29 protein-coding genes and 1 pseudogene are annotated in these 41,029 nt (G+C 53.9%); 26 read left to right on the top strand and 4 right to left on the bottom strand.

The genetic code is table 11. From position 1 onward, the window contains the following. The 9 genes and pseudogenes from QET40_RS05590 to aroA all read left to right on the top strand — a co-directional run. A pseudogene (locus QET40_RS05590) lies at positions 1 to 300 on the top strand (hypothetical protein); the annotation flags it as partial. A 21-nt stretch (positions 301 to 321) separates the two neighbouring features. Then, positions 322 to 2,763, top strand: coding sequence for a tetratricopeptide repeat protein (locus QET40_RS05585; RefSeq protein WP_280126186.1), 2,442 nt, complete (start codon positions 322 to 324; stop codon positions 2,761 to 2,763). Between the two features lie 101 nt (positions 2,764 to 2,864). Further along, a complete protein-coding gene (locus QET40_RS05580; protein WP_280126185.1) occupies positions 2,865 to 3,269 on the top strand; it encodes an OsmC family protein in 405 nt (134 codons plus the stop codon). A gap of 145 nt (positions 3,270 to 3,414) precedes the next feature. Further along, positions 3,415 to 3,984 (top strand): RNA polymerase sigma factor, encoded by a 570-nt coding sequence (locus QET40_RS05575; protein ID WP_280126184.1) that lies wholly within the window; start codon positions 3,415 to 3,417, stop codon positions 3,982 to 3,984. Between the two features lie 18 nt (positions 3,985 to 4,002). After that, the gene (locus QET40_RS05570) at positions 4,003 to 4,629 is read left to right on the top strand and encodes a hypothetical protein (RefSeq protein ID WP_280126183.1); all 627 of its coding nucleotides are present in this window, start codon (positions 4,003 to 4,005) and stop codon (positions 4,627 to 4,629) included. Positions 4,630 to 4,647: 18 nt separating this feature from the next. Then, on the top strand, positions 4,648 to 5,637 hold the full coding sequence (locus QET40_RS05565) for a PDZ domain-containing protein (RefSeq protein WP_280126182.1): 990 nt from the start codon (positions 4,648 to 4,650) through the stop codon (positions 5,635 to 5,637). A gap of 132 nt (positions 5,638 to 5,769) precedes the next feature. Next, a complete protein-coding gene (locus QET40_RS05560) occupies positions 5,770 to 6,660 on the top strand; it encodes a fumarylacetoacetate hydrolase family protein (RefSeq protein ID WP_280126181.1) in 891 nt (296 codons plus the stop codon). Between the two features lie 7 nt (positions 6,661 to 6,667). Next, on the top strand, positions 6,668 to 7,369 hold the full coding sequence (locus tag QET40_RS05555) for a hypothetical protein (RefSeq protein ID WP_280126180.1): 702 nt from the start codon (positions 6,668 to 6,670) through the stop codon (positions 7,367 to 7,369). A 40-nt stretch (positions 7,370 to 7,409) separates the two neighbouring features. Further along, positions 7,410 to 8,723, top strand: coding sequence for a 3-phosphoshikimate 1-carboxyvinyltransferase (gene aroA, locus QET40_RS05550; protein WP_280126179.1), 1,314 nt, complete (start codon positions 7,410 to 7,412; stop codon positions 8,721 to 8,723). Between the two features lie 15 nt (positions 8,724 to 8,738). Here aroA and QET40_RS05545 read toward each other — a convergent pair whose 3' ends face one another. Continuing rightward, positions 8,739 to 10,010, bottom strand: coding sequence for an SLC13 family permease (locus tag QET40_RS05545; protein ID WP_280126178.1), 1,272 nt, complete (start codon positions 10,008 to 10,010; stop codon positions 8,739 to 8,741). Beyond that, entirely contained in the window at positions 10,007 to 10,366 is a 360-nt protein-coding gene (locus QET40_RS05540) for a YkgJ family cysteine cluster protein (protein WP_280126177.1), read from the bottom strand. Before QET40_RS05540 ends, QET40_RS05545 begins: the two co-directional genes overlap by 4 nt. 104 nt (positions 10,367 to 10,470) lie before the next feature. Between QET40_RS05540 and QET40_RS05535 the strand changes: the two genes are divergently transcribed. The 14 genes from QET40_RS05535 to QET40_RS05470 all read left to right on the top strand — a co-directional run bounded on the left by QET40_RS05535 (position 10,471) and on the right by QET40_RS05470 (position 30,588). Continuing rightward, complete coding sequence (locus tag QET40_RS05535; protein WP_280126176.1) at positions 10,471 to 12,129, top strand: SpoIIE family protein phosphatase; 1,659 nt, start codon at positions 10,471 to 10,473, stop codon at positions 12,127 to 12,129. Positions 12,130 to 12,315: 186 nt separating this feature from the next. Further along, a complete protein-coding gene (gene nuoD, locus QET40_RS05530) occupies positions 12,316 to 13,560 on the top strand; it encodes an NADH dehydrogenase (quinone) subunit D (RefSeq protein ID WP_280126175.1) in 1,245 nt (414 codons plus the stop codon). A 57-nt stretch (positions 13,561 to 13,617) separates the two neighbouring features. Continuing rightward, a complete protein-coding gene (locus tag QET40_RS05525; protein ID WP_280126174.1) occupies positions 13,618 to 14,199 on the top strand; it encodes an NAD(P)H-dependent oxidoreductase subunit E in 582 nt (193 codons plus the stop codon). Positions 14,200 to 14,295: 96 nt separating this feature from the next. Then, positions 14,296 to 15,633: an NADH-quinone oxidoreductase subunit NuoF gene (nuoF, locus tag QET40_RS05520; RefSeq protein WP_345783055.1), complete on the top strand. Its 1,338-nt coding sequence runs from the start codon at positions 14,296 to 14,298 to the stop codon at positions 15,631 to 15,633. 32 nt (positions 15,634 to 15,665) lie between these two features. After that, a complete protein-coding gene (locus QET40_RS05515; protein WP_280126172.1) occupies positions 15,666 to 17,408 on the top strand; it encodes a molybdopterin-dependent oxidoreductase in 1,743 nt (580 codons plus the stop codon). Positions 17,409 to 17,438: 30 nt separating this feature from the next. Further along, positions 17,439 to 18,755 carry an NADH-quinone oxidoreductase subunit H gene (locus QET40_RS05510; protein ID WP_280126171.1) on the top strand — a complete coding sequence of 439 codons (1,317 nt, stop codon included), beginning with the start codon at positions 17,439 to 17,441 and terminating at the stop codon, positions 18,753 to 18,755. A 20-nt stretch (positions 18,756 to 18,775) separates the two neighbouring features. Beyond that, positions 18,776 to 19,342 carry an NADH-quinone oxidoreductase subunit I gene (locus QET40_RS05505; RefSeq protein ID WP_280126170.1) on the top strand — a complete coding sequence of 189 codons (567 nt, stop codon included), beginning with the start codon at positions 18,776 to 18,778 and terminating at the stop codon, positions 19,340 to 19,342. Positions 19,343 to 19,395: 53 nt separating this feature from the next. Beyond that, the gene (locus QET40_RS05500; RefSeq protein WP_280126169.1) at positions 19,396 to 20,454 is read left to right on the top strand and encodes an NADH-quinone oxidoreductase subunit J; all 1,059 of its coding nucleotides are present in this window, start codon (positions 19,396 to 19,398) and stop codon (positions 20,452 to 20,454) included. Positions 20,455 to 20,496: 42 nt separating this feature from the next. After that, on the top strand, positions 20,497 to 20,814 hold the full coding sequence (gene nuoK / locus QET40_RS05495) for an NADH-quinone oxidoreductase subunit NuoK (RefSeq protein ID WP_280126168.1): 318 nt from the start codon (positions 20,497 to 20,499) through the stop codon (positions 20,812 to 20,814). 24 nt (positions 20,815 to 20,838) lie between these two features. Next, positions 20,839 to 22,665: an NADH-quinone oxidoreductase subunit L gene (gene nuoL, locus QET40_RS05490; protein WP_280126167.1), complete on the top strand. Its 1,827-nt coding sequence runs from the start codon at positions 20,839 to 20,841 to the stop codon at positions 22,663 to 22,665. A 21-nt stretch (positions 22,666 to 22,686) separates the two neighbouring features. Then, a complete protein-coding gene (locus QET40_RS05485) occupies positions 22,687 to 24,126 on the top strand; it encodes a proton-conducting transporter membrane subunit (RefSeq protein WP_280126166.1) in 1,440 nt (479 codons plus the stop codon). Between the two features lie 79 nt (positions 24,127 to 24,205). After that, positions 24,206 to 25,615, top strand: coding sequence for an NADH-quinone oxidoreductase subunit N (locus tag QET40_RS05480; protein ID WP_280126165.1), 1,410 nt, complete (start codon positions 24,206 to 24,208; stop codon positions 25,613 to 25,615). Between the two features lie 154 nt (positions 25,616 to 25,769). Next, positions 25,770 to 27,797, top strand: coding sequence for a glycoside hydrolase family 97 protein (locus tag QET40_RS05475; RefSeq protein WP_280126164.1), 2,028 nt, complete (start codon positions 25,770 to 25,772; stop codon positions 27,795 to 27,797). 37 nt (positions 27,798 to 27,834) lie between these two features. Further along, positions 27,835 to 30,588, top strand: coding sequence for a DEAD/DEAH box helicase family protein (locus QET40_RS05470; RefSeq protein WP_280126163.1), 2,754 nt, complete (start codon positions 27,835 to 27,837; stop codon positions 30,586 to 30,588). 78 nt (positions 30,589 to 30,666) lie between these two features. Here QET40_RS05470 and QET40_RS05465 read toward each other — a convergent pair whose 3' ends face one another. Together QET40_RS05465 and QET40_RS05460 are read right to left on the bottom strand one after the other, a co-directional pair. Then, the gene (locus QET40_RS05465; protein ID WP_280126162.1) at positions 30,667 to 32,889 is read right to left on the bottom strand and encodes a glycoside hydrolase family 88 protein; all 2,223 of its coding nucleotides are present in this window, start codon (positions 32,887 to 32,889) and stop codon (positions 30,667 to 30,669) included. 81 nt (positions 32,890 to 32,970) lie between these two features. Beyond that, entirely contained in the window at positions 32,971 to 33,462 is a 492-nt protein-coding gene (locus tag QET40_RS05460; RefSeq protein ID WP_280126161.1) for a metal-dependent hydrolase, read from the bottom strand. 132 nt (positions 33,463 to 33,594) lie between these two features. Between QET40_RS05460 and QET40_RS05455 the strand changes: the two genes are divergently transcribed. From QET40_RS05455 to QET40_RS05445, 3 genes are all read left to right on the top strand, one after another. Then, on the top strand, positions 33,595 to 35,601 hold the full coding sequence (locus QET40_RS05455) for a S6 family peptidase (RefSeq protein WP_280126160.1): 2,007 nt from the start codon (positions 33,595 to 33,597) through the stop codon (positions 35,599 to 35,601). 182 nt (positions 35,602 to 35,783) lie between these two features. Then, positions 35,784 to 36,965, top strand: coding sequence for an MFS transporter (locus tag QET40_RS05450; protein ID WP_280126159.1), 1,182 nt, complete (start codon positions 35,784 to 35,786; stop codon positions 36,963 to 36,965). Positions 36,966 to 37,749: 784 nt separating this feature from the next. Further along, the coding region (locus QET40_RS05445) for an autotransporter-associated beta strand repeat-containing protein (RefSeq protein ID WP_280126158.1) at positions 37,750 to 41,029 on the top strand (3,280 nt) is incomplete at its 3' end.

The following is a 41,029-nucleotide window of genomic DNA, read 5'->3' as shown; positions in this document are numbered from 1 at the left end:
CAGAACAAGGATCAGAACAAGGATCAGAACAAGGATCAGAACAAGGATCAGAACAACCCTCAGAATAAAACGCCCAATCCTATTGATTTAAAAAAAGACGAGGAAAAGGAAAGCGTCTCCGGTCAACAGCAAAGTGCGGAACAGCAAAACCAGCAACTTCAGCAAGCCCAGGTACAGGAATCCAAGGAAGAACAGGAGAAGAAAGAAGCAGCCCGCATTCTGTTTGAACGTCGAGACCAAGAAAAAGGTTCTCCTATTCCCCAAAACCCCTACATTTTCACTCCGGACAAGGATTATTAATTTATCACTACTCAAGCAAACATGAACAAACTATTATCCATCATCATCCTCATATTGGGGTTCGCTTTATCCGGCTGGACTCAGGTGATTACGCAATGGTCGTCCCAAGCCGTTGTCCCGGGAGAGAAAACGCTCATGCTTGTCATCATGACCAACGGAGAGATGGTGCAACCGTTGCCAACCAGCAGGATAGAAGGGGCCAGTGTCCGGTTTGCCGCCCGCAACTATATGGTATGGAACGGTTCCCCTTCCCAACGCGCCTTTTACTATGTCGCCTTCGAAGTTGTTGCCGACAAGCCAGGCATCGTCACCATTCCCTCCATCGAATTAAAAGGCAACAACGGAGCTATTTACAAGACAGCCCCCCAGTCCCTCAAAGTGTATCCATTCGATGCCATTAAATGGACTCCCATTCCCCAATCAGGAGGACGCCGACAGTACGGTACCCTCTGGCATATTGACGACCAGACACCCTACGTCAACCAGCCTACCATGACTGAGCTGAAATTCTATGTTCCGCCGGACATCGTTGAATACCAACTTCCATCCATTAAGGCAGACGGCCTCGCCACCTGGCGTTTCGAACCTCAGCCATCCAATATCAACATCTTCCAATTCGGATCGGCCCTTATCAGCGGTTACGACTGGAAAGTCTGTTCCTTCCACAGTGCCTTGACCCCCCTCCGTAGCGGCAAGGTCAAAATCGGCGGCACGGAAACCATGTTCGCCCTCGATAGTTCTGCGGATCCTATCCTGGCCCAGTTTACGCGCAACATGATTTCCATTCCCATGGAAATTCCGGAATTCAGTTTTGAGGCCCGCCCCCTTCCTCCCGGAGCTCCCGCCGGATTCAAAAACGCCGTCGGTCAATTCACCATCAAAGCCACGACCGATGCCCGCGATCTCAGCGCCAATGAACCCATCTCCGTCCAAATCACCATTTCCGGCACCGGCAATATCAACACTCTCAGTGCCCCGGAGCCCAAAGATCCCTCCCGCTGGAAACTCTATCCCGCCAACAAAATCGGCAATGATGAGGCCCGCAGCCTGAGCGGAAGCGTCACATTCCAGCAGTTGCTTCGTCCGACAGCGGAAACGGATGCCGTACCACCTTTCGAACTCGTCTATTTCGATCCCTCAACACAACAATACGAACTCATTTCCACTCCGGCCATTCCACTTCCCTGGAAAGCCACTGCCCCTGATCTCGTTCCCGCCTCCATGGCAGCCGCTGCAACACCTCCACCTGCCGGAGATGTCCCCGTCGCCAAAATGACCGACATTTACGGACTCGTTCCCCTCACCATGGCCACCAGCCTCAAGACGCCGGACTCCTCCTCGTGGTACCTGCTCGCTTATTTGCCTGTACTACTCATCCTCGCGTTTGCCGGAGCATCGTACATCCGGAAAAAACGCCTCCAGACGGAAGAATCCCGCGAACGCATGGCTGCCTTCAAGGCCATTCCCGTCAAAGAATCCACCCCGGTTTTCCTGCGTTCCATCGGTTCCTTCATCGAAACATACATTCCCGAATCCAAACAGGATGAAACATTGCGGAAAATCCTCGCAACGCGCGACGAACTTGCCTTCCTTCCCCAGGACACCAGCGACAATATTTCCGACGCTGAACGCAAGTCCATGGTGAAACATGTCCGGACAATCCTCGCCAAACTCCCCGTCGTGTTCCTGCTGACCTGTCTCCTTCTGCCCATTGCCATGCAAGAAGTCCAGGCCGCCCCGCCTATCCACACGAAAGCAGCACCCAACCTCCTCTACGAACGAGGAGAATTCACGGAAGCCGCCAAGGCATATGCCCATGCAGTCACCGAACCGAACCAATATCCAGGTCAAAAGGCTCTCGACTACTACGGCCTCGGCAACAGTCTCTACAGATTGAACAAGCCCGGAGAAGCCGCCCTCGCCTACAACAGAGCTCTCAACATTTGCCCGGGCTTCACGGAAGCCCGTAAAAATCTCGAGTTCATCGAACGTAAGGAAGGGGCCATCCTTCCCATCAACGACCAAGCCTCCGAATGGCTGACCTTCGTCGGCTACCACTCTCTGCCACCGATCATCATCCTTTCCGGAGCCGTCCTGCTCACAGCCCTCGTCCTGCTCCTTTTATATCACCGCTACGTCATCCTCCTGACCGTATTGTGCGTTCTGGGAGGCCTCTCCATGGCGGCAGCCATTGCCAATAGAGCCATGTACCCGGTCATTCCGGAAACTGTCAACCCGTCCAGTCTGCTCATCGTCACGCAAGCCACCCCGGCCCGCCATGCGGCCGATGCCAGCAGCCCCACTCTAATGACCCTGCCTCCTTCTACGCCGCTCATCCTCCAAGCCAAACGCGGATCGTGGTATTACGTCCGTACGTTCACCGGTACCCCTGCATGGATCCACGCAGACTCAGCCTCTCCGGTTCTCACGAAAAAATTGCCCCTAGTTCGCCAGGAAAACTAAATAATTCCTATTTTAATTCAACGATCCTGCCGAGAAAGGAATCCAATCTTCATGTATATATCCCCGTATCCCGGGGTTTATTCAAACCGTAACCACCCGTCATGAATTACAATACGAAAACCGTTTATGAAGGCCAGGGCCGTTGCCTGACCACCCATATTGCATCCGGCAAAAAATTCGCCACCGACCTGCACCGGGATCTCGGTGGGCTGGAGGATAATCCGGCTCCGGCCGAATTGCTGGGAGCAACTCTTGCCTCCTGTATGATGAGCTTGGTATCTTACCTCGCCGGGCGCAAAGACATTGACGTCAAAGGAATGAGCATCGAAGCCCAGCCGGTTACAGAAGGTTTGAAAATCACGGGATTCAATCTGTTGATTACCATGCCCCTATCCTCCAACCATCCCTCTCGTCAGGCTCTGGAACAATCCGCCCAGACTTGCCCGGTCAAACAAGCGTTGGATCCTTCCATCAAAATCACGCAAGAATGGAAGTGGATCGGCTAAACGCTCCTCCTCACTCTTTCGCAAAACTGCCCCTCGTTGACCCGGGAGGCAGTTTTTTTCGTTTCGTACATACTACCTGTAAAACAATAGAAAATTTTTTACACAAAAAATGCCGGATGGTACGCTACGCAAGAAGGAACCGGTTATGAACAACACTCTTCCACAGGATGACGAATACGAGAATGGCAGTGCCCGGGACTGGGAAGCCTGGCTCAAGGAACATGCCGCCCGCATTTACCTCTTTGCCAGACAGCAGGCACGCACGCAGGAAGACGCAGAAGACATCGTCCAGGAAGCACTCGTCCGGCTGGCTCGCAAAGAAGCATCGGGCGAGTTCATCGGAGGAAGAGAAGCCTGGCTGCCTTTCGTCTATACCTCTATCCGCCGTATTGCCATCGACTTCAGCCGCCGGGACGACCGCCGCACCCGGAGGGAACAAACCAGTGCGGACGACACAACGGATCTCTTAAACGATCCCTGGTTCAGCAGCGAATCCGGAGAAGACGAACTACGCAACCTGCTGGACCGTCAATTGAAAAAACTGCCCGGTAAATTTTCCGAGGTCATTATCCTCAAGATATGGGGAGAACAAACTTTCCAGCAAATAGCCGATACTCTAGGCATTTCGCTGAACACGGTTGCCTCCCGCTATCGATATGGTTTGGAACAGCTCCGCAAAGCTATTTCAGGACAAAAAGACGATTATCAATATTAACCGATTTCCCGCATCAAGATGACTCATCCACTCGCCCCCGCATCTTCACCCGGAAACGGTCTCTCCGCTCTGGAAGAAGAAGAACTGGTCGAAACCCTAAAAGGGATCCGGCCCAGCATTCCCACACAGGATAAAATTCATTCCTGGGCGCTCCTGATGGCACGCGCCTCCCAAGAAGCGACGGAAGACAGCCTCCGCCAGTTGAAACCGGCCTCCCCCGGAGAAATCCCGTCCATGAAATGGACTCTCGCCATGGAGGAAGCAGCTGGCCCTGTCATCCACCACTCCGACGAAAAACGGATACCGGAAGACCACGCTCCCGTCATCCCTGTAAAATCAGGTTTTTCGTTCAAGCGACGGATGACATATGCCGCAGCCGCCCTTCTGGCACTGACGATGGGTATACTGGCCTTTCTCTATAATTCACCAGAAAAAAACTCCATGGCTGCCACAGGTGATTTGAACAGACAGGCTGTGCGAGTTGTCCCACAAGGTGTCAACTGGAATAAGGAAAAAGGGATCGCGGAACGCCAGTTTCGCGTAGATTTTGAAGACACCATCGAACTACGCGATAAGAACGGCAACAGGATTTCCGTCTCCGTACCGTCATCCCGAACAGTCGTTGTTCCCGTTGAAACCTATTAATTCAAATTTTTCAACAACATGAACTCCTATAACCTCAAATTACTTGCTGCAGGATGCGGGCTTTGCATTGCCACAGCATCCGCTATTGATCGTCCCTCTTCACAAGCCCAAGGAGTCCAGGTCGCTCCGGGAAATGCTCCCGCCCCTACCCGGATACTCCCCAAGCAGGATACTCCCCAGACACCCCAAACAGCGGCACCTCAAAAGGCGGGACAAGTCAGACTGGGCATTATCCCTGGTGAAGTCCCGCAAATTGTTCGCGCCCAGCTTGCCATGAGCGGCTACCCCGGTGTCGTCGTAGAAAGTACGGAGCCGGGCGGTCCGGCTCAAAAAGCAGGCCTCCAAGATCTCGATATCATCCTGAAAATAGGCGATACCCCTATTCTAGGCGTAGCATCGGTCAAAGAAGCAGTGGCTGGGAAAAATCCCGGGGACAAGGTCAACATCCAATACTTGCGCGGAGGAAAACAACAGGATTGCACCCTCACTCTGGAAAAATCCCTCTATGGCGATTATCCTCATGGGAATCTTTCTACTGACGGAACTCTTCATAACGATATCGATAGAGCCATCGGAGCCGGACGTAGAACATTCCAGGGAGGCCCTTCACCGCTGGATGACATAAACCAGGCATTCGACATGATGGATCGCCTCATGAACGGAACGGGCGCCAACAATCCCTTCGACAGGATTGATCGGCTCCGTTCCCTGATGAATCAGCGCATGGGTATGCCGGCACCGGCTCCCAACGCCCTCCCCAATACGCAGGGAGCCCCCCTGCAAGGGAACTTCAGCTCGTCTTCATCATCCACGACCAGTTTTTCCGATGCCCAGGGCACCATCCGTATCACGACAAGCTCCCAGGGAGGAACCAGACTTTACGTTACGGACGCGAACGGCAAGCTTCTATTCGAAGGCCCGTACAACACTGATGAGGAAAAAGCCAATGTCCCTCCGGAAATTCAAAAAAGGCTCAGCAATCTCAACATCGAAATCGATGTGAGATAATTTTTCCTTCCTTCGCACGTTTCCAACGAGTGCTGGTAGAGTGAAGCCCCTGCTCCGTTTGTCCCGTCAACGAAGCAGGGGATTGAATAATTACTCTAGACATCACCCCTTTTTCCGTCAATTCTCTGTCCTATGAAATGGAAATGCCTTTTTCCCATCGCCTCGCCGAATGCTGAATCTATCACAGCCATCTGGCTGTCGTCACGCAACGGATACGCCGACTTCTCATCCTGCGGCAAACCGGCTCTGGCCGCATCCTACCTTGCCGCCGATGCTGTACAAAAACGCCAATTGATCCAATGGATCGCCGACCATGCCGACGAAGCCACTCTCATTGACGAAAGCCTCTACACTCTGGCTCCCTCCGTACCCTGTCCCGGAAAAGTCGTCTGCCTCGGAAAGAGCTATGCAGACCATGCCCGGGAATTCGACGGCAGTGCCCCCACGGAACCCTCCATCTTCCTCAAAGCGACAACAGCCGTAGCGGGAGCCTTTTCCCCCGTCCTGATCCCCCCCGGATGTTCCAGGCTTGATTATGAAGTAGAACTAGCCATCGTCATCGGAGAGAAACTCAAAAATGCGGATTCCATCCAGGCAGCCCAAGCTATCGCCGGCTACACGATGATGTGCGATTACTCAGAACGCGACCTTCAGCTCAACCGCGGGGGACAGTGGACCAAGGGCAAGAGCTACGACACCTTCGCCCCTCTCGGCCCAACCTTCGTCACTCCGGATGAACTGACTGATCCGGATAATCTTCCCATCTTCCTCAAAGTCAACGGAGAATCCCGTCAGGCAGGCAACACGAACCAGCTCATCATGCCCATGGCTGAGCTAGTCTCTTACGTTTCCAGCTTCATGACACTCCTGCCGGGAGACGTCATCTCCACCGGTACTCCCGTCGGGGTAGCCATCGGCATGGATCCTCCCCAATTCCTGCAACCCGGCGACATCGTCGAATGGGGAACACCCTCTATCGGTTTTGCCCGCCAGATCGTCGAACAGGATACAACGGCATCCTGAAACACACATGCCCGATTCACACAAGACTGAGGCGGATACCCGTACCCGGGCAAACTCTGCAGCCGCCATCACGGCCAAGTTGCTGGAGCTGTTCGGCAGTATCCCGGTCTCCCGGGAACTACACTCGCCCACACCGGACGAACGCGCAACTGCCATCATTAAGTCTGCCTGTATTAAAGCCGCCGCCACCTCGGCCACGCTCACGCTTCCAGCCGGACCTCTCGGTTTGTTGACGATCATTCCCGAACTGGCCGTCATCTGGCAAATCCAAAGGCAAATGGTATCGGACATTGCCTCCGTGTACGGTAAAACCTCCAGCCTCACAAACGAATCCATGGCCTACTGTCTGTTCAAGCAGGGGCTTTCGGTCACTTTGTCCGCCCTCGTCGTCAAAGTCGGACAAAAATACCTCGTCCGCCATGCATCCACCCAGTTCATGCAGAAAATACTCCAGAAGGTGGGTATCTCCATGACGGAAAAACTGCTCAGCCGAGGCATTACCCGCTTCCTGCCGGGTGTCGGAGCCGCCCTGATGGGTACCGTCTCCTACCGGGACACTTTGCGCGTAGGGCGTTCCGCCAGGGATTTTTTCAGTTCCGATATCATCTTCCTGGAAGGTGTTGCCAACGCCCCCGAACCGCAACACTCCCTGCCAAAGCCGAAGACAGACGCAGCAGAACTCCCGCATGATGCGGACATGAAACCTTGATTTGCCTCCCGCCCTACCTGTATAGTCCACCCAGCATCCCATGAATCTGCAATCTCACCGTACAGCTCCCCTGGCCGGAGAACTTCTCGTTCCCGGAGATAAAAGCATCTCCCACCGCGCCGCCATCCTCGGAGGTCTGGCAGAAGGCACAACCGAGATTAGTAACTACTTATGCAGTGAAGATTGCCTCAATACGCTCCGAGCCATGGAACAACTCGGAGCTCGTGTCGAAGTCCTTGAAAACCGGGAAGGATACGGTCCTACACGCTTCCGCATCACTGGCGTCGGCATGCGCCCTGTCCCGCCGATGCAGCCGATTGACTGCGGAAACTCCGGTACCGGCATGCGCCTGATGGCCGGCATGCTGGCCGCCTGTCCCTTTGATTCCGAAATGTTCGGTGACGCCTCCCTCTGTTCCCGACCAATGGGACGGATCATGATTCCTCTTGCTCTCATGGGCGCCCATATCGAAGCTCAAGGCGCCAAGGAAGGCTGCGCCCCCCTATTCATCCACGCCGGGCATGTACATCCCATCAATTATACGTTGCCTATGGCCAGCGCGCAGGTAAAAAGCGCCATCCTTCTGGCTGGGATGTTTGCCCATGGCACCACAACCGTCTATCAGCCCGCCCAGACGCGGGACCATACGGAACGCCTCTTCCGACATTTCGATATCCCCTGTACCGTCAACGGGCTAGACGTTTCCGTACACGGTCCTGCTTCCCCACAAGCCCGCGATCTGACTGTCCCGGCCGACATCTCGTCTGCCGCATTCTGGATGGTCGCCGCCGCTACGCGCCCGAATTCCGAACTGACCCTCCGCAATGTGGGATTGAACCCGACACGCGATGCAATCCTGCATGCCTTGCGCCGCATGGGAGCCGACATCACCGTCTCCGCCACCTCATCCCCGAAAGAAGGAGAACCCTACGGAGACATCACTATCCGAGGAACAGGCCGTCTCCACGGAACGGAACTGCTCAGAGAAGAAATCCCCAATCTCATTGACGAAATCCCCATTCTGGCCGTAGCTGCCGCCCTGGCTGACGGAGATACCGTCATCCGCAACGCCCGGGAACTCCGGGTCAAGGAAACGGACCGGATTGCCACCACTGCCGCCAACCTCCGAGCCATGGGAGCCGCCGTAGACGAATACGACGACGGCATGGTCATTCACGGCAACGCGTCACTCACCGGATGCTGTCTGGACAGTTTCGGCGACCACCGCATCGCCATGAGCTTCCTCGTAGCCGGTTTCTCGGCGAAAGGAACAACCATCCTGGAAAATACAGACTGCATCGCCACCTCCTACCCCGGCTTTGCAAGTGATCTGGAACGTTTCCTGCGTATCTGAAAAACGGCGTCTTGTTCAAGTCGTCACATAAAACCACCCTGTCAGAATCAGGATGGAGGCAACCGTACAAGGCAGGCCGTACATAAAGAATCTCCTCATAGAAATCCTCAGTCCCGCTTGCTCCGCCGTCTGGATCATAATCAAATTCGACAGGCTGCCGACAAGAATGAGATTGCCTGTCAGTGAATTGGACAAAGCCAGAGCATAAGCCGTACGCGGATTGGCTGCCAAATCCGTCACCTGACTGAGTAACATCACGGCCGCCGTGTTGTTAATCAGGTTACTTAGCCCGGTTGCCGCCAGAATCATCGTCATGGGCTCGTCCAAATTCACGTTCCAATGCTGGAGCAAATCAACCATTTGACCTCCCAGGTCATTGATATTGAAAGCTCCTATAATGACGAAGAGGCCCATGAAAAGCAAAATTGTCTGCCAATCCACACGCCCCAGAATAATACGGCTCGACCACGTATGGCTGCAAAGCATGATCCCCGCCACAAACAAGGCCACAATTCCATGATCCCAGTCCGTCAGGATAAAAGCCAAAATCAAGAATAACATTGCCGACAATCCCTTGACCGATCCCTGCATGCTGAACGGATGCTCCAATTCCGGCAAGGCCGCCTGGCTACCCTCCCGTAGCTGGAAGTTCTTACGTCCTAACAGCCAGCAAATCCCAAAACAAGCGAGAGCACATGCCATCACCGGAACAAGGGCAAATTTCGTATAATCCAGAAAAGACAATTTGGCATATTCCCCGATAAACACGTTCTGCGGATTGCCAATGATCGTCATGCTTCCATTGTTGCACATGCACAGAGCAATCAGAAACGGAGAGGGATTCAACTTCTTGGCCAGAGCAACGGATACCAGTACAGGCGCTACAGCCAGGGCAATGATCGTATTGTTAAAGAACGAAGAAAACACAGCCCCGCACATCATCAGGATGAACATCGACAAAACGGGACGATCCATATACGCAGAAAGCCTGCTGCCCAGCATGGTGTAAAACCCCGAGTAATGAAGCTGCGCCGAAATCACCATCAGGGAAAACACAAGTGCAAGAGTATGGAAGTCAATACTTTGAATCGCCTCAGGAAACGTTATGCAACCGAACACCATCATCGAAATGGCTCCGATCAAAGCAAACCCCGTACGATCCAGCCGCAGGGAACGCCCGTGACCAATACCGACCCATAGATACGTATTGATAAAGAGAATCAATGTAATCGGCTCCTTCCATGCCAGTAAGAAGGAATGAAGGGCATCCATGTATCCCATGTTCATGGCTCGTTGTTCTCTCGTGATCTTTCATCCGGAACAGCCCGGCACCTGTCCCTCCATCCCGGGAAATTCCACCCATTGGGGAAATTGCGGCATTGAACGGGCTTAACCGGATTAATCTTGCAGTCGTTATGCTCCAGCATGATGCAAGCACCGTCGGGGCCATCCTTGAGGGAAAGCCCCTGTCTGTTTTCCCTCAATTGGCAGTATTGTTCAATGAAGAAATCTTCGTCCATTCCCAAAAATCCGGCAATTGCCTCAATCTCCTCCGGCTCCACACAGACATTCCCCTCCCAGCGGCAACAAGCCCCGCATCGGACACAACGGTAGAGCACCTTCCCCTGGATATCTTCACACATGACAGGTGCAATATAGCAGGATCCATAAAAAAAATCAATCCGCCGATGTTTACCCCTTGCATGCAACACTGATTTGGGGTTTTATAAACGTATCTATAGTCGTTATGGATCTACCCGCCCACCATCAACACGGACAAGAGGTTTTCACCTGGGATCAGGTCAACCTGGCTCTCGAAGCGGCGGAAGAAGGTTTTTTTATCTGGAATATCGAGAAAAACGACATCCATTACACGGATCGCTGCCTCAAAATGATGGGGTACGGTCGTGACGAACTGGCACCGAACATTTTTACTCAGTCCGACCAGGTCGTCTATGAAGAGGACAGGGCATTCTTCGACCTTGAAGTAAGGCGTTACCTCGAAAGCCTCAATCCGATCATACCCATGAGGATCGAAATCCGCATCCGCAACAACCGTTCCAGCGGCTGGATGTGGATTCGTGTCAACGGTAAGGCCAAGTACGATAAACACAGAAAACCGATCGAACTCGTCGGGGTCTTCGTCGACATCACCCGACGCAAGACCTCTGAACTCCGGGCTCAAGAAGAACGCGAACTGTTCCGTACCCTGATCGACCATATTCCCAACAACATCTACGTCAAAAACAGGGACTCGCGTTTCGTCATGGCCAATGCCGCTACCGCCCGCAAACTGCAAGTCCCCACCCCGGCCGACGTCATCGGTAAAACCGATAAAGACTTTTTCGACAAGAGCATGAGTGACATCTCACGCCGTGAAGAAAAAGAAATCATGGAAACGGGCAAATCCATCATCGGACGACTCCATCAGGAAACATGGAATGACGGGAAGGAAACATGGGGCATGGTCAGCAAATTCCCCTGGTACGGCAGCTCCGGCCAATTGAAAGGACTTGTCGGCATCTCCAGCGACGTCACCAAACTCGTCCGGGCCGAGCAGGCCATCAAAAAGACGGCTCAACTGCTCAAGGAACGCAACGATGCTCTGGAAAAAGAAGTCGACCTCGCCCGGGAAATCCAACTGGCCCTGCTGCCATACGAAATTCCCTCCCGCAGCTACCAGGCATCGGACATTCAGCGCAAACTCACCTTCCACCACATTTTCGCTCCGTCCGAAGGCGTTGCCGGAGACTGGTTCGATGTTTTTCCCGTTGGAGAAACGGGTGTTGGAGCTATCGTCTGCGATGTCATGGGACACGGCATCCGGGCAGCCCTCATCGCCTCCATGCTGCGCGGTATCATGGAACAACTGATCCACTTGGCCATGCATCCGGACCAGCTCCTGGAATCCTTGAATCATCAGCTTTCCAAAATCCTTTCCCATGCCAACATCACGATGTTCGCAACTGCCGTCTATGTTTACATCGACCTGCAGATGAAAACCATTTCGCTGTCCTCCGCCGGCCACCCGATGCCGATTCTCATGCATCAAGACGGTCATGCGGGCACACTGTCCCTTCCCCGGGGACTTGCCTTGGGAATCCTTGACGGTTCCAAATACAGCAGTGTTGAACTTCCTCTTGAATCCGGAAGCCGCCTTCTTCTGTATACAGACGGACTCACCGAAGCCCACAACGACAAGGACGACGAACTCGGCGCAGCCCGGGTCATTTCCTATCTGGAAAAGAGGGATCCGCAAAGCATCCGCGACTTTGTCCTGAGCACTCTCAAATGCGCAGCCAAATTTACCGGCTGTTCGAGTCTCTCCGACGACATCTGCCTGCTAGGCATCCGCTACGATGAAAAAGCCGACTCGGAACGGGGCGATCTAGGACTCGGTCTCTAACAGATAAATATATAATCCGCCTCTCCGGGGTCATTCGCGACCTCCATGAAAATGCCCGGACATCCCATTCTGCTACCGTTTTTTCACTCCGCTTCCTTCAAAAAAAGGATATTTGACTTGCTCCCGTAGACTCAGTGAGCATAATCATTGAGCACTCCTGTATCCAGACAGGCACGGACCATTCCCATGAAGACGAGAACCAAAACTTTCGTAATGCCCGATCCTACGGCAGGCGCGGATTATCTTGCAGAAACCCTTGACACTTTAGGAGAGACAGTAACCCTGAACATGGGGCCATCCCACCCTGCCACCCACGGAGTACTGCGCTTGATCCTGGAACTGGACGGGGAAGAAGTCCTCTCCTGCGATCCTGTCATCGGACACCTTCATCGCGGCATAGAAAAAATCGGTGAAACCATTCAATACAATCAGTTTGTCCCTTACACCGACCGCTTCGATTACCTGGCTCCCATTTCCAACAACATCGCCTACGCCTGCGCCGTAGAAAAACTGCTCGGCTGGGAACTCCCGGAACGCGGCCAAGCCCTGCGCGTTCTTGCTCTGGAACTTTCGCGTATCGGTTCCCACCTTTTGGACGTCGGTGTCGGCTCCATGGACGTCGGTGCCATGACCGTCTTCCTCTACACGTACAACGAGCGTGAAAAAGTACACAACTTCTATGAACAGTTGACCGGAGCCCGCTTCACCTCGTCCTTCACACGCATCGGAGGCCAGATCCACGACATGCCCGAAGGCATGGACAAGGAAGTCCTGCGCTTCTGCGACGAATGTTCCAAGACACTCGATGAGGCCGACAACCTCCTCCTCAAAAACAACATCTTCATGAACCGCATGAAGGACATCGGCATCATCTCACGCCAGGATGCCCTCGGATACGGCCTTACCGGCATCCACCTTCGTGCCAGCGGCGTCCAGCGGGACCTCCGCAAACTCAATCCCTACCTCGGGTACGAAAACTACGAATTCGATGTCCCGGTCGGCGAAATCGGAGACTGCTATGACCGCTATCTCTGCCGCCTTGAAGAACTCCGCCAATCCATCCGCATCATCCGGCAAGTTCTTCAAACCATGCCTCAGGGGCCCATCAACATGGTGGATCAAAAAGGCACTCTGCCGGAAAAGCGCCGCGTCCTTACCGGCATGGAAGAACTTATCCGCCAGTTCATGTCCACGACGGAAGGCGTCAACGCTCCGGCAGGCCAAGTCTATTTCGCTGCCGAAAACCCGAAGGGAGAACTCGGTTTCATGATCGACTCGAAGGGAGGCGGCATACCGAACCGTCTGCGCATGCGCTCCCCCTCCTTCTGCACGCTTTCCATCCTGCCCAAACTGATCCCCGGCCACCTCGTCTCCGACATTCCGGCCATTCTCGGCTCGTTCGACTTCGTGCAAGGCGAATGTGACCGTTGATTTTTCCCCGCCATCCACTTCCTTTCATACCCTTCATCTCTTCAACACGTTCATTCCATGTCCGAACATACAGAGAACGCCATTGAGGCAACTATCGCCCACCAGCCCTCTCCCGGTGAACAGTATTATCCTCCGTTTGCCCCTTCCCCGGAACTTGACGCCGAAGCAGACCGCCTGATCGCTCAATACCCCGAAGGCCAAAGCCAGTCGGCCGTCCTGCCCGTCCTGCACGTCATCCAGAAAAAATTCGGCTACATCTCCGGTGAAGCCATGACATGGACTGCAGCCAAGATCGGTTCGACTCCCGCCCACGTTCTGGGCATCGTCACTTTCTACCCCGGACTTCGCCAAATGTGTCCCGGAAAATTCCATCTCCGGGTCTGCAAAACGCTGGCATGCGGAATGTCCGGAGGAGAGGAACTCGTCGATGTCCTCTGCTCCAAACTTTCCATTGACCGGAAAGCCATGACGCACGAGACGCCCATTGCCGTCAGTCCCGATGGGAAATGGAGCATCGAATTCGTAGAATGCCTAGCCAACTGCGGAGAAGGCCCCAACATCCTTGTCAACGACAAGCTCCACTCCCGCATGACCCCGGACAAGGCTGACGAACTCATCTCCCTTTACCAGAACGCCTGATCCGCCACATCGCGCAAACAATCCAACCAATTTCGCCTTCCGACCATGAGCATCACTTACCTTCCCGGCAAAGAGCCTCACTCCAAGGAGCACCGGATGATCTTCAAGAACGTGGACCGCGCCGGATGGGATACATCCATTGAGACGTACCTTGCAGACGGTGGCTACCAGCAGTTGAAAAAAGCTCTCTCCATGGAGCCCAAGAGCATTATTGACGAAGTGAAGAAATCCGGTTTGCGCGGTCGCGGCGGCGCAGGTTTCCCAACCGGAGTCAAGTGGACTTTCATCCCGCCGAACAACACCAAGCCCGTTTACCTCATCTGCAACTGCGACGAATCCGAACCCGGTACCTTCAAGGACCGCTTCGTCGTCCATCAGGATCCTCACCAGCTTCTGGAAGGGATGATCATTTCCTGCTATGCCGTCGGTGCACACCTCGCCTACATTTACATGCGTGAGGAATTCCCGATTGCAGCGGAAATCGTTAACAAGGCATTGGATGAAGCCCGGGCCAACAACTTCCTCGGTAAAAATATCCTCGGCTCCGGGTACGATCTGGAAATCCATCTCCACCGCGGTGCCGGCGCCTATATCTGCGGCGAAGAAACCTCACTTATCAATTCCATCGAAGGTCTGCGCCCCTACCCGCGTATCAAGCCTCCCTTCTTCCCTGCCGCCATCGGCCTCTATGGATGTCCGACCATCGTCAACAACGTCGAATCTCTCTGTCACGTCAAGCACATCATCGGCATGGGAGGTGAAACCTACTCCCAAATGGGAGCCCAGCGTTCCCCCGGTACCCGTATTATCGGAGTATCCGGCGACGTAAAGAAGCCCGGCTATTATGAAATCATATCCGGCTCCATCACCTTCGGCGAACTGCTCTATGACCTCTGCGGCGGTCCCCGAGATGGACACACTTTTAAAGCCGTCATTCCCGGAGGTTCTTCCTCCAAGATTATGCGTTGCGACACCCCATTGAAGCTCAATGGAAAAGATATCACCTTCTTCGATATCCCGCTCGACCTCGACAGCATTGCCCAATGCGGTTCCATGGCCGGCTCCGGCGCGGTCATCGTCATGGACGACTCGCGTTCCATGCCTTGGGTTCTGAATAACATTAACAAGTTCTATGCTCACGAATCCTGCGGACAGTGCACTCCCTGCCGCGAAGGATGCCCCTGGATGGTTAAACTCACCAACCGCATACTCGCCGGCAAGGCCTCAGCGGAAGACGTCGATCTCCTCCTGCAGGTAGCCAACCAGATCGAAGGAAAAACGGTTTGCGCCTTCGGCGAAGCCGCTTCCTGGCCGGTTCAGGCCATGCTCGCCAAATTCCGTGAAGAATTCATCGCTCTGACCCAACCGATCAACGCCCTGCTTCCGCACAACCCCGAAGCGAAGGAACAAGTTAAATACCTTGTTCGAGACTAAGCCCCAACAACTACCTTTTGCATTCACGCACCATGAGCGAAGAAACTCTCAAACTTCCCAAGGACATCGCCGCTGAACAGGGCAAAGTAAACGTCCAAATCAATGGTACCTGGTACATGTTCCCCCGCGGCATGCGTATCATCGAAGCCTGCCAGTCCGTCGGCATCTACGTTCCCCGCTTCTGCTACCACCCCAAGCTGGTCATCTCCGGTTCCTGCCGCATGTGCCTTGTTGAACAAGGTATGCCTCCCCGCCCGGCTCCCGGCCAAGCCCCTCAATACAATGCGGACGGTTACCAGACTATCCAATGGATGCCCCGCCCCATCATTTCCTGCGCTAACACGGTAGCGGAAAATATGGGAATCAAAACGGACAGTCCCCTCGTCCGGGAAGTCCGTCGCGGCGTGCTGGAATTCTACCTTACCAACCACCCCCTCGACTGCCCGATCTGCGACCAGGCCGGAGAATGCCGACTGCAGGAATTTTCCTCCGACTACGGTCAACCCACCAGCCGCTTCACGGAAATGAAGACCAAGAAGGGCAAAGATCTGGAAATCGGTCCCCGCGTCAACCTCGACCAGGAACGCTGTGTCCTCTGCGGTCGTTGTGTCCGCTTCATGCGAGACGTAGCCGGCGATGAAGTCCTCAGCATGTCCCAGCGCGGCACTCACAATGCCATCACGATTTTCCCCGGTCGGCAACTCGACAGTAACTATTCGTTGAACACCGTTGACCTCTGTCCCGTAGGAGCGCTGACATCCAAGGACTTCCGTTTCAAAATGCGCGTATGGTTCCTGAAGTCCACGCCGACTATCGACGTAAACTGCGGTACCGGCACCAACATCAACGTCTGGTCCCGCGGCAACGAAGTCTTCCGTATCACCCCACGGCAGAACGATGGGGTCAACTCGTGCTGGATGCCGGATTCGCACCGTCTCAACTACAAGTATATCAATTCCGACCAGCGTATTCCCCAGCCCGTCATCCGCACGGATGCAGGAGCTCCGCATCGCCACACTACTTGGGAATCCGCCATCGCATCCACAGCAGAATCCATCCGGCGGGTCGGTGCAGGCAAGATGGCTATCATCGCCTCCGCCCGCATGACCAACGAAGAACTCTACCTCACCCGGAAGCTGACGGACCTGATCAGTACGACGACCCTCGCCATCGTTCCCCGCATGGGCAAAGGAGACGACATGCTGATCTCCCCCGACGGTAACCCCAACACCACGGGAGCCGGACTCCTTCTGGGGCTAACCAAGTCCAGCAAGAAGCTTCCCTCCATCATCGAAGGCATCCGCAACGGTACCATCAAGGGGCTCCTCGTCCTGGGTGAAGACCTCACGGAAGCCACTGCCGGTTGCACGGAAGACGACCTCGCCAAGCTCGATTACCTGGCCGTTGTCACGCACTCAGCCAACCCAACGGCCAAGAACGCAGACATTGTGCTGCCCGGAGTAACCTTCGCTGAAAAATTCGGAACGATGATCAACACCACAGGCCGCATCCAGCGCCTCAACCGCGCTATCATGCCCCAGGGCCAAGCCCGTGACGACTGGCAAATCCTGCGCGACCTTTGCACGGCATTCGGAGCCGATGAAACGATTTCCAAGCTTGCAAGCTCCCAGGAAATCCTCCAGCTCATCGTCGGGGAATGTCCCGAGTTTGAGGGAGTCACCTGGGGGGCCATTGGAGACCAGGGCAAACAACTCATTGAAACCGGCGTTACCATCCCGCTGATCGAACGGGAAAAAGCCAGCCGAGGCCGTTAATCCACAACATCTGCCAACATTCACACGACAATGGAAACCATTCTCCGCTTCTTCGATGAACTGCTGAGCACCCCCGTCTGGTTCTACCTGATTACGACCATCGCCAAGCTGGTCATCTGCTTTGCCATTACCATCGCCTTCGTCCCCGTCTCCGTCCTGATCGAACGCCGCGTCTGCGCCTTCATTCAGGATCGTGTCGGTCCCAACCGCGTCGGTATCCCCCTCACCATCTTCCGTCGCTTCGGTAGTAAGAAAGAAGTCCCTTTCTCCTGCCTGCTGGACAAATTGGGGCTTCCGCACGACGGTCGTGCCGCCGAATTGCTCAAGTTCCTGAGACTTGACCGCGACATTGCCCTGTTCGGTCTGTTGCAGCCCGCCGTTGACGGAGCCAAGCTCTTCCTTAAACAGGACTTCACTCCCCCCTTCGTCCGCAAAGTTTATTTCTGGGTTGCTCCCGCCCTCGTCATGGCGGCTCCCCTGATGTGTGCCGCCGTCATCCCGTTCTCCGGCAATCTGGAAACGCCCTACGGCAACATCAACATGGTCGTCGCCAACCTCGGCGTCGGGCCTCTGTGGATCTTCGCCATCGCCGCCATCTCAGTATACGGCCTCGTCCTTGCAGGCTGGGCCTCCAACTCCAAGTATCCTCTGATGGGCGCCCTCCGCACATCCGCCCAGATGATTTCCTATGAAGTCTCGATGGGACTCTCCGTCATCCCCCTCCTGATGATCTACGGCTACCTCAACCTCACCGACATGGTTCAATACCAAGCCGACAACGGTTGGATGCTTCTGCCGCTGTGGGGCGAAGGCCTCTCCTGGCAGCGTTGGATTCTCCTGCTGCCTATCGGCATCAGCTTCATCATCTTCCTGACCTCCGTTTTCGCAGAATCCAACCGTACACCCTTTGATATGTCCGAATGCGAAACCGACCTCGTCGGCGGCTATCATACGGAATATTCTTCCATGAAGTTCGCCCTCTTCTTCATGGGCGAATACGCAGCCATGGTCGTCGGTTCCGCCTTGGTCATCACACTCTTCCTCGGAGGCTGGTCCATGGGCTTCGGACTGGACAGTTTCGTCCCCGCACAAGCCAGCTGCCTGGCTTCCCATTGCGGACTGGACGGCACCTGGGCCGGCTACGTCGGCAACTGGGTCACCGTCGCCCTGCAACTCATCGCTTTCCTGTTGAAGCTTTTCTTCTTCGTCTTCTTCTTCGTCTGGGTACGTTGGACCCTTCCCCGTTTCCGTTACGACCAGGTCATGAAACTCGGCTGGCTCGTCTTCTTTGAAGCGGCTCTGGTCAACATCTTCATCACTGCCGCCATCATTTACTTCATCCCGTAATCTCCACCTACCCCACAACCATGGCCTACAAGATACTCAAGCGCCCCAAGCTTTCCATCTCCGACAGGTTCTACCTGAAAGCGGTGTTTGGCGGCCTCGTGATTACGCTGAAACACATCTTCCTGTCCCTGATCGGCAAATCGCACGGTAAAGAAATGCTCGGCGGTTCCGGTACGGGCGTCACCATGCAGTACCCCGAATACAGATGGGACAAGAACCTGCCCAAGTACTACCGCGGCATGCCCTCCCTGGTACGTGGCGACGACGGACGCGAACGCTGCGTCTCCTGCCAGCTCTGCGAATTCATCTGCCCGGCCCGCGCCATCACCATCACTCCGGGGGAAATCGATCCTTCATCGCCCTATGCCAAGGTAGAAAAAGCGCCCAAAGAGTTCGAAATCGACATGCTCCGCTGCATCTACTGCGGCATGTGTGAAGAAGCCTGTCCTGAACAAGCCATCTTCATGTCCCAGGAATACCTGCTCACTCCGCAAAGCCATGAGGAATCCATCCATAACAAGGCCAAGCTCTACGAATTGGGCGGTACCCGGAAGGGATTGATCAACAAGTGGAACCAGTACAAATAAAACCTGCGTCCCTAGACATCGAGAATATCTGACACTCAACTGCTTTCACATTCATGGACACTTTTGTTAGCGACATGCTCTTCTACGTTTTCGGGCTCTTGGCCGTCATCACTGCCATCATGGTGATCGTCAAGAGAAATCCCGTCACCTCCGCCATTTTCATGGCTCTCTCCTTCGCCAGTACGGCGGCCATCCTGTTCATCCTTGGAGCCCATTTTCTGGGAGTTGTCCAGATCATGGTCTATACGGGAGCCATCATGGTACTCATCGTCTTCATCGTCATGATGATGAACATCAAGGAAACGGAAACGGCCTACAGAAGACCCCTTCCCATCATCCTCGGCATCCTCGTCGCCTTGGGATTCGTCTCCCAGCTCTCCGGCGTTGTCTCCTCCATCCCGGGGGCTTCCAGCGGCAAATGCTGCCCGCTCTCAACCTTTGGCAATGCCTGGGACGACATCTTCACCCTGCAACCCGGAAAACTCACATCCGTGCCGGAAACTCAGGGAGCCCTCAAGATCAACTCTTTCCTAACCCTTGCCGAACAAACTCACCTCCTCAAGAAACCCGGACGCATCACGGACGTCAACATGAAGACGGTCAAGTCCGAAAAAGACGGTAAAGACATCGTTGCCATCCAGGCGGAACGCGAACCCATCGTCATTAAAAAAGATGGTAAAGCCTTCGTTGCCTTGGAACGCATCAACGCCGCCACCGATGGCGAAGCCGCACGCATTCAGCGCAAAATCACCATCATGAACACCGATGGAGATATCGTTTCCGCTCTTGTGGAAAACACAACCAGCACTCCCGACGATGTCAGAATGCTCACTGCCGGCAGTACCCCGGCCAACAAAAAAATGGCAGTTCAAAAGCTGCATGCACCAAAAGTTCATCTGCCCGATATCGCCCCAGCCCTAGCTGCCGGAGAATTCCCTCAGGATTCCCGTATCCGTAAACTCATTGAGCAAGGAGAATTCCCGAATGCGGCACTTCTGGGCAACACCCTGTTCACCAAGTACAACATCGCTTTCATGATTGCCGGCCTGTCCCTGCTCGTCGCAACGATCGGAGTCGTCTCCCTCTCGCGCAAACCGTCATCCCGTCAATAACACCATCCGCGATAACCAGTAACCCGCAAGTTTTTCACTATCATGGTTCCGCTCACACATTACCTCATTCTATCCGGCATCCTGTTCGCCATCGGGCTGGCAGGCGTCATCATCCGCCGGGACATCATCGTCATCTTCATGTGCCTGGAAATGATGCTCAGTGCCGCCAACATATCGCTGGTCGCCTTCTCCAGAGCGCAAGGCACCATGGGACTGCCTAACTACGATGCCCAGGTACTCACCCTGTTTGTCGTCGCAATCGCTGCGGCGGAAGTAGCCATCGGCCTGGCGCTTATCGTAGCGCTCTACAGAGCGCGCCATACGGTAAACACCAGAGACCTGAACGTATTGAAAGACTAACCTCCTTCCTCTCCCATCTTCATCATGGATACGAAATACACCTGGCTGCTGCTCTTCCTGCCTCTGACAATCGCCGTCGTCAACTGGCTGTTCCTGAAAAAGCGAGGCAACATCGCCGCTCTGACTTCTACGCTCAGTGCCCTCGTCACCCTCGTCATCTCCATCGGCTTGCTGGGGCAAACCGGTACCGACGCCATTTCCTGGCTGACCCTGCACGGGCAGGACGTCAACTTCAGTATTGGCTTCGGGTATCTGCTTGATCCCCTTTCCACACGGATGATGGTAGTTGTCACCGGCGTAGGATTCCTCGTCCACTTGTTCTCCCTTGGTTACATGGACGACGATTCCGCCAAGACGCGCTACTATGCCGGATTGAGCCTGTTCATGTTCTCCATGACCGGCATCGTCCTGGCCAACAATCTGGCCATGACCTTCATCTGCTGGGAATTGGTCGGATTCTGCTCCTACCTGCTCATCGGCCACTACTTCACCAAAAACTCCGCGGCGAACGCCTCCAAAAAGGCCTTCATCACCAACCGCGTAGGCGATTTCGGATTCCTCATCGGCATCCTGGCCACATGGGCTCTTGCCGGGACGCTCTCCTTTGCCGACATGGAACTGCCCCAGGGGCTCAGCAATGATCTGCTCACCATCGTCATCCTCTGTCTCTTCTGCGGAGCGGTCGGCAAATCGGCCCAGTTCCCGCTCCATGTCTGGCTTCCCGACGCCATGGAAGGCCCGACACCCGTATCCGCTCTCATGCATGCCGCCACCATGGTTGCCGCCGGCGTTTACATGATGGTACGCATCCAGACCACCCTCGGTACCGAAGTCTTTACGGAAACGGCCTGCATGGTCATTACCTCCATAGGCGCCATCACCGCCATCCTGGCCGCTTTCATGGCCACCCAGCAGAATGACATCAAGCGCATCCTGGCCTACTCCACCCTTTCCCAGCTCGGGTACATGATCATGGCCGTCGGCCTGCTGGCCGGAGAAGCCGCCATGTTCCACCTGTACACCCACGCCTGGTTCAAGGCACTGCTCTTCCTCGGAGCCGGCGCCATCATTTACGCCTGCCATCACGAACAGGATATCTGGAAAATGGGCGGTATCCTCGGACGCATGAAACTCACTTCGCTTTGCTTCCTCCTCGGGACCGCCGCCCTGATCGCCATCCCCGGAACATCCGGATTCTTCTCCAAGGAAGGCATCCTGACCGCCGCTCTGGAAACCAACCCGCTCTTCTTCTGGATCGGTGCCGGAGTCGCCTTGCTGACCACCTTCTACATGATGCGGCTCGTCATGGTCGTCTTCTTCGGCAAACCCCGTACCCAGAGTGCGGAACACTCCCATGAAGTCGGAACCACCATGTGGCTGCCTCTCGTCATCCTTGCCATTATGGCCGTCGTCTCGGGATACGGATTCATTGCGGACAAACTTGTTCCCGCCAACGATTTCCAATCGGAAGGCCTCCACATCGGACTGCCCTTCTACGTTTCCCTCGGAGCTCTCATCATCGGCGGCATACTCGGTATCGTCTGCTACGCCGGAGTACCGGCCAAGGACAGGCTCTCCTCCAACCCTATTGCCAGGCTTTTTGCCAACCGTTTCTACATCGACGCTTTCTACGACAAAGTCCTCATCCAGGGAGTTCAGGGCTTTTGCTCGGCACTCATTGACTTCCTTGACCAATTCGTCTTCGGCATCATCGTAGGCGGCTGCGCCCGCCTGACAGCCGGGGCCGGCTGGGTTCTCCGTTATCTGCAATCCGGCAGCATCGCCGCCTACACGGTGCTTTTCGGAGCCGGCATCCTGCTGGTTATCTACTTCATGGTCTTCCACTGCTAACCTCCACCCACACCAACTACCATGCTTATCTGGCTCGTACTTATTCCCCTGATTGCCTCGGGACTCATCGGTATCTGCAAGGCACCCGCCAAGCCGACTGCCATCCTGAGCGCTACCCTGACTTTGGTTCTGGGCATCTGGGCTCTGGTTAGCTACGACTCCTGCTCGTCATGCTGGACGCAGTTCATGGATACGGATCTGCAGCTGACTCTTGCCCCCGCGCTGGCCAAAGTCATGCTTCTGCTGACCATCCTCGTCACCTTCGGCACCATTCTGGGCGTTTGCGCACCGGAAGGCAATAAAGCCTCCTGGTACATCTCCCCGCTCCTGATCTCAGCCGGGGCAACAGGAGCGTTCCTCTCGGACAATATTCTCTCCTTCTTCGCCTTCCATGAACTGGCCCTCATTCCCACATTCGTGATGATCGGCCTCTTCGGACGCGGAGACAAGCGCACGATCGCCTGGCGCATCACGCTGTACCTCGGCTTGGCGTCCATGGTACTCCTGACCGGGCTTCTCATGCTTGGTTCCCAGCTCGGTTACACCTTCACAGCCATCCGTGAAGCCGTTGAGGCCGGAGTCCAGTTGAAGCATGCCTGCACTATCGGCGCCCTTCTGCTGGCCGGGTTCGGCACACTCGTTTCACTCTTCCCCTTCCACTCTTGGGCAGCGCCCGCCTACGCCTCGGCTCCAACTCCGGTAGCCATGATGCATGCCGGCGTACTCAAAAAGTTTGGTCTATACGGTCTGTTCATGTTGCAGCCCATGATTTCCGGAGCTTTTGCCCCGTGGAACAACCTCTTGATGATTTTCCTGGTCTGCAACGTCATCTGGGTCGGTTATGTCACCGTCAACCAGAAACGCCTGGATCTCCTGCTCGGCAACTCCTCCGTGATGCACATGGGCTACATCTTCCTGGCCTTTGCCGCACTAGTCTCCACGGAAACGAATCCCTGGGCGACACAAGGCGCCGCCCTGCTAATGCTGGCACACGGACTTTCCATCGCCCTGCTCTTCCTGCTTTGCGGACAAATCGAAGCCCGTACGCAAACACTGGAACTCGGAGCCCTCGGCGGACTCGGCAGCAAGCTTCCCCGGCTGGCCTTCATCTTCGGCATCGCTTCCATGGCCTCTATCGGCTTGCCCGGCCTAGCCAACTTCCCCGGCGAATTCATGATCTTCTTCTCGGGGTTCGCCGGATTTGCCGGCCACTTCGGTCCGGTTCAAATCGCCACGGTTCTCTGTCTGTGGGGCTTGGTCATCAGTGCTATCTACATGCTCCGAGCCTACAAGGACATCTTCCAGGGAGAACTTTCCCGTTCCTGTGAACGCGTCGAGACCCAATGTTCCTGCAAATGCGGTTCCAGCCATACCGCCTGCTTGGCCGTGCTGTTCTTGACGGCCGCTTTGGTTCTTTTCGGTTTCGGTCCCAACATCGTCCTCAGTTTCTTCGGGAATTGACCCTCACGTCCAGTAACCCTTTCCAACGATTCATCCCATGCAAGTTCTTACGCCTGAATTCATTCACGTGGTACATTCCATGCAATCCTACACGCCTGAATTCATTCTCGTCGGTGTCGCCCTCGTCCTCCTGCTTGCGGACGCTTTCCTGAAAAACGTCCCCAAATGCGCCTTCGGCCTCATCGGGGCCCTGGCCTCACTGGCAGTCATCCCGTACTACACGACGGAAAACCTCTACGGCAACATCTACGCCATTCTGGCACTGATCTCCACAGCCCTCACCCTGCTGTTGGCCGTTGATTTCAAAGCTGTCATCAACCTCTCGTCCAACCAGGGCAAAACCCAGGACGGAACCGGCGAATTCTTCATTCTTCCCCTCATTGCCTGCGCCGGTATCACCGCCATGACAAAGGCTACGGACCTGATCACCCTGTTCGTGTCCCTGGAAGTACTCACGCTGACCTCCTACATCCTCGTCGGCTACTTCCGCCGCAACATCGGCTCTCTGGAAGCCGGAGTCAAATACCTGATTCTGGGTGCCATCAGCACGGGTGTCCTCGTCTTCGGCCTCGCTTGGTACTTCGGCATGACCGGTACGTTTGAAATCAGCAAGAGCGCTGTCCTTTCCGCCATTGCTTCAGGCAACTCCGCCGGCATCCTCTTCGCTCTGGCTCTGCTCGTCATCGGAGCCGCCTTCAAAATCGGTGCCGTACCGCTCCAGATGTGGATCCCCGACGTGTACCAGGGAGCCCCCCTGCCGACGACGGCTTTCCTGTCCGTTGCCTCCAAAGTAGCCGGTTTTGCCTTCCTGAGCATTATCCTCGTGCCCTTCGCCAACATTCCGAGCGTCCTGCTCATCCTCGCCCTGATGGCTGCCGCCACGCTCCTCGTCGGAAACCTGGGAGCTATTCCCCAGACCAACCTGAAACGTTTGATGGGTTATTCCTCCATCGCCCAGGCCGGTTTCATCCTTCCCTTCTTCCTGACGGACGGTTCCTATAACGGCGCGCCCGATTCGACGATAGCTCCGAATGCCGCCCTTTACCTTGCCATCTACATGCTGATGACCTTCGGAGCCTTTTTTGCCCTCAGCCTCATCCGCATCCAGCGCGGCAGCGAAGAGATTTCCGCCTTCCGGGGGCTTGGCAAGACCAATCCCCGCCTGGCTCTCGCCATCACCATCATGTTCGCTTCTCTTGCGGGCGTTCCGCTGACGGCCGGGTTCCTTGCAAAAATGGCATCCTTCCTGCACGTCATCCGCTTCGGGACTTATTCATCCTGGCTCCTGCCCATCATGGTCATCTGCGCAGCCTCCGGTTTCTATTACTACTTCAAGGTCATCCGCGCCATGTACTGGGAAAAGCCCCGGGAAGAAGACGAAGCAATCATTGTCACGCCCATCACCGCTATCGTGATGACCGGCTGTGCAGCTGCAATCGTCATTGCCGGAATCATGCCCCTCTTTACCTCCGGACTCTCCAACCTGTAAGGATACTCCACGACGATTTCTTAAAAACCGGTCGGCCTCCGTGGCTGGGCGGTTTTTTTGTTTTGCTAAAACCGATGGGCTCCCCCTCTTCGTCTCTTTCCCGCAGAGATGAAAAACGGAGGAGTATCAAATTTCCGTTCGCGATATTTTGAACATGAATCATGAAAGAGATTCTCCCGGCGAGCCGTTCTATTATAAACACCCATCAGCACGCATGATCAAAGCCAACCTCTTTTCCGTCCTGCTCCTCATCGGAGTTCTTCCACTGGTACCTGCTTTTGCCAACCCGGAAGAATCGACCATCCTGGCCTCCCCGGTCGGTTTGTCTCATTCTCTGGAAACCGGCCCGGTCTGTTTCCATCTCGGAATCTCCAAAGACGGACAGCTTTTGGGCAACACAAAGTTCCAGGGAAAGCCTGCCGCATTGGATTCCCCCCTCGGCCTCACCGTGGACGGGGTCGACATCGGTCAAAAAATTCAATCCATCAAAGAGCAACACAAGGGTAGCGGAGAAGCCACCTACGCCATCACAACACAAGGGGGACAGAACTACTTCCTTGACGTCAGGACATATCCTGACGGGCTCGCCATTCGGTACAGAATCCCCTCCGATACGCCCAGAACCATTGAGCGTGAGCAAACATCCTTTTCCTTCCCCTCCTCCACCCGGGCCTGGTATGCCAGTGGTCCCTTCCAATACGGGTGGATTCAATCGTATCAAGATCGTCTGACAGATACCATACAGGGAGAACTACTTGCCCCTCCCGCCACATTCCGTCTGCCCTCCGGCACCTACGCTGCCGTCACGGAGGCCAATCTGACCCATTTCCACGGGGCTGTCATGTTCGGAGATGCCCCCAACCGCATCCGATTTGGATTTGTTGACAACAAAGGTCACATTGAATCGGGCATACCCACCGGCATGCCAGCCATGCAATATGCCCATTCCGAAGTTCGCGACATCGCCTGGAAAGCATTCCCCGACGCCTCGCGGTCAGAAATCATAACACCTTGGCGCATCCTGATGCTGGCCTCCGACTTGAATGGCCTCGTCAACAACAACATCATCCGGGAAGTCTCCAATCCCCCCGATCACGAACTCTTCCCGCAGGGATCAAAAACAAGCTGGATCAAGCCGGGCCGGGCTGTCTTCACATGGCTTACCCAAGGAGGAGCCAGCCGACTCAGCCAGGAAACATACAAAAAATATATTGATGGAGCCTCTGAACTGGGACTGGAATCAGTCGTCATCGATGATGGATGGGAGCACTGGCCTGATAAATGGAAAGACATTGCCGAACTGGCCGAATACGGGAAAAAACGCCACGTAGGCATCTGGTTATGGCGGCCCTCGTCGCCACGCTTTGGCAACCGGAACGACATCGGACTGGAACAAGCGGAAGAAAGAACCGCATTCATGAAAAAATGTGCCGAATTGGGTGTACAAGGACTCAAAATCGACTTCTTCCACACAGAAAATGCCTACACCGTCCAATTGATGGAAGACATCTTGAAAGAGGCTGCCCGCAACAAATTGATGGTCGTCTTCCATGGTGTCAACAAGCCCACTGGGGACTACTTCACCTACCCCAATCTATTAGCCAAGGAAGCAGTTCGCGGCCTGGAATGCGTCGGTGGTGAAAACAATTGGGCTCCCGGTCCGCCCTGGCCCTATCACAACACCGTCCTTCCTTTCACCCGCTGGCTGGCAGGCGGAGCCGACTATACCCCTCTCAACTTCCGTCATTCTTATCCCCCCTCCGTCACCTTTGCACACCAGTTCGCCACCATCTACGTGCTCACATCACAGATGTTGATTCTGGCCGCAGATATGGAAGACATGCTTTCCTCTCCCGGAAGGGGATTTATTGAAAGTGTCCCCGTCGTATGGGATGAAACCGTCGTCCTGCCGGAAAGCAGTATTGGAGAATTGGCAGCCATCGCCCGCCGCAAAGGTAATACATGGTACCTCGGCGTCCTCAACGGAGAAAAGCCCAGGGAACTGAAATCCAGGCTGGAGTTCCTCAGCGCCGGTATCTATGATTTGGAAATCCTGGCCGACAGTCCCAACGACAGGAAAAACATCCAAATTCGCCGTTCCACATTCCGTACCGGAGACTCACTGACCGAGGACCTACACTCAGGAGGAGGCCTCGTCATCCGCATCACCAGGCGTCCATAAATCTGGGAGCGGCACAGATCTTCGCCGCCGCACCGCCATGTCCAGCTTCGATCCTTCCATCCGTTTCCAAGGCACATTCCGCAGTTATCAGCAAGGCATACTCGACCGGGCGGAAGACTACTGGGACGACGGGCAAATCCATATTGTGGCAGCCCCCGGAAGCGGGAAAACAATCCTGGGACTGGAGTTAATCCGCCGCAAGAATGCCCCCGCGCTTATCCTGTCGCCCTCCGTCACCATCCGCCAGCAATGGGGAGAACGTTTCCGCGGCAACTTCCTGCCATCGGGACGGGATGATTCCGGCATGATATCCTTCCGTCTCTCGGAGCCCAGGCTCATCACCTCCGTCACCTACCAGGCTCTTCACGCGGCATGGACGGGTCGCCCCCTTCCGGCAGAAGACGATGGCGACGAGCAGGAATATATGGAGGACACCACTTCCGAAGAAGACAATGCCCCCGCCGAATTCTCCGCTAGAAACGAACTCATCGAAGCCATCCACAAGGCAGGCATACGCACCATCTGCCTCGATGAAGCCCACCACCTCCGCAGCGAATGGCAAAAGGCTCTCGAAGCCTTCCTGAAAGCCCTCAAGGCAGATGTCTCCATCATCGCACTCACGGCCACACCTCCCTACGACAGTACGCCGGAGGAATGGAAACGCTACATGACCGTCTGCGGAGAAATCGACGCCGAAATTTTCGTTCCCCAACTCGTTTCGCAAAAAAGTCTTTGTCCTCATCAGGACTACATCTACTTCAACTATCCTGCCGCCCCCGAGCTGGATGCCCTCCAAAAATACCGCCAAATAGCGTCCGAAACCACGCACACCATTCTAACCGGCCCCATATTCGGAGAAATACTGGAAGCCAGCGCTCTTCTGACTCGGTACCGGGAAATGGAGGAAACCCTTCTGGAATATGCGGATCAATTCTCATACATTCTGATTCTGGCTCACGCCAGAGGTGAAAATATCCCGAGAAAACTTATCCGTCTCCTCACCGGCAGAAAGAGCCTCCCCTCATTCACCTCGATCAAATATGCCGAATGGGTCTTCAATTTCATCCTCGCTCACCCGGAACTCTTTTCACCCGCCAGCGTTGAGCACCTGCACACCGCCCTCTCACATGCCGGCCTCATCAAGCGCCACCAGGTCTGCCTCCTCTTCGATGACAAGCTGAAGCGCACCTTCATCTCATCAGTCGGCAAGCTGGAGAGCATCACTATCATCGCCGAGGAGGAACACAAACAACTCGGGCGCGATTTGCGCCTCCTCGTGCTGACGGATCACATCAAGAAAAACCTGCTCTCCACCATTGGCAGTGATCGCCCACTGCAAGAAATGGGAACGGTGCCCATCTTCGAAGCCATCCGCCGCAAGATGGGAGAACAGGTCGGCATCGCGCTCCTGTCCGGCACCCTCGTGCTTTGGCCGTCCAATACACTGGGGGCATTGATGGAGACCGCCCACGACATGGGGATTTCCCTCACGTCGCGCCCCCTGCCCAATGTGCCATATTGCGAACTAAACTTTAGCGGACAAAATAAAAACAAGGTTGCCGTCATCACGAAAGCCTTCCGCCAAGGGCATTGCCAAATCCTCGTCGGCACCAAATCCCTGCTGGGGGAAGGATGGGACTCTCCCTGCATCAACAGCCTTATCCTGGCCAGTTTCATCGGCTCTTTCATGCTCTCCAATCAAATGAGAGGGCGAGCCATTCGCATCGATCCCGACAAACCAGATAAAACCGCCAATATCTGGCACCTCGCCACGCTGGAACCCGAAGCTGCCCTGAAAGAAAACACCATCGTCAGATTCATCCAATCACTCAATGAGGAACCGTCCAGGCTGGAAAGTGAAGACTACGACATGCTCACACGCCGTTTCGAAAGCTTCATGGGGCCTTCCTACAGGCAAGGACAATACATCACCAACGGTATCGAACGCCTCGACATCATCCAGCCCCCGTACACCAAAAAGCACATTCAGGAAATCAATGAACAGATGCTGTCCATGGCCGCTGACCGTGAAGGAATGCGCAAACGTTGGGAAGAATTATTGCAGGGATCAGACGTCAATAAGGAGGATATCCTCGAAACCGTCGAACTGAATCCTCCCAGAGAACCTACAAAATTCATCTTCTTCAATTTACTGTATCTTCTCCTACTGGGCGGCACTCTTGTTGCAGGCTTTGCATCAGCCGGATCGGCAATCATGAAAGCCGCCACAATTTGGCAACTCATTGCCCTCATCGCCACATTTTGGATTCTGCATAAAATTTACATACTCATCATCTACCGGATTCTTCCTCTGCTTTCTCCGGAAAAAACAATACGCAGCTTTGCGACAGCACTACTGAGCACCATGAAGGAATGCGGGAAAATCGCCTCACCAGATACGATAGCCCGCGTCGCCTCCTTCAACTCCAGCCTGATCATCACCTGCGAACTACAGAACGGCTCTCTCCGGGAAAAAACCCTCTTCCGCAACGCCATCGGAGAACTCCTCTCCCCCATCGACAACCCACGCTACCTCCTGATTCGCCAGGACTTCATCCTGGGGGCCCTTTTTCTCGACTACGACCGCAGCTATGCCTGCCCCGCCATCCTCGGCAACAATAAAGAATCAGCTGAAGCCTTCCAAGAGCATCTGGACAAGCTCCACTGCCCGTACAAACTGGTCTTCACCCGTAATGAGGTCGGTAGAAAAATCCTCCTGAAATGCCGGAACAGGTCGCGCATCAATCGAACTGGAAAATTCATCAAACGCTTCCGCATTTTCGACAATTAGACGCCGACAATCTCAAAAGACGAAGGGCTGCCCTGCGCATTGTTGCAAGGCAGCCCTTCTGTACTGAGAATCGGCAGCTTATTTCATTTGCACAACCAATGGCGTCTGGACGGCCCGGGCTTTGCGGGAGACGACCTCCGTCCAATCCTCCGCGGATTTCACAGGAGAAGCCTTGCTCCACATGGCTCCCATGTACCAAACGAGAGGCTCGTTGCTCTTGAGCGGGCGGAAAAGATAAGTGTTGCCATCCTTGTCCAATTTCCCCTTGGCATTCGGCACAATCAAAGCGCTTCCAATGATGCCGTCCTTGCCATCCTTACCGCTTGGGGTACCCCAGACGGCCACATAACCGGCTTTCGGATCGACATTGGTGGTTTCAATACCGTTGAGTTCCGGATTGGTGTTGATACCGGCAGCGAATTGAGGAGTCGGAGCCCCCTTCACTTCAAACCGGCTTTCGGCCCGGGTAAACGGAGAACCGGCATCCAAAGTCATAACTCGCTTCTCCTGAACGGTAACGCCGCTACCCGCTTTCCAAGGAGCATAAGTCACTTCAAACGCAGTGCGGATGGGGCCATTGTAAAGGTTTTTCCCTGTAGCCCAGTTGACGGAAGCAAAGGGAGTACCGTCCCTCACGACGGCCGTAGCGCCGCAACCACGATTCGGACCAACCTTATACATGTCCAGCCCCTTGCCATGATCGGAATGGTAGTTGCCCTTCTTGTAGAATTCGTCGATAACGAGTCCCGGACCGTACTTGCACCAGATATCGGATCCATTGGAGAAGAGGCCTTCCCCCTTCGGAGCCGGTTCCGACACCTTGGGACCGTAGATACGGTGAGCGGTCACGTCATTCTCCCAGGCAAAGTCATCCATGCGTTCGGGGACATAACGGCTGTAACAGACGGTATCTTTGGAGGCAGCTGGAAGAGTCTTGCTGGAAAACACCCAATAGTCACGGGAGACTCTGGCGGGGAAATCGCCCTGGAAGAGGAGGGCATCCGTCTTACCGTCACCGTTTTCATCCACAAGCTGATGGGGGATGACGCGCCCGTCGCGCACATCGAAGACACGCAGGTTTTCGGCATCGGCAGCAGGCATATCGGGCCATTTAATGGAAATCGTTTCATGCGAACGATACACCGGCAGAGGATTCGTCACCGTGACTGTCCGGCGTCTTGGATTTTCCTTCGCCACGACGGCCTTGCGCAATTCGGTACCGGCAAGCAGGTAAGCTCCAGGACCATAAACTTCCGTAGACTTGGCTGAATAATGCCCCGGTTTGTCGGCAATAGGCTGAACCCAACCGAGGAGTCCGTCCTCTTCGACACATTCATTGGCAGCTTTCCAGGCTTTTTCGATCACGGGCATATATTCCTTGGCATCAAGAAGGCCATTGTTGACGCCCCAGATCAGGCCGTAGGTAATAAACAGGGTACCGCTCATTTCCTTGAGGGGCGGATCCTCCGGGTCAAGCAGACTGGCGTGCCAGGAACCGTCTTCGGTCTGGCAATTCTTGAGGGACTTGGCGAGAGTCTTCAACAGGTTTTCATAAAACGGGCGCGTCGGCCAGTCCTGCGGCATGTCGCGGAGAATCAGAGGAAGGCCGGCAATGACCCAGCCGTTGCCACGGCTCCAGAACATTTTTTTACCATTGGCCGCCTTCTGGGTAAAATAGCGGGAATCGCGGGAAAAGAGGCCGGCCTTTTTGTCGAAAAGATAGTCGTAGGTAGCCTTGTATTCCTTGTCCATGAACTTCAGGTACGATTCGTCACCCGTATACGCCGCTAATTTGGCATAGGACGGAGGAGACATGAAAAGGGCATCGCTCCAGCACCAGCGGTCCTGGCACTTGGGTGTGCCGAATTCCAGTTTGACCTGGGCTGGGTTATCTTTGACCTTATCCAGAACTTCTTTGATATTTTTCACGGCAGCGGGGTTGCCGTCGCGGCCGGCCATTTCAATCCAGGCATGGCCGACACAGTGGTCGTCGGCATGGTAGTGGCGTTTGCCGACACCCCAGTTGGTTTTTTCACCGACTTCCCGGATGGCCTTCAGACCGATGCCTTCCGGCACAGCCAGCCCGTATTGAAGCAATCCGGAATACAAGGCGCCGTTGGTCCAGTCCGTTTTCGAGTGTTTGGGATGCTTGACCTGCCATTCGGCAACTTTACCCATATTGTCGCGAATAACCTGTTCATTCAATTGATCGGAGGCGGCCCATCCGGCTCCGGTTCCGACAGCAAATAAGGCCAGCGCATGCGCGGCAATCACCTTGTTGTATAAAAAGTAAGTCTGCATAAGAAAAAGAGGATGGTAGATAAGATAGCCGGTTCGACACGGATAGTCCAACTCCAAAATTTCATGAGCCGCAAATATTCCCTAACTTTCTCTTCTCCGATGCCTGCGCAGACGGTACACGATGACGGCACAAGCGATGATCGCCAACTCCAGAAGAAAGGACCAATTCAGGATAAAATTCAACCACCACGGCTTGTAAACGGAGGGAATGTGGTACATGGCATACAGCTTGAGAGAAAAAGGAGCAAACCACGGAATATCCCCGACAAAAGAATCCAGGACAAGGTGGAGAACTCCGCTCAAACTGAATGCCAGAGTCGCCCAGGCGACCGAAGAATACCTCCGGCACAAAACCCAAATCCCGGCTAAAACGCTCAAGCTGACCCAGAGGAGGGGAAAGTGTGTCCAATACGTATGGTGGTGATGCTGACGACCGTCTACCAGATAGAAATACAACAGGTCAAAATCCGGAAATACGGATCCAAGCAATGCGGCGAACATGACCAGTTTCGCCTGGCAGCTCCGAAATGTACATCCTAGAAGGTACCCGGCAGGAAGATGAGCAATGAACATGATTCTCACTCGTTACCATGAAAAAACAAGCTGACCGGTACAAGGCAAAAATTCCCCTGTCCATGCCCTACCCGGCACAATTCGTGAAAGATTACGCATCATCCGAAAGTAATATCTCTATTACCATTTCCCATGAATACCCGGAACCTCCCCCTGAATGGAATAGTCTGCGGCCTTGCCCTCCTGGCAGCCAACGGAACTCTGGCCGGCCTGATGCATCCGGACATTCCCCTGCAAACATACAGGGACTTCGCGGAAAACCGAGGTCGATTTGCTGCGGATGCCACCAATGTTCCCGTTTACTACAAGGACGGAACGCCGTCGGGAACCATCCCCAGAATGATGAGTTTTGAATCCGTTGTGGACGAAGGTTTTGCCGCTCTAACCGGCAGTCCCCAGTTCCTTGCCACTGTCGCCCACAACGGCGGCTACCAAACGGCATCTTTCACCAAACGCTTTGGCGGCCAAGACAACTACCGTGTCGTCAAAAAAAACAATGGATGGGGAGAAAAAACCGACTACACGTATGACATCCAGGTAGCTCGATTGGACAAGATTGTCACGGAAGCCGAACCCGTTCCCTTCGTGGAAGATGAAGAATTACTTCTCAATATCAAAGGAAAGCCCGTCCTCCGAGCCGGAGGAGGCACCCAAAAAGTAGCTGTCGACAAAGACAATTCGAACGATGTGGCGGGAGCCTACTCCTTCCTGACGGGAGGCACGGTCATTTTCACAAACGTCCTGTCAACGCCCCCGTCCAACAACCCGGAACACCCTGCCAGCAAATACAGAGCCTTCCAATTCCAATATTCCCTTCAGCTTGAAAAGAACCCTGACCTCCCCCTGCCCATCTGCATCCTCGGAGGCGACAGCGGAAGCGGCAGCTGGATCTACAATGACAAAAACAAGCGTTGGGAATATATCGGACCGGGGCAATCCGGCGGAGGCGGCGGATTTAGTCAGATGCGCAGCAGCAACATCTGGAGCATTGATGTCATCCGATCCTATTTCGATCCGGAAATCACCTCGTCTTCGTCTACCCCTATTCTCTGGAAACCAACGAACACCGAAGGTCAAGGAAAACTCGTCCAGGGAGCCAGGTCGTGGGCATACCATGGACTGGCTCAGGGAAAAGCCTTCCCGGATGCCACCATGGATGAACTGGAAAAAACGCGTAATCTCGTCTTCTCCGGCACGCCGTCCGAACTCCGTCTGGAAGCCCCGGTCGATATGGGCGCCGGCAGCCTGACTTTCAAGACAAACATGAAACTCACGGCAGCCCAGCCATCCCATACCCTGTACTCGGCAGGCATGGATATCCGCAAGGGGACTACCGTCACATCAACCCTGACGGCCAAAGATGGTCAGGAATGGCGCAAAGTCGGTAAAGGAACCCTAATCATTGAAGGGAATGGAGATAACCCGGCTTCCCTGAACCTGGGAGACGGACAAACCATCCTGAATCGCGAAAACGGCAAGGCAGCCTCGTCCGTCATGCTGGTATCCGGCCGCCCCGCTCTGCGCCTCCAGGGAGACAACCAGCTTGCCGGACCCGTCCACTTCGGAGCCAAAGGGGGATTACTTGACCTCTACGGTCATTCCCTGACCTGGAACACCCTGCCCCATCTCGACGAAGGAGCCCGCATCACCAACCTGAAACCCGGCACTACATCCACCTTCACCTACACGGGCACCGGCTCCTTCTTCGGTGTGTTGACCGACGGAGGAGATACCGCCAAAGGTTTGCTCAAAATCGTCTATGCCCCCGAAGGAAAGGATGATCAAGCCACTTGGACCTGGAGCGGAAAAATCACGAACAAAGGCGGTATCGAAATCCGTAGCGGCCACATTTCCATCACCGGAAGGCCCACCCCGCATGCCGCCAACTTTGTCGATCCTTCAGACTGGATTACTTCCGTCGTCCAAACAGGGAAAGCCCCTATCATCCTCCACCCCGGTACGACATTGACAATCGGAGCCCACACGGCAGTCCAGGCCAACTTCATCGTCATGAAAGGTGCCACCCTGACTGTGGATAAGGATGCCGCCTGGCAAGGCATCGCCTCCGTGAAACAAGGGGGAGCCATCAATCTCTCCCCGGAAGCCAAAGGGAAAAATGTCATCAAAAACAAGTCCTGAACCTCCCTCATCCATCACAATAAACTCAATTTCAAGCCAACACCGGGAGGCCGTTCCGCCAGTACGCGGAGCGGCCTCCTGCCGTTTTTTCCCGTCTCTCTCCCATCCCCGGTGAACGGAAACACCTGTTTCCATGTATATCTTTAGTAGGCTCATTCCTAACTCCTTACCATCATCTCCACATGGACCAGGCATCATCATCCGGCATCCGGAAGCAGGTATTCCTCATTCTGGCGATCATCCTCATTTGTTTCAACCTGAGACCGGCCATGACGGCTCCCGACCCTTTGCTGGGGGAACTCAGACATGATCTGGGACTTTCCATGGACGATTCCGGAACCTTTGCCCTCCTGCCCGTTTTTGTCCTTGGCATCGCAGCGGCCTTGGCTCCCCGTGTCGCCCGTCTGCTCCTCCCGTGGAAAATCATCCTTATTTTCCCTCTCGTCGCCGTTGCCGGAATCCTCTGGCGCAGTTACGGTGGCATGATCGGTCTGTATGGTGGCATGATCGTCATGGGCCTGGGACTGGGCATTGCCGGAGCAGCCATTCCCGGATTCATCAAACATACCATGCCGGACAAAGCGCCGTTCATGATGGGAATCTACAGCGCCCTCGTCGGCCTGGGTACATCCGTCGCCGCGGCTACCGCCTACCCCATCGCCGCCAACCTCGGAGGATGGAAGGAAGGACTGGCCTTCTGGGCTGCTCCTATCCTGCTGGCTTGCGCCATCTGGGGGTGTTACTTCAAAATCTATCCCAGCCACGCACGCCAACAGCCCCTTGAAACGAATATCAGCCGTTTGCTGACCCACCCGCGAGCCTGGCAAATCACTCTCTTCTACATGAGCCGAGTTGCAGCGGCCTACTTCCTCTTCACCTGGTTCCCCATCCTGCTCAAAGGCAGGGGCATGAACGGCGATGACGCCGGATACGTGCTCTCCCTGATCACCCTGTCTCAAATCCCCGCCACTCTTGTTGCCCACTGGGGAGAAGAAAAACTCGGAGGGCACGGCAGGCTCATTACACTGGCCCTGGCATCTTCCGTAATCTCTTGCTGGGCCATCATGTATGGACCGCTGGAGTGGGTCATACCGTTCTCAATCATATGCGGACTTGGAACGGGAGCCGTGTTCAGCAGAGGCATGAGTCTGATGGTAGAACGAGCGGATAACGAAACAACGGCCCTGGAACTATCCGGCATGTCGCAGGGATTCGGATTCACCTTTGGTGCCCTCATGGCGCTTGGTGGGAGTTTTGTTCTCCAGCACGGTAGTTCCATCCTTCCATTCTGCCTGATTTACACGGCATTCTGTATCATGGGCATCGTCACGGGTCGCCTTTCGGCACGCCCGGGATACGTCTAATACAACCGGCAAACCGGATTGAGTAATAGAATCATGGCACCTCGCTTGATTTTTTGAGCATTTTATCTTCTCGTTTTCAAAAAATGCCTAATAAGACTCTTAATTGGAATTCGTATTTACCCTTGAGAACCTGCTGTTGAAGAGAAAATCCTTCGGGATACACCAGTAATTCAAATCGTAATCGTTTGTTCATGGTTAAGGAACATGGATAGCTTCCAAAAACTATTCTAAAAAACATTTTTTTGCTCATTCGTGACCGTTTCTACCAAAAAATCCGGCGAGGTCTTTTTTTGATTCATGGAGAAACGGGCGGATCGAATTAATTTAATCACAAATCATTTACTATCAAATCATAATAACAATCCATTCATAGATAAAGATGGAATTGAAAGCCTTCTTCTATCGGGAAGAGAGGATAATCATGATCGTTGACAAACGGATTATCAATCCGCTATATTGATTCATTATAAGCTTATTATGAGAAAGTAACATTCCCAGGCAAAGATGATTTATTGAATGTAACTTAACTCTCCATGGCTCTTGGAGCTATTTTTCTTCTTTATGATTTTTCTGCTTGATTGCGGATTGATAATACGCTATTTTATAGAAGTATTTATCATCTTTTACCATGAAACTACGACTTCCTCTCTCTTTGAAGCTTTTACTTCTTACCGCTTGCTCAAACGTTATATTTTTTTCACAATCAGCTGCTTACGCTTCAGATGGTTTAAGCCTGAACTTTTATAGAAGCGGCGATGACGCCTACCAGGTATCAGGTACCAATATGTTAGGTTTGGATCAGGTTATCGCCAATAATTGGAATAACTGTGCTCTGACAACAGGATCAAACGCTGTAACTTGGAACAATTTACACGATAATTTCGGTTCTGCTCTTTCGGGAGTAACTGCCAGTGTCACAGCTATTCACGGCTGGAGCCATCCCGGAGTAACGGCAGATTCCTCCTTGAATCAAAAGCTCTTGGCTGGTGCCATTTCCGCGGGAGCCAATTCGTCTCAAACGGTGACGATTGCGAACGTACCTTATCTGACATATAAGGTATATATCTATTTCGGGGGCGATGCCGATGATGCTAATAACAAATTTACAGCAATGACCGTCAATGGCACCAGTTATACAGCCGATGGGACAAATGCTGCAAAAATTGGTACGAATACATGGGGAACAAGATCTTCAGGCAATAATGATTACAATCTGACAATCGGGACAAACGTTCTGGAAATTAATGGCTTGACCGGAACAACACTGACTCTTGCTTCCGTAGCGGCATCAGGTGCCCGTGGTACGATTGCCGGGATTCAGATCGTGAATACATTCATCGGTCAATACAGGAGCATATCCGAAAATACAATATGGTTGTCCAATACATGGAGTCCAACGGAAGCGGGCGCCGGCAGCGGCACAGAGGCATGGAAGGGAGCGGAGGCTTCCGCCGTTTTATTGTCGACAGCGACCGGTGATGCCAGCCATGTGGTCACGATGGGTAATGTAGAGGCAGCGTTCGTTTCGTTAAAATCGGGTAATGTGACATTTGACGAAGGTTCTCTGACTCTCGGAAATACGGCTATTTTGAACATTACCTCGGCTGATAGCATTCTTTCTCTGGGGACAACCGAGTTTTCTTCGTCCCAATCCATTGCTTTGTCCGGTGAAGGAACATTGAAGATCAAGGAAGACCAGTCTGTACATAGTTTTTCCGGTTCCTTGGGGAACATCATAGTGGATGATGGCAAAACTCTGACTATTGAAAACAAGAGTGGAAATTTGTCTGCTCCATTGGTTCTGGGAAATGGGAGCAAGGTGAAATTGGAAGGAAATGCCGAACAAGGGTTTTCCTCCATTGCATACGGGACGGGAGCTACAGTGGAACTTGTAAGAGGAACAAAACAGAGCGATTATACATCACTGGCATTTGGCGATGCATCAAATACATCCGGAACCTACACTATTTCAGGGGAAACAGTCAAAGTGACTGGAGACGGTCCGGGATGGGCGGGAGTATCCTTGTGGGGTATCGGTAATTTAAGTATTGACGGCGGTAGTAATGGTGACCGGACAAAGGTGACCCTTGAGGAAGGATATACGGGAGGCGTGGGAATGCGTTCCGGCCTTCTGGGATGGGATGATGCCGTTAATGTCATGCAAAATGAAGGTGATTCCGACGGAGTTGTAATTTTTCTGAATGGAGGAGGACTTTTAACTTCGGAATCAACAAATTTTGATATCTACAATGACATCATGATCGGCTCCAACGGAGGAACGATTCGTTTGTATGGTAGTTCGGCATCAATCTATCACGGCACTATCTCAGGAACGGGGACACTGAAGCATACGGATGGGGGAACATTGAAATTTACCGGAGATATAGATATTGACGGTGCATTTTATCAGTATGGTCGAAATAGTACCATCACGATGGAAAACAATACCGTCCGTATAGGTGGTAACTATTGTGTAAACCGCTCCGGCGTGACGTCGGTGCTAAATCTTGTCAATAGCAAGATGACGGTGGAAGGCTCTGGCAGCATTAGCGAAAGCGGCGTCAAACATACCATCAATTTGACTCAAGGTTCTTCCTTAAAGTTAACGACTACGACATTTCAACTCAATGTATGGGGATGGGGAAATTCGCATACAACCATCAATATCCAGAATGGAAGCGAACTGAATGCTTCCGGAGTAATCAAAATGGGGAATGACGGATATTCCGTCATTAATTTGATCGATGGAGAAATTTATGTGAAGGGTATCGATTTCCGTAAAACTAGTAACAATGGTAATAACGACCGCAAAAACAATGCTTTGATCATGGGCAACCCCGCCGACGGATATTCCGGCAAGGACAATTTGTTGGTGATAGGAGGCGACGGCATCAAGAATATCCGGGATCAGTTCACGGGAACACCTCAAGGAGGAGATGTGTCATCTGGACTTTATGAAGCTACGAATATTCAATTGGGAGAAGGAACTGTTCGAGCTTCTGCCAATTGGTCGACAGAAAAAGATACGGACGAGAAAAACACTGCTGCAGAAGGCTTCGATAATGGCAATGTCAAAATCCATTTGATGAGTGTCAATGGAACGACGTTCGATACGGGAGTCTATACCATTACGATGAATCATGGGTTCGATGGTGTCGGCAAGTTGATTAAGAGCGGGACCGGGACTCTTGTACTCAATCATGACAGCAATTTGACTACAGAAACCTTGATCCAAAACGGTCGGTTGACGTTAGGGACTCTCAAGGCGGCGGGAACGGGAGATTTCAGGATTGCCGCCGAAAATGGTTTATCCACAAGGCTCGATTTGGCTTCAAGCCAAAATAATATGGTGACGACCAACAATATATTTGTCGATAGCGGTAAGGATAATACAATCTGGTTTTCTCAAGACAATATCCAGTTGGAAGGAAAGTTGACAATAGCCGAAAATGCTGTTGCTCAGATCAGTGGAGGTTATCAGAATTATATGACGGTGAAGGAATTGGAGGGTCTCGGTGAACTGGTGTTGATTAATTCTCATCGGGATGGGACCTGGGGATGGGGCGGAGGAGCAACGCTGATCACGGATAGCAAAAAGAAAACAGGTTGGGGAGCTTCTGTCCTTTTAAATGGAGCCAACACAAAGTTCTCCGGTAATGTCACTGTCCTTGATTTGATGAACAGCGTTGAATCGAAGAATTTCGGCAATCAGATTGTTATTGGACATGCTTCCGCTTTGGCAAGATCCGTTGTAACCCTTACCGGTTATGGTTCTGCATTAGCTCTTGGTTCTGATACCGGAAGTATCAAGGGGCTCAATGGCGATGGCTGGGTTTGGACGGCAACGGATTCTGACAATAAGTTATATAGGTTAACAATAACTCCAGACGAGAATCACGTCTTTTCCGGGATTGTAAAGGATCAGAATGGTTCCGGTCTTGGTTCCGGCAAGCTGTCGTTGGAGATGAACGGGACCGGGAGCCAGGAGCTGACCGGCGAGAGCACCTATACGGGCGGCACGACGTTGACGGCCGGGACGCTGAAGATCGGCAAGGGAAGTTCCC

Source organism: Akkermansia sp. N21169, from assembly GCF_029854675.1.
Taxonomy (GTDB): Bacteria; Verrucomicrobiota; Verrucomicrobiia; order Verrucomicrobiales; family Akkermansiaceae; genus Akkermansia.
Note: the sequence above shows the minus strand (reverse complement) of the source record. Positions and strands in the feature narration are given on the sequence as shown.

Coding starts and splice junctions, on each gene's coding strand:
- nuoF (WP_345783055.1), top strand. CDS start 14,296: ATGATCTTCAAGAACGTGGACCGCGCCGGATGGGATACATCCATTGAG.
- QET40_RS05565 (WP_280126182.1), top strand. CDS start 4,648: ATGAACTCCTATAACCTCAAATTACTTGCTGCAGGATGCGGGCTTTGC.
- QET40_RS05525 (WP_280126174.1), top strand. CDS start 13,618: ATGTCCGAACATACAGAGAACGCCATTGAGGCAACTATCGCCCACCAG.
- QET40_RS05505 (WP_280126170.1), top strand. CDS start 18,776: ATGGCCTACAAGATACTCAAGCGCCCCAAGCTTTCCATCTCCGACAGG.
- QET40_RS05545 (WP_280126178.1), bottom strand. CDS start 10,010: ATGAACATGGGATACATGGATGCCCTTCATTCCTTCTTACTGGCATGG.
- QET40_RS05515 (WP_280126172.1), top strand. CDS start 15,666: ATGAGCGAAGAAACTCTCAAACTTCCCAAGGACATCGCCGCTGAACAG.
- QET40_RS05455 (WP_280126160.1), top strand. CDS start 33,595: ATGAATACCCGGAACCTCCCCCTGAATGGAATAGTCTGCGGCCTTGCC.
- nuoD (WP_280126175.1), top strand. CDS start 12,316: ATGAAGACGAGAACCAAAACTTTCGTAATGCCCGATCCTACGGCAGGC.
- QET40_RS05450 (WP_280126159.1), top strand. CDS start 35,784: ATGGACCAGGCATCATCATCCGGCATCCGGAAGCAGGTATTCCTCATT.
- QET40_RS05475 (WP_280126164.1), top strand. CDS start 25,770: ATGAATCATGAAAGAGATTCTCCCGGCGAGCCGTTCTATTATAAACAC.
- QET40_RS05510 (WP_280126171.1), top strand. CDS start 17,439: ATGGAAACCATTCTCCGCTTCTTCGATGAACTGCTGAGCACCCCCGTC.
- QET40_RS05485 (WP_280126166.1), top strand. CDS start 22,687: ATGCTTATCTGGCTCGTACTTATTCCCCTGATTGCCTCGGGACTCATC.
- QET40_RS05585 (WP_280126186.1), top strand. CDS start 322: ATGAACAAACTATTATCCATCATCATCCTCATATTGGGGTTCGCTTTA.
- aroA (WP_280126179.1), top strand. CDS start 7,410: ATGAATCTGCAATCTCACCGTACAGCTCCCCTGGCCGGAGAACTTCTC.
- QET40_RS05500 (WP_280126169.1), top strand. CDS start 19,396: ATGGACACTTTTGTTAGCGACATGCTCTTCTACGTTTTCGGGCTCTTG.
- nuoK (WP_280126168.1), top strand. CDS start 20,497: ATGGTTCCGCTCACACATTACCTCATTCTATCCGGCATCCTGTTCGCC.
- QET40_RS05560 (WP_280126181.1), top strand. CDS start 5,770: ATGAAATGGAAATGCCTTTTTCCCATCGCCTCGCCGAATGCTGAATCT.
- QET40_RS05555 (WP_280126180.1), top strand. CDS start 6,668: ATGCCCGATTCACACAAGACTGAGGCGGATACCCGTACCCGGGCAAAC.
- QET40_RS05580 (WP_280126185.1), top strand. CDS start 2,865: ATGAATTACAATACGAAAACCGTTTATGAAGGCCAGGGCCGTTGCCTG.
- nuoL (WP_280126167.1), top strand. CDS start 20,839: ATGGATACGAAATACACCTGGCTGCTGCTCTTCCTGCCTCTGACAATC.
- QET40_RS05535 (WP_280126176.1), top strand. CDS start 10,471: ATGGATCTACCCGCCCACCATCAACACGGACAAGAGGTTTTCACCTGG.
- QET40_RS05575 (WP_280126184.1), top strand. CDS start 3,415: ATGAACAACACTCTTCCACAGGATGACGAATACGAGAATGGCAGTGCC.
- QET40_RS05480 (WP_280126165.1), top strand. CDS start 24,206: ATGCAATCCTACACGCCTGAATTCATTCTCGTCGGTGTCGCCCTCGTC.
- QET40_RS05470 (WP_280126163.1), top strand. CDS start 27,835: ATGTCCAGCTTCGATCCTTCCATCCGTTTCCAAGGCACATTCCGCAGT.
- QET40_RS05465 (WP_280126162.1), bottom strand. CDS start 32,889: ATGCAGACTTACTTTTTATACAACAAGGTGATTGCCGCGCATGCGCTG.
- QET40_RS05460 (WP_280126161.1), bottom strand. CDS start 33,462: ATGTTCATTGCTCATCTTCCTGCCGGGTACCTTCTAGGATGTACATTT.
- QET40_RS05540 (WP_280126177.1), bottom strand. CDS start 10,366: ATGTGTGAAGATATCCAGGGGAAGGTGCTCTACCGTTGTGTCCGATGC.
- QET40_RS05570 (WP_280126183.1), top strand. CDS start 4,003: ATGACTCATCCACTCGCCCCCGCATCTTCACCCGGAAACGGTCTCTCC.